This is a genomic window from Lutimaribacter marinistellae, from assembly GCF_042648365.1.
In the GTDB taxonomy this organism is placed as follows: domain Bacteria; phylum Pseudomonadota; class Alphaproteobacteria; order Rhodobacterales; family Rhodobacteraceae; genus Lutimaribacter_A; species Lutimaribacter_A marinistellae.
On record NZ_JBHRXI010000004.1, the window covers coordinates 111,375 to 169,045 of the forward strand.

General features: G+C 63.9%; 47 protein-coding genes (1 of these 47 only partly in view). 12 read left to right on the forward strand and 35 right to left on the reverse strand.

From position 1 onward, the window contains the following. From ACFORG_RS05130 to ACFORG_RS05140, 3 genes are all read right to left on the reverse strand, one after another. Nucleotides 1-2,103: the 5' portion of a DNA translocase FtsK gene (locus ACFORG_RS05130; protein WP_386734314.1), read on the reverse strand. Its footprint begins 951 nt before the window's first position; the window shows 2,103 of its 3,054 coding nt (coding positions 1-2,103); the start codon lies at nt 2,101-2,103; the stop codon falls past the left edge of the window. Between the two features lie 16 nt (nt 2,104-2,119). Further along, nucleotides 2,120-3,301: an aminotransferase class I/II-fold pyridoxal phosphate-dependent enzyme gene (locus ACFORG_RS05135; RefSeq protein ID WP_386734315.1), complete on the reverse strand. Its 1,182-nt coding sequence runs from the start codon at nt 3,299-3,301 to the stop codon at nt 2,120-2,122. 108 nt (nt 3,302-3,409) lie between these two features. Further along, the gene (locus tag ACFORG_RS05140; protein ID WP_386734316.1) at nt 3,410-4,738 is read right to left on the reverse strand and encodes an amidase; all 1,329 of its coding nucleotides are present in this window, start codon (nt 4,736-4,738) and stop codon (nt 3,410-3,412) included. Between the two features lie 48 nt (nt 4,739-4,786). On the opposite strand from ACFORG_RS05140, the gene ACFORG_RS05145 reads away from it, so the two are divergent. Beyond that, entirely contained in the window at nt 4,787-6,049 is a 1,263-nt protein-coding gene (locus ACFORG_RS05145) for an FAD-dependent monooxygenase (protein ID WP_386734317.1), read from the forward strand. 15 nt (nt 6,050-6,064) lie between these two features. Here ACFORG_RS05145 and ACFORG_RS05150 read toward each other — a convergent pair whose 3' ends face one another. The 5 genes from ACFORG_RS05150 to ACFORG_RS05170 all read right to left on the reverse strand — a co-directional run bounded on the left by ACFORG_RS05150 (nt 6,065) and on the right by ACFORG_RS05170 (nt 9,586). Beyond that, nucleotides 6,065-6,250: a Trm112 family protein gene (locus tag ACFORG_RS05150; RefSeq protein WP_386734318.1), complete on the reverse strand. Its 186-nt coding sequence runs from the start codon at nt 6,248-6,250 to the stop codon at nt 6,065-6,067. Then, complete coding sequence (locus ACFORG_RS05155) at nt 6,247-6,888, reverse strand: LON peptidase substrate-binding domain-containing protein (RefSeq protein ID WP_386734319.1); 642 nt, start codon at nt 6,886-6,888, stop codon at nt 6,247-6,249. The genes ACFORG_RS05150 and ACFORG_RS05155 overlap by 4 nt, the downstream gene beginning before the upstream one ends. A gap of 27 nt (nt 6,889-6,915) precedes the next feature. After that, the gene (gene trxA / locus ACFORG_RS05160; protein ID WP_386734320.1) at nt 6,916-7,833 is read right to left on the reverse strand and encodes a thioredoxin; all 918 of its coding nucleotides are present in this window, start codon (nt 7,831-7,833) and stop codon (nt 6,916-6,918) included. Nucleotides 7,834-7,900: 67 nt separating this feature from the next. Beyond that, nucleotides 7,901-8,689 carry an exodeoxyribonuclease III gene (locus ACFORG_RS05165; RefSeq protein WP_386734723.1) on the reverse strand — a complete coding sequence of 263 codons (789 nt, stop codon included), beginning with the start codon at nt 8,687-8,689 and terminating at the stop codon, nt 7,901-7,903. Nucleotides 8,690-8,899: 210 nt separating this feature from the next. Beyond that, on the reverse strand, nt 8,900-9,586 hold the full coding sequence (locus tag ACFORG_RS05170) for a response regulator transcription factor (RefSeq protein ID WP_386734321.1): 687 nt from the start codon (nt 9,584-9,586) through the stop codon (nt 8,900-8,902). 169 nt (nt 9,587-9,755) lie between these two features. Here ACFORG_RS05170 and ribA point away from each other — a divergent pair, with 169 nt between their 5' ends. After that, nucleotides 9,756-10,850 carry a GTP cyclohydrolase II gene (gene ribA, locus ACFORG_RS05175; RefSeq protein ID WP_386734322.1) on the forward strand — a complete coding sequence of 365 codons (1,095 nt, stop codon included), beginning with the start codon at nt 9,756-9,758 and terminating at the stop codon, nt 10,848-10,850. Further along, complete coding sequence (locus ACFORG_RS05180; RefSeq protein WP_386734323.1) at nt 10,847-11,347, forward strand: L,D-transpeptidase family protein; 501 nt, start codon at nt 10,847-10,849, stop codon at nt 11,345-11,347. The genes ribA and ACFORG_RS05180 overlap by 4 nt, the downstream gene beginning before the upstream one ends. On the opposite strand, the gene ACFORG_RS05185 is transcribed toward ACFORG_RS05180, so the two are convergent. Beyond that, nucleotides 11,331-11,990 carry a YggS family pyridoxal phosphate-dependent enzyme gene (locus ACFORG_RS05185; protein ID WP_386734324.1) on the reverse strand — a complete coding sequence of 220 codons (660 nt, stop codon included), beginning with the start codon at nt 11,988-11,990 and terminating at the stop codon, nt 11,331-11,333. The genes ACFORG_RS05180 and ACFORG_RS05185 overlap by 17 nt on opposite strands. 129 nt (nt 11,991-12,119) lie before the next feature. Continuing rightward, nucleotides 12,120-13,145, reverse strand: coding sequence for a porin (locus ACFORG_RS05190; RefSeq protein ID WP_386734325.1), 1,026 nt, complete (start codon nt 13,143-13,145; stop codon nt 12,120-12,122). 281 nt (nt 13,146-13,426) lie between these two features. Here ACFORG_RS05190 and ACFORG_RS05195 point away from each other — a divergent pair, with 281 nt between their 5' ends. From ACFORG_RS05195 to ACFORG_RS05215, 5 genes are all read left to right on the forward strand, one after another. Then, nucleotides 13,427-13,945 (forward strand): DUF3576 domain-containing protein, encoded by a 519-nt coding sequence (locus ACFORG_RS05195; protein ID WP_386734326.1) that lies wholly within the window; start codon nt 13,427-13,429, stop codon nt 13,943-13,945. Nucleotides 13,946-14,018: 73 nt separating this feature from the next. After that, nucleotides 14,019-16,568: a leucine--tRNA ligase gene (leuS, locus tag ACFORG_RS05200; protein WP_386734327.1), complete on the forward strand. Its 2,550-nt coding sequence runs from the start codon at nt 14,019-14,021 to the stop codon at nt 16,566-16,568. Next, entirely contained in the window at nt 16,555-17,040 is a 486-nt protein-coding gene (lptE, locus tag ACFORG_RS05205; RefSeq protein WP_386734328.1) for an LPS assembly lipoprotein LptE, read from the forward strand. The genes leuS and lptE overlap by 14 nt, the downstream gene beginning before the upstream one ends. Continuing rightward, nucleotides 17,037-18,065: a DNA polymerase III subunit delta gene (gene holA, locus ACFORG_RS05210; RefSeq protein ID WP_386734329.1), complete on the forward strand. Its 1,029-nt coding sequence runs from the start codon at nt 17,037-17,039 to the stop codon at nt 18,063-18,065. Before lptE ends, holA begins: the two co-directional genes overlap by 4 nt. A 76-nt stretch (nt 18,066-18,141) precedes the next feature. After that, nucleotides 18,142-18,732: a glutathione S-transferase family protein gene (locus tag ACFORG_RS05215; RefSeq protein WP_386734330.1), complete on the forward strand. Its 591-nt coding sequence runs from the start codon at nt 18,142-18,144 to the stop codon at nt 18,730-18,732. Here ACFORG_RS05215 and ACFORG_RS05220 read toward each other — a convergent pair. After that, a complete protein-coding gene (locus tag ACFORG_RS05220) occupies nt 18,729-19,913 on the reverse strand; it encodes a TIGR03862 family flavoprotein (protein ID WP_386734331.1) in 1,185 nt (394 codons plus the stop codon). The genes ACFORG_RS05215 and ACFORG_RS05220 overlap by 4 nt on opposite strands. A 66-nt stretch (nt 19,914-19,979) precedes the next feature. On the opposite strand from ACFORG_RS05220, the gene ACFORG_RS05225 reads away from it, so the two are divergent. Continuing rightward, complete coding sequence (locus tag ACFORG_RS05225; RefSeq protein ID WP_386734332.1) at nt 19,980-20,270, forward strand: HNH endonuclease; 291 nt, start codon at nt 19,980-19,982, stop codon at nt 20,268-20,270. Nucleotides 20,271-20,279: 9 nt separating this feature from the next. On the opposite strand, the gene ACFORG_RS05230 is transcribed toward ACFORG_RS05225, so the two are convergent. Beyond that, on the reverse strand, nt 20,280-20,843 hold the full coding sequence (locus ACFORG_RS05230) for an NADPH-dependent FMN reductase (protein ID WP_386734333.1): 564 nt from the start codon (nt 20,841-20,843) through the stop codon (nt 20,280-20,282). Between the two features lie 141 nt (nt 20,844-20,984). Then, the gene (locus tag ACFORG_RS05235) at nt 20,985-21,656 is read right to left on the reverse strand and encodes an OmpA family protein (RefSeq protein ID WP_386734334.1); all 672 of its coding nucleotides are present in this window, start codon (nt 21,654-21,656) and stop codon (nt 20,985-20,987) included. A 322-nt stretch (nt 21,657-21,978) separates the two neighbouring features. Here ACFORG_RS05235 and ACFORG_RS05240 point away from each other — a divergent pair, with 322 nt between their 5' ends. After that, nucleotides 21,979-23,541, forward strand: coding sequence for a CAP domain-containing protein (locus ACFORG_RS05240; protein ID WP_386734335.1), 1,563 nt, complete (start codon nt 21,979-21,981; stop codon nt 23,539-23,541). A gap of 17 nt (nt 23,542-23,558) precedes the next feature. Here ACFORG_RS05240 and arsJ read toward each other — a convergent pair whose 3' ends face one another. The 4 genes from arsJ to ACFORG_RS05260 all read right to left on the reverse strand — a co-directional run bounded on the left by arsJ (nt 23,559) and on the right by ACFORG_RS05260 (nt 27,638). Continuing rightward, the gene (gene arsJ, locus ACFORG_RS05245; RefSeq protein ID WP_386734336.1) at nt 23,559-24,827 is read right to left on the reverse strand and encodes an organoarsenical effux MFS transporter ArsJ; all 1,269 of its coding nucleotides are present in this window, start codon (nt 24,825-24,827) and stop codon (nt 23,559-23,561) included. Further along, on the reverse strand, nt 24,824-25,825 hold the full coding sequence (locus ACFORG_RS05250) for an ArsJ-associated glyceraldehyde-3-phosphate dehydrogenase (RefSeq protein WP_386734337.1): 1,002 nt from the start codon (nt 25,823-25,825) through the stop codon (nt 24,824-24,826). Before ACFORG_RS05250 ends, arsJ begins: the two co-directional genes overlap by 4 nt. Continuing rightward, the gene (locus ACFORG_RS05255; protein WP_386734338.1) at nt 25,822-26,655 is read right to left on the reverse strand and encodes an arsenate reductase/protein-tyrosine-phosphatase family protein; all 834 of its coding nucleotides are present in this window, start codon (nt 26,653-26,655) and stop codon (nt 25,822-25,824) included. The genes ACFORG_RS05250 and ACFORG_RS05255 overlap by 4 nt, the downstream gene beginning before the upstream one ends. A 65-nt stretch (nt 26,656-26,720) precedes the next feature. Continuing rightward, nucleotides 26,721-27,638 carry a glucokinase gene (locus ACFORG_RS05260; protein WP_386734339.1) on the reverse strand — a complete coding sequence of 306 codons (918 nt, stop codon included), beginning with the start codon at nt 27,636-27,638 and terminating at the stop codon, nt 26,721-26,723. A gap of 138 nt (nt 27,639-27,776) precedes the next feature. On the opposite strand from ACFORG_RS05260, the gene ACFORG_RS05265 reads away from it, so the two are divergent. Both ACFORG_RS05265 and ACFORG_RS05270 read left to right on the forward strand, forming a co-directional pair. After that, nucleotides 27,777-28,880 carry an efflux RND transporter periplasmic adaptor subunit gene (locus ACFORG_RS05265; RefSeq protein WP_386734340.1) on the forward strand — a complete coding sequence of 368 codons (1,104 nt, stop codon included), beginning with the start codon at nt 27,777-27,779 and terminating at the stop codon, nt 28,878-28,880. Further along, nucleotides 28,877-31,963: an efflux RND transporter permease subunit gene (locus ACFORG_RS05270; RefSeq protein ID WP_386734341.1), complete on the forward strand. Its 3,087-nt coding sequence runs from the start codon at nt 28,877-28,879 to the stop codon at nt 31,961-31,963. Before ACFORG_RS05265 ends, ACFORG_RS05270 begins: the two co-directional genes overlap by 4 nt. 5 nt (nt 31,964-31,968) lie before the next feature. On the opposite strand, the gene ACFORG_RS05275 is transcribed toward ACFORG_RS05270, so the two are convergent. From ACFORG_RS05275 to ccoG, 18 genes are all read right to left on the reverse strand, one after another. After that, nucleotides 31,969-33,594 carry a long-chain-fatty-acid--CoA ligase gene (locus tag ACFORG_RS05275; protein WP_386734342.1) on the reverse strand — a complete coding sequence of 542 codons (1,626 nt, stop codon included), beginning with the start codon at nt 33,592-33,594 and terminating at the stop codon, nt 31,969-31,971. A gap of 35 nt (nt 33,595-33,629) precedes the next feature. Continuing rightward, the gene (locus ACFORG_RS05280) at nt 33,630-35,894 is read right to left on the reverse strand and encodes a molybdopterin-dependent oxidoreductase (protein WP_386734343.1); all 2,265 of its coding nucleotides are present in this window, start codon (nt 35,892-35,894) and stop codon (nt 33,630-33,632) included. 122 nt (nt 35,895-36,016) lie between these two features. After that, the gene (gene rpoC / locus ACFORG_RS05285) at nt 36,017-40,258 is read right to left on the reverse strand and encodes a DNA-directed RNA polymerase subunit beta' (protein WP_386734344.1); all 4,242 of its coding nucleotides are present in this window, start codon (nt 40,256-40,258) and stop codon (nt 36,017-36,019) included. An 89-nt stretch (nt 40,259-40,347) separates the two neighbouring features. Further along, nucleotides 40,348-44,481 carry a DNA-directed RNA polymerase subunit beta gene (rpoB, locus tag ACFORG_RS05290; protein WP_386734345.1) on the reverse strand — a complete coding sequence of 1,378 codons (4,134 nt, stop codon included), beginning with the start codon at nt 44,479-44,481 and terminating at the stop codon, nt 40,348-40,350. A gap of 252 nt (nt 44,482-44,733) precedes the next feature. Next, nucleotides 44,734-45,111: a 50S ribosomal protein L7/L12 gene (rplL, locus tag ACFORG_RS05295; protein WP_386734346.1), complete on the reverse strand. Its 378-nt coding sequence runs from the start codon at nt 45,109-45,111 to the stop codon at nt 44,734-44,736. A gap of 81 nt (nt 45,112-45,192) precedes the next feature. Further along, nucleotides 45,193-45,711, reverse strand: coding sequence for a 50S ribosomal protein L10 (rplJ, locus tag ACFORG_RS05300; protein ID WP_386734347.1), 519 nt, complete (start codon nt 45,709-45,711; stop codon nt 45,193-45,195). A 276-nt stretch (nt 45,712-45,987) separates the two neighbouring features. Then, nucleotides 45,988-47,178, reverse strand: coding sequence for a glycosyltransferase family 61 protein (locus ACFORG_RS05305; RefSeq protein ID WP_386734348.1), 1,191 nt, complete (start codon nt 47,176-47,178; stop codon nt 45,988-45,990). A gap of 119 nt (nt 47,179-47,297) precedes the next feature. After that, on the reverse strand, nt 47,298-48,203 hold the full coding sequence (locus tag ACFORG_RS23810; protein WP_449284303.1) for a glycosyltransferase family 2 protein: 906 nt from the start codon (nt 48,201-48,203) through the stop codon (nt 47,298-47,300). A 16-nt stretch (nt 48,204-48,219) separates the two neighbouring features. Further along, the gene (gene rplA / locus ACFORG_RS05320; RefSeq protein ID WP_386734349.1) at nt 48,220-48,918 is read right to left on the reverse strand and encodes a 50S ribosomal protein L1; all 699 of its coding nucleotides are present in this window, start codon (nt 48,916-48,918) and stop codon (nt 48,220-48,222) included. Nucleotide 48,919: 1 nt separating this feature from the next. Beyond that, the gene (gene rplK, locus ACFORG_RS05325; protein WP_386734350.1) at nt 48,920-49,345 is read right to left on the reverse strand and encodes a 50S ribosomal protein L11; all 426 of its coding nucleotides are present in this window, start codon (nt 49,343-49,345) and stop codon (nt 48,920-48,922) included. A 155-nt stretch (nt 49,346-49,500) separates the two neighbouring features. Next, entirely contained in the window at nt 49,501-50,034 is a 534-nt protein-coding gene (nusG, locus tag ACFORG_RS05330) for a transcription termination/antitermination protein NusG (RefSeq protein WP_386734351.1), read from the reverse strand. A gap of 314 nt (nt 50,035-50,348) precedes the next feature. Further along, nucleotides 50,349-51,356, reverse strand: a complete 1,008-nt coding sequence (locus tag ACFORG_RS05335; protein ID WP_386734352.1) for a DUF1214 domain-containing protein — start codon at nt 51,354-51,356, stop codon at nt 50,349-50,351. Between the two features lie 400 nt (nt 51,357-51,756). Further along, a complete protein-coding gene (gene secE, locus ACFORG_RS05340) occupies nt 51,757-51,954 on the reverse strand; it encodes a preprotein translocase subunit SecE (protein WP_386734353.1) in 198 nt (65 codons plus the stop codon). An 82-nt stretch (nt 51,955-52,036) separates the two neighbouring features. After that, nucleotides 52,037-52,441: a (R)-mandelonitrile lyase gene (locus tag ACFORG_RS05345; protein ID WP_386734354.1), complete on the reverse strand. Its 405-nt coding sequence runs from the start codon at nt 52,439-52,441 to the stop codon at nt 52,037-52,039. 47 nt (nt 52,442-52,488) lie between these two features. Further along, complete coding sequence (ccoS, locus tag ACFORG_RS05350) at nt 52,489-52,647, reverse strand: cbb3-type cytochrome oxidase assembly protein CcoS (RefSeq protein WP_386734355.1); 159 nt, start codon at nt 52,645-52,647, stop codon at nt 52,489-52,491. 4 nt (nt 52,648-52,651) lie between these two features. After that, nucleotides 52,652-54,829, reverse strand: a complete 2,178-nt coding sequence (locus ACFORG_RS05355; protein WP_386734356.1) for a heavy metal translocating P-type ATPase — start codon at nt 54,827-54,829, stop codon at nt 52,652-52,654. A 3-nt stretch (nt 54,830-54,832) separates the two neighbouring features. Then, complete coding sequence (locus ACFORG_RS05360) at nt 54,833-55,291, reverse strand: FixH family protein (RefSeq protein WP_386734357.1); 459 nt, start codon at nt 55,289-55,291, stop codon at nt 54,833-54,835. Nucleotides 55,292-55,293: 2 nt separating this feature from the next. Beyond that, nucleotides 55,294-56,850 (reverse strand): cytochrome c oxidase accessory protein CcoG, encoded by a 1,557-nt coding sequence (gene ccoG, locus ACFORG_RS05365; RefSeq protein ID WP_386734358.1) that lies wholly within the window; start codon nt 56,848-56,850, stop codon nt 55,294-55,296. Nucleotides 56,851-57,671: the final 821 nt, after the last annotated feature.

A 57,671-nucleotide genomic window follows, 5' to 3' on the forward strand; every position in this document is an offset into this window, starting at 1 on the left:
TTTGGGGTCGATCATTACAAGGCGCAGATCCTGCGGCGTCAGCTTGTAAAGCAGGCTGAGGATCATCGTGTTGATCGCAACCGACTTACCCGACCCGGTGGTGCCCGCGATCAGAAGGTGGGGCATCTTGGCGAGGTTCGCGACCATGGAATCGCCGCCGATATTCTTGCCCAGCGCCAGTGGCAGGCTCTGGTTGCTGTCACCGAAATCGCGGCTGGCGAGGATTTCGCGCAGCACGACCTTTTCGCGGTTCTCGTTGGGCAGTTCGATCCCGATGACCGACCGCCCCGGCACTGTCGAGACGCGCGCGGACAGCGCCGACATCGACCGAGCGATATCGTCGGCAAGCCCGATCACGCGGCTCGCCTTGAGACCTGGCGCGGGTTCAAGCTCGTACATGGTGACGACCGGACCGGGACGGACCGAGACGATCTCGCCCTTGACCCCGTAATCGTCCAGCACGTTTTCGAGCATGCGCGCGTTCTCTTCTAGCGCTTCGTCGGACAGGTGGTGGCGTTCGATCTTGGCCGGGTTGGTCAGCAGGCTCAGCGGCGGCAACTCGTACTCTACGGCCGCGTCCTCGAACGCAAGCGCGGGCTGCGCTTCGGCTTGGGCACGGCGGGATGGCTGGACCGGCTTGCGCGCGGGCTGTTCGACGACCGGCTTGCGCGGCTCGGCTGTCGGGATCGGCTGCGGCGCGGGGCCGGGCACCGGCGTGGCCGAAACCGGCGGCGCGGTCGGAGCCACAGATTCCGGCGGCGCGACCCATTCGGTGCCTTGATCCTCGGGCATGGCGACCGGCTCATCGCTCCAGCCCTGTCCCGGATCAGGCGCATAGGCAGGTTCGGGCGCATAGGATAGCGGAGCGGACTGCCACCCGGTCGAGAGTTGCGGTTCGGGCGGGAGTGATGTGGGCGCCGTCAAGGGTGGTTCGGGCGCGATGGGCGCACGCGCAGCCATCAGCGGCGGCTCGGGCGGAAGTCCGGCATCGGGGCGGCGTGTCGTGTCGAGGACCAGTGGTCGCGGCCCGTGGCCACGCCCCTTGGTCAGGGGGCGCTGGGGATCAGGCTCGGGCGCGACCTGGCCCGCAGCCTCTTTGCGGCTGCGTACAGCCTGCGCGATCTTGGAACTGATGCGATCCGCACCGGGCATCTGGTCGGGTCCGCTGATCGGCGCAGGATCGACCAACTCCGGCTCTGGCATGGGTTCAGGACGCCGGATGAGCGACGGCATCCGCTTGATGAAACTTTTCGGTTTTTCCGCCACCGGGGCCGACACGACCGGCTCGTCGGGCAAGTCATCCTCGATCAGGGCATCTTGCTCGGCTTGCCATGCTGCCTGTTGGGCGGCTTGCTGCGCCGCTTCGGCTTCTTGCGCGGCGAGCGCGGCGGCCTCTCGGCGCTCGGTCCTCAATGCCTGGCGCTGACGGGCGGCGGCGACTGTCGCGCTTGCGCCGCGGCCCAGAACCGTCATCAGAGCTCCATAGCACACCACCAGACCCACAAGGATCCAGCGAACGCCGCGACGCACCTCGGCCCAGGTGAAGCCCAGAACGAAGGCCCCCATCGCGATCATGCCCGCAGCCATGAGCAGCGATGTGAGCTTGACCATCAGGTGTGAGCCAATCGGCAGTACGGTCAGCAGTGCCCCGACCACGGTATCGCCGAAGAGCCCGCCAAGGCCGAAGCTGTGGGTCGCGCTCCAGTCAGGGCCGGGTACGATCGTGGCGGCATAGACCGAGACAACCGCGATCCAGATCGGCGCAAAGATCAGCCGCGCGACAGCACGGTCCGTGCCGACATGGGTGGCAAAGCGCAGACCCCAACCGATGAGCACCAACGCGATGGCCCAGCTGCCCCAGCCGACGATCATGAACAGCGGAGCCGCGATCGAGGCCCCTGCCCGACCCATCCAGTTCTGCACCGGCGCGTCAGTCGACACCATCCAGTTCGGATCTTCGGGCGTGTAGGAATGGACCATCGCCGCGGCCGCGAGGCCGAGCAGGATCAGGACGATCCCCACCAGTTCCTTGCCGCGACGCTCGATCGCGGCCTGCATGTTGCTGTCCAGCAATGGATCGCGGCTGCGTGTGTTATAGGCCATGCTTACCCCTAACCCCTCATCCGTATAGGCAGTCGCGAAGCCGCTCGAGCCCGCGCTGCAGTTCTGTTTTTGGGGCCACCATGGCGACCCTGATGTATGTCTCGCCCGGATTCCGACCGGGTTCCCCCTGCGACAGGTAGGCGCCGGGAAGCACGCGCACGCCCGTCTCGGTCCAGAGCTTGAGAGCAGCGCGCTCTCCATCCTCGACCGGCAGCCACAGGAAGAATCCCGCCTCGGGGGGCATGTATCCCTGCAAGTCGCCCAGTGCCGCGTCGGCGATGGCGTATTTTTCCTGATAAAGCGCACGGTTCTCGGCAACATGCGCCTCGTCGGCCCAGACCTGGGCGGCCGCTGCCTGGAGCGGCCCGGGCAAGGGCGCACCGGAATAGGCGCGGAGCTGCCGGATTCGCTGCAGCGTTTCCGGACCGCCCGCAACGAGGCCCGAGCGCAATCCGGCAAGGTTCGAACGCTTGGACAGCGAATTGAACAGGGTCACGCGTTCGGGGTCGGCGCCCATTTCCTGCGCGACTGTCAACGCCCCGACAGGCGGGGTATCGCGGTAGATCTCGGAATAGCATTCATCCGCGAAAATGCGGAAATCGTGTTTCTCGGCCAGTGCGATCAGGTCGGACCAATACGCATGCGATGCGACCGCGCCCTGCGGATTGGCCGGCGAACAGATGTAGGCGATTGCGGTCCGGTCCAGCACGTCCGTGGGCAGTCCCGCGAAATCAGGCAGATGCCCGGTTTCGGCCGTGGCGGGCACGAAACGTGGCTCGGCCCCGACGGAAAGGGCCGCCACCATGTAAACCTGGTAAAAGGGGTTCGGCGTCAGCACGATCGGCGTCTTGCCGTTCTTTCCCTCGGGGCAAAGCGCCATCGCCGCGTTGTAAAGCCCCTCGCGTGTGCCGTTAAGCGCCATGACCTGGGTTTCGGGATCCATCCGCACACCGTAGCGGCGCGCAATCCAGTCAGTCATCGCACCACGCAGTTCGGGCGAGCCGTCGTTCGGCGGATAGCCCTGGAACAGGTGTGCATTGCGGGAAATGATCTCGGTAACCCAGGGCGGAAAGTCATGCTTGGGTTCACCAATCGTCATATGCATTATTTCACCGCCCGGCGCGTGAACGTCGAGCAAGGCGCGCAGGCGCGGGAATGCATATTCCGGTAGGTTCGAAAACCGCTCGGGGAAGTTCATGTCTACTGCCTCGGATACGGGATCGTTCGCGCCCCGTTTGCACCCAAGTTACAGATCACCCCCCCGTTCGTCCAGACAAAGTGCTGTTCGGCGAGGGGGTTGTGGCATTCAGGTCAGCGCCGACTCTGCCGCCGAGCCGACACGCAACAGGCGCTCTTCGGTCATCGGCGCGCTCATCATCATCAACCCGCAACCGGGTGTTCCCGTCGGCAGCGTCAGCGCCGCAAGGCCCATCAGGTTGCCGATCCGAGTGTTGCGCAGGGCAAGCAGATTCTCGGTCACGTAATAGTCATGGTCACTTGCAAGACGCGCAAGATTCGGCGGCGTGCTGGGTACTGTCGGCGCCAGCACCGCGTCGAACCCGGCGGTGGCCGAATCCCACGCCGCGCGGCATCGCTCGATGGTCGCCCAGGCCGCGACATAATCGGATGCCGAAACTTCGCGCCCACCGCGGAAACGTTGCAGGATCTCGGGATACATGGCGTCCGGATTGGCTTCGATCACGTCGCGCCACAAACCATAGGCCTCGGTGGGATAGAGTTTCGGCGAAAGCGGCATCGCCTCGGCCAGTTCCGGCACGTGCAGGTCGACGATCTCGGCCCCGGCCGCAGACAGGCGTGACAGAGCATCCTCATACGCTCGCGCAGGTGCCTCGCGCACATCATCCAGCGCCGATGTTTGCAGCGCGGCGAAGCGGCATCCACGCAGGTTTGCGCCACGCAGGTCCACGGGTGTGCCGCCTTCGATCAGGGCGAGCATCCGGGCGGCATCTTCGACCGAGCGCGCCAGCGGGCCGATGGTATCGAACCGCAGGCACAGGGGAACGACCCCTTCGAGGGTAATACGCCCTGATGTGGTCTTGAGCCCGACGAGGTTGTTCCACGCCGCGGGCACACGAACGGAACCGCCGGTATCGGACCCGATTGCGCCCGCGGCCAGACCAAAGGCCAGCGAAGCCGCAGCGCCCGACGACGATCCGCCCGGCGCGGCCGCGGGGTCGTTGATGTTTGGCGGAGTAGCGGTGCGAGGGTTCAAGCCAAGACCGGAAAAGGCCAGCTCGCTCATATGTGTCTTGCCAAGACAGACGCCCCCGCCTGCCGTTGCGTTTGCAAGCACCGGGGCATCGCGGTCGGGCACGCGATCCTTGAGCAGGGCCGAGCCCGCCTCGGTCGCTGTTCCCGCACTGTCGAACAGGTCTTTCCAACTCAGGGGTACACCATCGAGCAGGCCAAGCCGCCCCCCTGCCCTTGCTCGGCTCTGCGCCGCCCGGGCCTCGGCCATTGCGCGGTCGGGCGTGGTGCGGGCATAAATCCGGTTTGCATCGGAATGCGCGGAAATGGCGTCGAGATATGCCTGAGCAAGGTCAACCGGGTCGATCCGGCCCGCGCCGATCCCACGCCCCAGGTCACTTGCCGTCATCGTCAGCCAATCGTCCATTCTGCCCTCCTGTTCGATGTTTGCGCGACGGTAGCGACAGGACTGCGCATGGACAATCCCGGGCGGGCGCGCATATTGCAGGGCATGGAACGAAACACGGATATCCTGATCGTCGGCGGCGGTCTGAACGGCCCTGCATTGGCCCTTGCACTGGCGCAGGCCGGCCATGACGTGACGATCATCGACGCATTGGCCGAAAAGGTCCGCAAGAATGCGGCATTCGACGGTCGATCCTATGCGCTGGCGCTCGCCTCGCAACGCCTGCTCGCCGCCATCGGGATATGGGACCGGGTCGAAGATCACGCACAGCCGATGCTGGAAATCAAGGTGTCCGACGGTCACGCGGGCGCCGGCCCCTCACCGTTGGTAATGCAGTTCGACCATGCCGAGATCGAGGAAGGCCCGATGGGCTACATGGTCGAGGACCGTCACCTGCGGCGCGCGTTTCTCGAAGCGATGGATGAGGAACCCCGCATTCGACAGGTCGACGGCAAGGCGGTCGTTGCACAAGAGGTGCACCCCGGCGGCGTGACCGTGACCCTGTCGGACGGGCAGCACTTGACCGGTCTGCTTCTCGTGGGTTGCGACGGACGTTCGAGCGGGACGGCCCAGCGCGCCGGTATCAAGCGAACCGGCTGGGATTACGGCCAGACCGCGCTCGTTTGCGCGATCGAGCATGCCTTGCCGCATAATGGCGTCGCACACCAGTTCTTCATGCCTCCCGGCCCGCTGGCGATCCTGCCGCTGACCGGTAACCGGTCGTCGATCGTTTGGAGTGAAAAGCGTGAGACGGCCGAGGCGATCAACGCGATGAACGAGTCCGACTATCTCGCGGTGTTGCGGCCGCGTTTTGGCGATTTCCTGGGCGAAATCAGTCTTGCCGGCAAACGCTATACCTATCCGCTGGGCCTGACGCTGGCCAACGCATTTTGTTCGGATCGCGTGGTGCTGGTGGGGGATGCCGCGCATGGTGTCCACCCGATTGCGGGTCAGGGCCTGAACGCGGGTCTGCGCGACGTCGGTGCCTTGGTCGAGGTCGTGACCCTCGCCGCGCGCCGCGGAGAGGACATCGGCGCACGCGACGTACTGGAGCGGTACCAGCAGTGGCGGCGTTTCGACACGGCGACACTGGCGCTTGCCACCGATGCGTTCAACCGGTTGTTCTCGAACGACAATCCGCTTCTGCGGTTGGGTCGCGACCTTGGGATGGGGCTTGTCAGCGCGTTGCCGCAATTGCGGCGCGGTTTCATCCGCGAGGCCGCGGGCCTTACCGGTGATCTGCCCAAGCTGATGCAGGGCCGCACGATCTGAAACGCTGTGAAGCGATCAGTCGATCTTGCGCGCCTCGTCGACCAGCATGATCGGAATGCCGTTCCGGATCGGGAACGCCAGCGAGGCGGATTTTGAGATCAGCTCCTGACGCTCGCCATCGTAATCGAGGCGTCCATGCGTTACCGGGCAAATCAGCGCCTCGAGCATGTGACGGTCAAAGGCGGGATGCGTGTCGTTCATTGCAGGGTCTCCTCACTGGTGCCGCCGCGCAACGCGAATTCGATCAGCGTGACAAGAGTTTCGCGGCGTGTACGCAGGCAGGGCGCCTCGAGCAAGGCCTGTTTGTCCTCGGGGTCGAAATCCAGAAGCATCGACAGCGAGTTCACCAGCAATTCGTCATCGGCGTCTTTGAGGGTCTCCCAATCCGCTGCAAGATCCCGCGCCTGGAAGTATCGCCCCAGCAATGCAAGGAATCGCTGCCGGTCAAAGTTTGCATCGGCTTCGGACTTGCCCGTATCGCGGTCGAACCCTGTCCAATCCACAGCGCAACGCCGGTAAGGTGTGAACCCGTCGACTTCCTTGCGAACCCGAAAGCGCGAAATTCCCGTCAGCGTGATGAGATAGCGGCCATCTTCGGTTTCCGAGAACTGGGTCACGCGGCCCGCGCAACCAATGCTGTGCAGGCGCGAATCGCTGCCGGGTCCGGGGTTGGGCTGTACCATGCCGATCAGCCGCGCCGGTGTTTTCAGCGCATCGTCGAGCATTTGAAGGTAACGCGGCTCGAAGATGTGCAGCGGCAGCCTTGACCGGGGCAGCAGCAGCGCCCCGGGCAGCGGAAAAACCGCAATCGTGTCGGGAAGATCGGCAGGTTGAATCATGACAGGCAACCTAGCCCGCCGCCCGGATCAGGCAAATATCATGGAGCTGAGTTTGCGCCGCCCGTTGAGTGCGACGGGATCGTTCGGCTTGAGCGCCTCGAAGATCGTGAAAAGCTGCGTTTTCGCCGCCGCCTCGTTCCACTCGCGGTCTCGCCGGAACAGCTCCAGCAGGTGGTCTACCGCCTCTTGAGCCTCGCCCTTGGAATAAAGCGCCTGCGCAAGGTCGTAACGCGCCTGATGGTCGTCGGGATCCGCCTCGACCCTGGCTTGCAACTCGGCAACGGGACCGGCATTTTCGGCCTGTTTCGCAAGCTCGATCTGCGCATGCGCCGCTTCCAATTCACTCGAGTTCGAGATTTCGGCAGGCGCCCCGTTCAGAATGGCCTCGGCCTTTTCCAGGTCACCCATCGCGATATGTGCACGCACCAGCCCGGCATAGGCCCCGGCATGGTTGGGATCTTCACCCAGGATCGCGGCAAAGGTTTGCGCGGCATCCACCGCGGCACCTTCTTCCAGCATCTCCTCGGCGGCGGCGACGGCCTCGTCCAGCTGGCCACCGGGGCTTTCGCCACCTGCTGCCGAGATGACACGGTCGACAAAGGCCTTGATCTCGGATTGTGGCAGCGCACCCTGGAAGCCGTCCAGCGGCTGTCCCTTGTAGAAGGCATATACTGTCGGGATCGACTGGACGCGCATCTGCTGCGCGATCATCTGCGCCTCGTCGACATTGATCTTGACCATCTTCACCGCGCCCTTGGCGGCGTTTACGGCATCTTCGAGCATCGGCCCCAGGGTCTTGCACGGGCCGCACCAAGGCGCCCAGAAATCGACGATGACCGGCACCTCGTTCGAGGCGTCGACCACATCGGCCATGAAGGTGGCCTCGCTTCCGTCCTTGATAAGATCACCTGCGGGGGCTGCACCTGCGCCGCTCAGAATTTCCATGACTTGCATCCTCCGGATCGCGTTTGGCCCTTATATGACGCCGGTGCGCCCGGAAACCAAGAGGGGTTCACAGGTCGAAGCTGGCAAAGACCGGCGCGTGGTCCGACGGCTTTTCCCATCCGCGGGCATCGCGCAGCACGCGACTCGAATGCGCGGCGTTCGAAATATCGGGCGTGGCCCATACGTGGTCGAGCCTGCGCCCCTTGTCGGCCGCATCCCAGTCGCGGGCGCGATAGGACCACCAGCTGTAAAGCTGGCCTTCGGGAATGTCCTGCCGGGTGATGTCCACCCACTTCCCCGAATCCTGCGTTTCGGCCAGATGCTCGACCTCGATCGGTGTGTGGCTGACGACCTTGAGCAACTGCTTGTGCGACCAGACGTCGTCTTCGCGAGGGGCAATGTTGAGGTCGCCGACAAGGATCGACTTTTCGGGCCGCTCGGCATGGAACCAGTCGCGCATCTCGGTCAGGTAATCGAGCTTTTGCCCGAATTTCACGTTCACCTCACGGTCGGGAACATCCCCGCCTGCAGGAACATAGAAATTATGGATGGTAAGGCCGTTCTCCAGCTTTCCGGCCACGTGCCGCGCGTGCCCCAACGAGGCGAAATCCCGGTCACCTACATCCTCGATCGGAAGTTTCGACAGGATGGCCACGCCGTTGTATCCCTTTTGCCCGCGGGCAATCATGTAGCTGTATCCAAGCGCGCGGAACCGCTCCACCGGGATCTTCTCGACCGGCGACTTGCATTCCTGCAAGCACAGCACGTCGGGTGCCTCTTCCTCGAGCAGGCGGGCGACGATGCCTTCGCGCAGTCGGACGGAATTTATGTTCCAGGTGGCGAGTGTGAAGGGCATGGCAAAGCTCGGGCTTGTTACGGGTCCGGCGACCCTATCTGTCACCTTGGCGAAATTCCATAGCACCGACCGCCCAAAAAAAGGCCGGGCGCAGAGCCCGGCCAGTCCAACAGGGAGGTTGCATGTCAAAGCCCGGACATGCGCGGGTTGGTGTCACTCTAAAGATGAGATCAGAGTGTTTCTTTGATCTGGGTCAATCGACCGCGATATTCAAGAGACCAGTCGATATCCACCGGATTCGGTTACCAGAAGACGCGCGTTCGACGGATCGGGTTCGATCTTCTGGCGCAGCCGGTAGATGTGGGTTTCCAGCGTGTGCGTCGTGACGCCCGCGTTGTAACCCCATACCTCGTGCAGCAATACGTCGCGCGGCACCACGCCTTCGGAGGATCGGTAGAGAAACTTGAGAATGTTGGTTTCTTTCTCAGTCAGGCGGATCTTGCGGTCCTCTTCGGTCACAAGCACCTTCATCGACGGGCGGAACGTGTAGGGCCCGAGCTGGAACACCGCATCCTCGGATTGCTCATGCTGGCGCAACTGGGCACGAATGCGCGCAAGGAGGACGGGAAACTTGAACGGCTTGGTCACGTAATCGTTTGCGCCGGCATCCAGTCCAAGGATCGTGTCGGCATCGGAATCATGACCGGTCAACATCAGGATCGGGCTTTTGACACCCTGCTTGCGCATGAGCCGGCACAGTTCACGACCGTCGGTATCCGGCAGCCCCACGTCGAGGATCACGAGGTCATAAATCGCCTCTTTCACCCGATCCATTGCCGAATGGCCATCACTGGCTTCGAACACGTCGAAATCCTCGGTCATGACGAGCTGTTCGCTCAGCGCCTCGCGCAGATCCTCGTCATCGTCCACCAGCAGGATCTTTCTGAGTTGGGCCATCGGTCGTCTCCTTTCGTCCCCGTTCACGGATCACGTGAGGCCGCCGTGACGCGGCGGCAAGAAATGCTGCAATGGTTTCACGCCCATGTGTCCGGATCGGGGGAATTGTTTCACATTCCGGATCCAAGCGACTAGGTAGAGAGGCAAAGACGTTACAGGACAAGACCTGATGAGCCTGCTGCCCGACATCACTGAACTTATTGCCCGGGCGCGGGCGGACTTGCGCATGGGGCTTGCAGTGGCGCTCGGAACCGAAGACGGAAGCGGAGCGATTGCGCTGGCCGCCGAGACGCTGACGGCGGACCGGCTCGCGGATTTGCGGCACTTGCCGGGACAGCCCGTGATCGCGATCACGGTACGACGGGCCGAGACGCTGAAGGCGCGCGCTTATGACGGCGACGTCGCGCGTGTCATGATCCCTGGGGACGCCGGTCTATCATGGGTTCAGGCGGTGGCGGACCCGTCCGACGACCTGTCGACGCCGATGAAAGGCCCGCTGCAGACCCGGCGCGACGGTTCTGCCGCCCTGCACCGTCTTGCCGTGACGCTGACGAAATCGGCGCGCTTGTTGCCAGCGGCCGTGGTGTTGCCTTTGGCAGATGTGCACGCCTTTGCCGCGACGAACGGGCTGACCTTTATCGACCACGCGCGCGCCATGCCGCACCTGGCCGAACGCAGCCCCCTGCACGAGGTGGTCGCTGCGCGACTGCCGATAGAAGTGTCGCAGGCTGGCCGCCTCCACGTCTTTCGCCCCGAAGATGGTGGCGAAGAGCATTATGCGATCGAGATCGGTCGCCCCGACCGCAGGAAACCGGTTCTCGCGCGACTTCATTCCGCCTGCTTCACGGGTGATGTCATGGGAAGCCTGAAATGCGATTGTGGACCGCAATTGCGCGGTGCGCTTGCCCAGATGGGAGAGGAGGGCGCCGGTGTGCTGCTCTATCTCAACCAGGAGGGCCGCGGCATCGGGCTGGCGAACAAGATGCGCGCTTACTTCCTTCAGGATCAGGGGTTCGACACGGTCGAAGCCAACCACCGCCTGGGGTTCGAGGATGACGAGCGCGACTTTCGGCTAGGCTCGGACATCCTGACGTCTCTGGGCTTTTCCTCGGTGCGGCTTCTGACCAACAACCCGGCCAAGATCGCCATGATGGAACGCACCGGGATCGCCGTGACAGAGCGGGTCCCCCTCAAGGTCGGCGAGACGGCCTTCAACCGCGGCTACCTTGCGACCAAGGCGGCAAAATCAGGGCATCTGTTGTGAAGCCTGCCGATCTGGTTCTGACGCCGACGGGCCTGCGCTTTCATGGGCGGCGCTTTCCTTGCGTGATCGGCAGGGGCGGGCTCACCAAAAGGAAGCGCGAAGGCGACGGAGCCACGCCGGTGGGTACGCATCGGATCGTCGGTATGCTCTACCGGCCGGACCGCATGGCGCGGCCAACGGAATGGGCCGTGCCCATCGGTCCGCCCGATCTATGGTCCGACGATGTGAAAGATCCCGATTACAACCTGATGGTTCGGGCACCGCACGCCTATGGCCACGAACGCCTGCGCCGGGCCGACCCCCTGTATGATCTGGTGATCCTTACGGATTGGAACTGGCCATATGCGGTACCCGGGCGCGGATCCGCGATCTTTCTGCACCAATGGCGGCGCCTCGGCTACCCGACAGAGGGATGCGTCGCCTTTCGGCGTGACCACCTGCTGTGGATCGCCCGGCATATCGGTTACCAGACGCGGTTGATCATTCCCCCGCTTTGACCCGCTCACCGAAAATGGCCGAGCCGACGCGGACATGGGTCGCGCCAAGGGCAATGGCCGTTTCGAAATCACCGCTCATCCCCATGGACAGCCCTTCAAGGCCGTTCCGCACGGCGATCTTGGCCAGAAGGGCGAAATGCAGCGCGGGCTCCTCTTCGACCGGTGGAATGCACATCAGGCCACGAACGGGCAGGTCGAGGTCACGGCATTCGGCGATGAAACCATCGGCGTCCGAGGGCAGCACACCCGCCTTCTGATCCTCTTCTCCGGTGTTCACCTGGATAAAGAGGTCCGGGCAGTGGCCTGTTTCCTGCGCCAGCCGGGCAAGCGTTCGTGCAAGCTTTGGCCGGTCGACTGAGTGGATGGCATCGACAAGCTCCATCGCCTGCCGCGCCTTGTTGGTTTGCAGCGGGCCGATCAGGTGCAACTCGATCCCGTCGAACCGCTCGCGAAAGGCGGGCCATTTTCCCGCAGCCTCCTGCACCCGGTTCTCGCCGAAAACACGGTGACCCTGTTCCAGTACCGCCTCGACCCTCTCGTCGGGCTGCACTTTCGACACTGCGATCAACTTGACCGATCCGGACGCGCGTCCGGCCTTGGCTTCGGCGTCGGCGATGCGGGTCTTGATATCGTCCAGCGACATGGGGTCCTCCGGTCCTGCGTTTTCGGACGCACTGAAACACCAGATCGGTCCAAAAGGCCAGATGCCGCAAAAGGAAAGGGCAGGCCCGAAGACCTGCCCCCTAATCGAAACCGTCAGACGGTGTTCAGCTTAGAAGCTGAAGTACGCACCAACCTGGAAGGTGTCGTTGTCATTCGACGCGCGGCGGTAGCCGGCTTCGAGCGATGCACCGCCACCCAGGTCATAGGAGTAGTGGATACCGTAGGAGCTACCTTCCTGCTGGTTCGAACCGGCGATCGCGTCGCGGTTGTCGTTACGGCCGGCCGCAACGTCGGTTGCGGAAACCGCGTCTTCGTCGGTCCAGAAGAGCAGCAGGTTGGATGCCGCGCCGATGTCGACGTTGCCGTAGATGCCGAGCTTGTCGATGCCGTCGTTGTCAGCATAGGCGATACGTGCGCCGTACTGACCGCCGTCCCATGCGAAGGAGACCAGGGTCTTGTCTTCCCACATGATGTCGGAGGACTGGTGAGCGGCTGCGACGGTGAAGTCGTTCCAGCTGTAGGCCAGCATGACGCCGATACGGTCGGGGCCACCGGCGTTGCCGTTGGGAACACCCGGGTTGACGGTGCTGTCGTTGTCGGTCGAGTACGACAGGTGGCCGGTGAAGCCGTTTGCCGAGTACAGAACCTCAACGCCGTTGGCGCCAGAGCCTGCCGACGAGTATGCATCCCAGTTGAAGTATTCGTTGTTGACGTTACCGACAACCGAAACGAAGCCGGCGCCGTCGATACCGATACCTGCGGTACGGGTTTCGAGATACAGGCCGGGCATGTTTTCAACTGCGCCGATGATGTTGCCGACGTTCACGCGAACACCGTTGTAAACAACGCCGAAACGTGCGCCGTTGAACACTGCGGTGCCGGGGTTGTTATCACGGCTTTCAGCCTGGGCACGGAAGCGAGCGTCGAACTGCACGCCGCCGTCGGTTTCGGCCGACATGTCGAACTGCAGACGCAGACGGCTGGTGATGGTGGTCTTGGAGACGCCGTTAACGTTACGGTCGTTGGCGTCGTTGTAGTCCAGACCGAAACGGCCGTAGCCGCTCAGGCGAACGTCTGCTGCTGCGACGCTTGCGGTCGCGATCAGCGCAGTCGTTACGAAGAGAATCTTTTTCATCGTTTTTCCCTCGGTTTCAATCATACGCCCAAACCGGAGAATCCAGCGTGGGTATGGACAGGGGTTTCGCTCTTTCCGCCCCATTTTGGCAAGGCTTGCCCGCAGGCCGGACGCAAAGTGGTTTCGGATGGTGCAGCTTTGCCACAGTGTTGCCGCAACTCCCTTTCCGCCCGGCAGGCGGACCCGGGACACAGGCAAAACCGCGCGCCCGCATAGTGGCTTGCCCCGTCCACGCGCCTTCGTTAGGAGTTTCCCACGCGCAATACTGTCAGGAGCGCCCGATGAAGCTTCAGTACCCGGTCAAAACGGTCCTCTTCGTGGCTGCCGGTCTCTCTCTCGCCGCATGCAGCCCCCGCCCGTCGGGAACGACCGCTGCGCCCACGTCAAGCGCGATCGTGACCGACCAGGGCATCGTCGCGAACAACCGCGAAACCGCACCGCAGAATTACGAGCGCTCGTCGATCTGGGATATCTTCGGCCCCAACGCGCAGGGCGAGCAGACCGGGCAGGTGAACCGCTATCTCTGGGCCGCGTCGCTTGACGTGCTGAATTTCCTGCCCGTGGAAAGCGTCGATCCCTTCACCGGCGTCATCAACACGGGCTATGGGCGCCCGCCCGGTGGTGGCCAGACATACCGCGCGACGGTTCATATCAGCGATCCAGCGCTCGACGCACGTTCGCTTTCGGTTTCGCTGCAGACCAGTGGCGGCCGCCCCGTCAGCGCTGCGACCAATCGCGCCGTCGAGGATGCGATCCTGTCGCGCGCGCGCCAGTTGCGTATCGCCGACGACGCGCTCTAGCATTCCGTTTCAGTTCGCTCTATCACCGCGCCGGGTTTCCACCCGGCGTTTTCATTGAAAAAGGACCGCCCGCATGTCGCGCTATTCCGCCAACGAAATCGAGGCCAGATGGCAAAAGGCCTGGGACGAGGCCGGTGTGTTCGAGGCACGCCGCAGCGGCGACAGGCCGAAATACTACGTGCTCGAGATGTTTCCATATCCGTCGGGGCGCATCCATGTGGGGCATGTCCGCAACTACACGATGGGCGACGTGATCGCCCGGCACAAGCTGGCCAAAGGCTATAACGTGCTGCACCCGATGGGGTTCGATGCGTTCGGGATGCCGGCCGAGAATGCGGCGATGGCCTCTGGCGGCCACCCCAAGGATTGGACCTACAAGAACATCGACGACATGGTCGAACAGATGAAGCCGCTGGGCTTTGCCCTGGACTGGACGCGCATGTTCGCCACCTGCGACCCGGAATATTACGGCCAGCAGCAGGCGCTGTTCCTCGACATGCTCGAGGCGGGTCTCGTCTACCGCAAGAACGCCGTTGTGAACTGGGACCCGGTCGACATGACCGTTCTGGCAAACGAACAGGTGATCGACGGCAAGGGCTGGCGCTCGGGCGCCGAGGTCGAACGGCGCGAACTGACGCAATGGTTCTTCAAGATCTCAGACATGGCCGAGGAACTGCTCGGTGCGCTGGACGGGCTGGATGACTGGCCCGCAAAGGTACGCCTGATGCAGGAAAACTGGATCGGCAAGTCCCGCGGTATCGAAGTGCCCTTCCATCCCACCGATGGCGGCGAACCGTTGATATGCTACTCCACCCGCCCCGACACGCTGCGGGGCGCGACCTTCCTTGCCATTTCGCCCGAACACCCGATCAGCCGTGCCATGGCCGAAACCAATGAGCAGGTCGCTGCCTTCATCGCGGAAACCCGCAAGATGGACACGACCGAAGCGGCGATGGAAAAGGCGGAAAAGAAAGGCATCAACACCGGGATCACCGTCAAGCACCCGATTTTCGAAGACCGCGAATTGCCGGTCTGGATCGGGAATTTCGTCTTGATGGAATACGGCACCGGCGCGATCTATGGCTGCCCGGCGCATGACCAGCGCGACCTAGATTTTGCGCGGAAATACGACCTGGACGTGGTCCATGCCTTCTACATGCCCGGTGACAAGACCGAGGTGACGACCGAAGCGTTGGTCCCACCAAAGACCGAAACTGTGGCCTATGTCGACCACTTCGCCGGCATCACCGAGGTGACCAGCGAAGAGGGGATCAACCGCTCCATCGACTGGATGGAAGAGCGCAATCTCGGCACGGGTCAGGTCAAGTTCCGCTTGCGCGACTGGGGGCTGTCCCGTCAACGATACTGGGGCTGTCCGATCCCGGTCGTGCACTGCGACTCCTGCGGCGTAGTGCCGGAGAAGAAAGAGAATCTGCCCGTTCGCCTGCCCGATGATGTCAGCTTTGACAAGCCGGGCAACCCGCTCGACAAGCATCCGACGTGGCGCGATACGCCCTGCCCCTCTTGCGGAAAACCGGCCAAGCGCGAAACGGACACGATGGACACCTTCGTCGACAGTTCGTGGTATTTCGCGCGCTTCACCGCGCCGCGCGCCGAGACGCCGACCAACATGGAAGACGCCGCGTACTGGATGAATGTCGACCAGTATATCGGCGGCATCGAACATGCGATTCTGCACCTGCTCTATTCGCGCTTCTTTGCCCGCGCGATGCACATCACGGGCCACCTTCCCGAAACCGCCAAGGAGCCGTTCAACGCATTGTTCACGCAGGGCATGGTGACGCATGCGATCTACGTGACCCGCGACGAAAAAGACCGGCCCGTCTATCACTTCCCCGAAGATGTCGAGATCACCGAATCCGGTGCGCGGTTGGGGGCCACCGGCGAAGCGGTCGAGATCGTCCCTTCGGCCAAGATGTCGAAATCAAAGAAAAATGTCGTCGACCCGATGCGGATCGTGGCCGATTACGGCGCCGACACCGTCCGCTGGTTCGTCCTCAGCGACAGTCCGCCGGAACGCGATGTGGAGTGGACGGCCGCGGGCGCCGAAGCCGCGCACAAGCACCTCTCGCGTGTTCACCGCATCGCCACCGAAATCGCCACATCCGAAGAAGACCCTCAAGACACCGACGAGGCGTTGCTGCGCGAGATGCACAAGGCGATTCAGGATGTCACGCTGGGGCTGGAGAGCTTTGGCTTCAACGCCGCGATCGCCAAGCTTTATGCCTTTACCAACACTCTGGCCCGCTCCAAGGCCGGCGCCGAGGCCAAGCGCACCGCGGCGCGTACCCTGGTTCAGCTCATGTCACCAATGACCCCGCATCTGAGCGAGGAGCTCTGGTCCCTCCTCGGCGGCGAAGGGCTGATTGCGACCGCACCCTGGCCGGTCGCGGACGAGGCCATGCTGATCGAAGATACCGTGACCATGCCCATTCAGATCAACGGCAAACGCCGGGGCGAGATCACCGTGGCCAAAGACCTCGACAAGTCCGAGGTTGAAAAACGCGCGCTGGCGTCCGAAGCTGTGCAGCGGGCGCTCGATGGCGGGCAGCCCAAGAAGGTAATCGTGGTGCCCGGCCGGATCGTGAATGTCGTGGTCTAGACGCAAATTCCTGGTTCTGATCCCGCTTGCGCTTGGCGCCTGCGGGTTTCAGCCGGTCTATGGCCCCGGCGGGACCGGGTCGGCGCTCTACGGTCAGGTCGCGGTTTCCGAGCCGGACAGCGTCGAATCTTATGCGCTGGTTCAGAACCTCGAACAAAGGCTGGGCCGCGCGGGTTCGGCTGCCTATTCGCTTGACGTGGATATCGAAACCGCCACGCAGGGTCAGGCGATCACCGCCTCTAACGAAACCACGCGCTATTCGATCGTCGGAGAGGCGAGCTATACGCTCACCCGGCTGTCGGATGGGACGGTGGTGGCCTCGGGCGACGTCGAAAACTTCACCGGCTATTCCGCGACCGGCTCCACCGTCGAGACCCTCGCAGGTGAACGTGACGCGAGAGAGCGCCTTATGTCGATGCTCGCCGACCAGATCACGACGCGCCTGCTGACCACGACGGACCTGCCGGCATGAAGCTTTCCGCGCGCGAAGCGGACGGTTACTTTGCCAAGCCGGATGCCGACAAGACCGGCTTGTTGATCTATGGCGGCGACGCGATGCGCGTAGCATTGAAGCGCCAGCAGATGCTGGCCGCTTTGCTTGGCCCCGGCGCCGAAGAGGAAATGCGCCTTGCCCGGCTGGCCGGCGGTGACCTGCGGAGCGACCCGGCGCAGTTGATCGACGCGGTCAAGGCCGTGGGTTTCTTTCCGGGGCCGCGCGCCGTTTTCGTCGAAGAAGCAAACGAGCACAGTGCCCCCGCCATCCTCGCCGCGCTCGAGGATTGGGCCCCGGGCGATGCGCAGATCGTGGTGACGGCAGGCGCGCTCAAACCCAGCTCCAAGATCCGCAAGGCGTTCGAAGCGCACCGCAACGCCTTTGCAGTTGGCCTGTATGACGACCCGCCGTCGCGCGCCGAGATCGAGCGCATCCTGGCCGAGGCTGGATTGCGCGAAGTTCCGCGCGACAGCATGTCGGCGCTTGCTGACATGGCTGCCGAGCTTGGGCCGGGCGATTTCGGCCAGACCATGGAGAAACTGGCGCTCTACAAGCGCGGCGACGAAAGCCCTCTCAGCCTTTCCGATATCGAGGCCTGCGCACCGCGCTCGACCGAAGCAGGGCTCGATTCGGTGTTCAATGTCGTGGCCGAGGGCCGCGTCGGAGAGATCGGACCGCTGATCAAACGCGTTCAGGCCCAAGGGACCAATGCGGTGGCGCTATGCATCGGCGCGACGCGGCACTTTCGTACACTCTATGCCTGCGCGGCCGATCCTGGTGGCCCCGCTCAAGGGATAGGCAAGCTGCGCCCTCCGATCTATGGCCCGCGCCGTGACCGCGTATTGCGGCAGTCACAGCAATGGGGCGCGCACCGGTTGGAAACGGCGCTGACCGTGCTGACCGATACCGACCTTTCGCTGCGTTCAGCCAACCAGACGGCACCGGCCATGGCCATGGTCGAACGCGCCATGATCCGGCTTGCAATGCTGGCGCGCTCGCGCTGACGTGTTGCTCAGTTGGCTTGCATCCCCGCCGAATGCAGGCACATTGACGCCGACAAATCAGGACAGGGACACCCGCATGTACCAAATCTATGGAAGCCCAAAGACCCGCGCCCTACGCGTGACCTGGCTGCTCGAGGAACTGGGCCAGCCCTACGACGTCGACCCCGTCGGTCCGGGCGACGCCAAGGTCAAGGAGTTGAACGGCTCCGGCAAAGTCCCTGTGTTGGTCGAGGGTGAGGCCGTGTTGAGCGATTCAACCGCGATCATGACCTATCTCGCGGACAAGCACGGCGCGCTGACCTTTCCGGCCGGCACATTGGATAGGGCGCGGCAGGATGCCCTGACCCACACGATACTCGACGAGTTCGACGCGATCCTCTGGACAGCGGCCCGGCATAGTTTCGTTCTGCCCCAGGATCAGCGAGTGCCCGCGATCAAGGAAAGCCTTGTGTGGGAATTCAGTCGCAACGCCGCACGCCTTGCCGAAAGGTTCGAGGGCCCCTTCCTCATGGGTGAGACGATGACGATCGCCGACATCATCTGCGCGCACTGCCTGTCGTGGGCCAAGAATGCGGGCTTTCCCATCGAGAGCGAGGTCCTGTCCGAATACGGCAAGGCCATGCGTGCGCGCCCGGCCTTTCGCAGGGCGATCGGGCAGCCTGCCTAGGACCGGCTGTCCAACCAACGCGCGGCCGCCCGCCCTGCCCATCGCCCCGTCGCGAAACAGGCTGTCAGGAGGTAGCCGCCCGTCGGCGCCTCCCAGTCGAGCATTTCGCCGGCGCAGAACATTCCGGGCAAGGCGCGCAGCATCAGCTGGTCATCGACCGCGTCACGGCTGACACCTCCCGCGGTCGAAATCGCCTCGTCCATTGGTCGCAGACCGGTGTGACGAACCGGCAAACCCTTGATAATACGTGAAAGATCTTCCGCGCCATTTGGCAGCGGTCGACCGAACTCCATAAGAAGGGCATTCCGAACAGAACCGAGCTTCAGGGCCTTGCGCAGGTGGTTCGACAGGCTTGCCTTGCCGCGCGGGCGTGCAAGGCGGCGTGTGACCTCTTCAAGCGAAAGGTCTGGCAGAAGGTCGATGGTCAGGTCCGCGCCCTCGCGCACCTGCTTGCAGATCTGGTAAATACCCCCGCCTTCGAGGCCACGTGCGGAAATGACCGCCTCGCCCCGCGTGACCTGCCCGCCCGCGACAAGCGCGACCCCTTTGATCGGCTGGCCGAATTGCGCGCGCATGTGGTCCGACCATTCCACCTGCAAGCCTGCGTTTGCCGGTGCGAAAGGCGTTAGTTCAACGCCCTTCGCGGCAAGCAACGGTGCCCATGCACCGTCGGAGCCCAAGCGCGACCAGCTGGCCCCGCCCAGCGCCAGCACTGTCGAATCGGGGCGTAGTTCCTGCATGCCGTCCGGTGTCTCGAACCTTAGCGCCGCATCGCTCCAACCGGCCCAGCGCCAGCGCGTGTATCGCTGCACCCCCATTTGATCGAGTCGGGCCAGCCAAGCCCGCAAAAGCGGTGACGCCTTCATTTCATTGGGAAAAACACGTCCCGTCGATCCGGTGAACAGGGTCTGGCCCAGACCGCGCGCCCAATCCTGCACCATGTCGGCATCGCACTCTGCGATCATCGGGGCCAGCCAATCGGATGCTTCGGAATAGGCGCGGATCAGGGTTTCGCGGGGTTCATTCTTGGTGAGGTTAAGCCCCGATTTGCCCGCCATCAGGAATTTCCGTGCGGCCGAGGGCTTGGCCTCGACAACTGTCACCTTGTGCCCTGCGCGGGCAATCTCTTCGGCGGCCATGAGGCCTGCGGGGCCTGCCCCGATCACCAGCGCCTGTGCCATCGAACCTTGCCCTCCACCCGGAAAGCCCCATTATATCAGATAGATGAGGCCTGATGAGTACTCTGCATGACGGACCCGATCTGCCCGCTTTGTGACCGCCCGATCCCCGACGGAGGAGGCAGCCTTCACCATCTGATCCCTAAACTGAAAGGGGGCAAGGGGGGGCCGACGGTTCTGTTGCACCAGATCTGTCACAAGGAGATTCATGCGACGCTGAGCGAGGCCGATCTGGCGCGCGATTACAGCAATGTCGAAGCCCTGCGCAACCATCCAAGACTGGCGAAATTCATCGCTTGGGTAGGCAAGCGTCCGCCTGGTTTCCGGTCTAAAGTACCCGGCGGACGCCGCAAACGATAACAAGATTTCCTAATTTTTTTCAGTATGTTGCGTCAATTCGACCTCGGCCCTGAGATTGTCTATCAACTGCTGAAGCGTGGCGGCGTAACGGTCGGAGAGCAGGTGGCCCGCTTCGTCGAACTGGTTGCTGCTGTCGGCGAGATGAAGTTCGGGACCGGCGATAAGGCGCGGCTGAAACGGGACCATGAAACCACGCAGGATCATCTGCGCGCGCTCTCCACCGGCGCGGCCGGCGGTGGCTGACATGACGGCCAAGGGTTTGTTTTTCCAAGGGTTTCCGGATGTGCGGCTGACCCAGTCCAGCGCGTTCTTGAGCACGCCGGAGGGGCCCTTGTTGTATTCGGGCGTCGAGATGACGATCGCGTCGGCCGCCGCTATCTGATCGGCAAGTGCCTGAACAACAACGGGAATTCCGTCCCGCTCTTCATCATCGGCATCGAAGAGCGGAAGGTTCAGATCGCCCTCGACGAATTCTGCGGGGGCGAAAAGACGTGCCGCCTCACGCATCAGTTTGCTGTTGGTCGCCTCGCGGCGCAAGGAGCCGCTGAGGCCAAGAAGTACCGAGTTAGACATGCGTTTTGACCGTTTTGTACATCGTTCCCAGCCCACTTATACCGTTTTGTACAAAACTCCAGCGTGTGGGTGCGGGGGGTACAAAACGCAAAACGGGGCCGCGTGGCGCGACCCCGTCATCCGTTCATCCGCAGTTGCTGGTCAGGCTGCGTTTTGCGGGATGACCACGATTTCGACCCGGCGGTTCTGCGCCTTGCCCTCGGGGGTGAGGTTCGAGGCGATGGGCGCATCCTCGCCACGGCCGACCGTGGTGATCCGGTCATAGGTGACGCCACCGGCCTGCAGGATGTCGGCAACCGAATTGGCGCGGCGCATCGAAAGCGCCTGGTTGTAATCGGCGGCGCCGTCGCTGTCGGTGTGACCGATGATGCGCACGTCGGAGTTCGGGTAGCGCACGAGGTTCTCGGCCACGCGCCCGAGATCGGCGCGCAGGGCGGGATTCACGGTGGCGCTGTCGGTGTCGAAGGTGATGTCGTTCGGGACCGAGACGACCAGCTGTTCGCCGGTATTGGTGACGGTGATCCCGTCATTGGCAAGCTGCTGGCGCAGTTCGGCGGCCTGCTTGTCAAGCTGGTTGCCGATGGCCGCGCCGCCCGCTGCGCCGATCGCGGCACCGGCAAGCGCGCCGAGGCCCGGGTTCGAGTCATTGGCCAGCGCACCGACGCCCGCGCCGAGGATCGCGCCCGTGATCGCACCGCCACGGGTGTTGCGGTTGGGATCGCTGCCATCGCCCAGCATCGCGGGATCGGTACAGGCGGAAAGCGCCAGCGCGCTGACGAGGCCGCCGGCAAGGGCGAATTTCGGAAGGGTCATTGGGATCACCTTTTGTCTGCTCTGTCCCCGGGTTTCAGCCGGGTCGTTTTCGTTTGACGCAATATATCACGGAGCCGCGCTGCATCCTCAAGCTTGGCGGCGGATCGGTCGGCGGTTCCTTGCGCACACCGTCGGCTGTAGCTGCTAAACCCGCGGACCGAAACCCGGTTCCCGGCCAGACATTGCCAAAGCCGCGCGCTGGCCATGCGGAAGTTGGCCGGGTTGCAGCAATGCTGACAAACCTTCTGATTTTGGAATGGAAAACGCGCGGCCGGCATGGCAGGTTGAGCGGTGCAAGACCCTATCGAGAGAGAAAAAAACAATGTCGATGACAGCGCCAGAGACGCTGATGCTGGAGCTATTGAACCGCGCGCGGCTTGACCCCGAGGCAGAGGCCGAACGCTACGACCTCGACGATCTGAACCGGGGCTTGCCGGATGGCCGGATCTCGGGCGAGGCGCAGCAGGTGCTGTCGCCCGACGATCTGCTGCTTGCCGCGGCGCGGGCGCATTCGCTGTGGATGCTGGAGGAAAACACGTTCTCTCATACCGGGATCGAGGGCAGCGACCCCGGCGACCGCATGGCAAGCGCGGGCTATGTCTTTACCGGCTCCTATACCTGGGGCGAGAATATCTCGTGGTCGGGCACGACGGGCACGGTTGATCCCGAGGCTGCGATCCTGCGTCAGCATCGCAGCCTGTTCCTGAGCGACGGGCACCGCAAGAACATCCTCAACCCCGCGTTCCAGCAAGTGGGCGTCGGGCATGAGCTGGGCGTGTTCACCTCGACCGGGTCGGACGGTGTCGAGCGGGACTGGAACGCCTCGATGGTTACCCAGAACTTTGCCGCCAGCGGGTCCATGCATTTCCTGACCGGGGTGGCGTTTGCCGATCTCGATGGCGACCTGTTCTACGACGTCGGCGAAGGGCGGTCGCGGGTCCATATCGCCTTTGACGAGGTCGCGGTGGATACGTATTCCGACGAAAGCGGCCTGTACGAGATGGCGCATGTGCTGACCGGACAGACGACCGTGCATGTGACGCTAGGCGGCGACCAGCAGAGCACCGTGGACATGGACCTGGGCACCGATAACGTGAAGCTGGATGTCGTGTTGAACGAGGCCGGCACGGGCAGCATGCTGTTGTCGTCGGCCAGCATGAGCCTGCATGACGGGGCAGCCATTCGGAACATGACGGTTCTGGGCATTGCCGATCTGGACCTGACCGGCAATGCCTTGTCCAACCGACTGGAGGGCAACCGGGGCGACAACCGGCTGTCGGGCGGGGACGGACACGACACCCTGTTCGGGGGCGATGGCGATGACGTGCTGATCGGAGGCGAGAGCGTGGACGACCTGCGCGATGTGGCCTTTGGCGGCGCGGGTCACGATTCAATCGACGGGGGCCATGGCAATGACGAGCTGCGCGGCGATGACGGGAACGACACGGTTTCGGGCGGGTTCGGGACGGATACCGTGATCGGCGGCGCGGGCGACGACGTTCTGACCGGCGAGGCATGGTCGGACATGCTTTATGGCAATGACGGCGCGGATTTCGTCAATGGCGGGTTCGGCCATGACCGCGTGAATGGCGGTGACGGGGCCGACCGGTTCTTTCACCTTGGAATCGCTGATCACGGGTCGGACTGGATCCAGGATTTCTCGGCCGCCGATGGCGATGTGCTGGTCTTTGGCCGGGCCGGCGCGGTGGCTGCGGACTTCCAGGTGAACATCACCGAGACGGCAAATGCCGGGGTGGCCGGAGTCGAGGAGGCCTTTGTCATCTATCGGCCCACGGGGCAGATCATGTGGGCATTGGTCGATGGCGCGGCACAGGACGTGCTGACGCTGATGGTCAGCGGGGTGGAGTACGACCTGCTGGCTTGAGAGGCGGTTGCCCCGGCCTATGCCGGGGCTTCCTGTGGCTGGTCGGTGAGGCGGCCCGCGATCAGCGCCGAGGCCGCCACCATGAGCGCCGCCGTTCCCAACACGAGGGTCAGCCCGCCGTACTGGTAGGTGAGGCCCGACAGCAGCGTGCCCAAAAGCCGCCCACCCGCATTGGCCATGTAGTAGAAGCCCACATCCATCGTCACCCGTTCAGAGCGGGTGAAGGCCAGGATCAGGTAGGAATGCAGTGCCGAATTGACGGCAAAGAGCGCGCCGAAGGCCAGCAGACCGGCCACCAGCGTCGCCGTCAGCCAAGGCTGCGGCCCCGGCGACAGGAGCGTCGCCAACGTCAGCGCCGCGGGCACGACGAACAACGCGCCCGCCCAGCCGCGTGCGGCGCGGATCAGGTCGCCCTCGGTCCGAGGGGCGGCACCCAGCAGGCGCGGTGCGCTGGCCTGAACCGCGCCGTAGAGGATGATCCAGATCGCCATGAACGTGCCGATCATGAAGAACGCCGCGCGGTTACCCTCTTCGCTGCCATCGGAGAGTACGGCGTAGAAGTAGATCGGGATGCCGACCACGAACCAGACATCGCGCGCGCCGAACAGGAACACCCGCGCGGCGCTGAGCCAGTTCACATTGGCCGAGGTCGAGAACACCTGGCTGAACTTCGCGCCCTTGCTGCCGCGGGGCAGGCCGTCGGGCATGAAGCGGATGACGGCCACGAGGATCACGGCCAGCACCGCGGCCATGGCAAGCACCGCCCATGTGAAGCCGAGCGTGGCCAGAAGCGCGGCGCCCATGAGAAAGCCCACGCCCTTGACCGCGTTCTTGGACCCGGTCAGAAGCGCAACCCACCGGAAAAGCCCGTCGCCCTCGGCCGGGGCCAGAAGCTTGACCGCCGATTTCGAGGACATCTTGGCAAGGTCCTTGGCCACGCCGCTGGCGCCCTGCACGCACATGACGAAGGCGACAGAGACGCCGATGGCCCATGACGGGTCAAGCTGCGTCAGCGCCAGAAGCGCCACGACCTGTATCGACAACCCCGCGTAAAGCGTCGAGGTCAGGCCGAACCGCGCGGCGATCCAGCCGGCGGCGAGATTGGTGACCATCCCGGCGATCTCGTAGAGAACGAAGAGATAGGCCAGCTGGATCGGGGTGAAGCCCAGCGTGTGGAAATGCAGGAGCACAAGCATCCGCAGCGCCCCGTCGGTGAGCATGAAGGCCCAATAGGCCGCCGTCACAGCGATATAGGCGGACAGACCTTCGGGGCGCGGCGTGGTCATAGCGCGGCACCCACCATCTGGGCCACGTCGACGAGGCGATAGGCATAGCCCATCTCGTTGTCGTACCAGGCGTAGATCTTCACATGGGTGCCGTTCACCACCATGGTCGATTGTGCATCAACGATGCTGGAGCGCGTGTCGTTGGTGTAGTCGGTCGATACCAGCGGGCGAGTCTCGTAGCCCAGGATACCCTTGAGCGGGCCGTCGGTCGCGGCGGCCTCGAACAGGGCGTTGACCTCTTCGACGGTGGTTTCACGCTCGACCTCGAACACGCAATCGGTCAGCGAGGCGTTGAGCAGCGGCACGCGAACGGCGTGGCCGTTCAGGCGCCCCTTGAGCTCGGGGTAGATCAGCGTAATCGCCGTGGCACTGCCTGTGGTGGTTGGGATCAGCGAGTTGAGCGCCGAGCGCGCGCGGCGCAGGTCCTTGGCAGGACGGTCCACGATGGTCTGCGTGTTGGTCACGTCATGGATGGTCGTCATCGAGCCGTGCTTGATGCCCAGACCCTCGTGGACCACCTTGACCACCGGAGCAAGGCAATTGGTGGTGCAGGAGGCCGCGGTCACGATGCTATGCGCCTCGGGGTCATATGTCTGGTCATTGACGCCGATCACGATGTTGGCGGTGGGGCCATCCTTGACCGGGGCGGAGACGACGACCTTTTTCACGCCCGCCTCGAAATAAGGGGCGAGCTTGGCCTCGGTCTTGAAGACGCCGGTGCAGTCGATGACGACATCGACACCGTCGAGCGGCAGGTCGGCGATGTCACGCGCGCCGATGAAAGGCAGGCGGACGCCGTCGATGGTGACGCTGTCGGCATCATGCGAGAATTCGGCATCCCAGCGCCCGTGCACGGTGTCGAATTCCAGAAGGTGCGCATGCATTTCGGGATCGCCAACCGCGTCGTTGATCCATGCGATCTTGACGCCGCGGTCGAGCAGCGGCTTGAGGGCGAGCTTGCCGACCCGCCCGAGGCCGTTGAGTGCGTAGGTGGTCATGCGTTTTCCTCTTTGGAGATCCGGCCGATGCGGTCGACTTCGGCTTGCAGCGTGATGCGGTCGAGGCTTTCGACGGGCAGCGCGGTGAACGCCTCGATCCGGTGCTTGAGCGCGCCATAGGCCTGTTGAAAGGCGAGGCTTTTCTCGGCATCGGTGCCATCGACCCTAACCGGGTCGGGCATGCCCCAATGGCCGCTGATGGGCTGGCCTTCCCACGCGGGGCATTCCTCGTTCGCGGCCTGGTTGCAGACGGTGAACACGAAGTCGAGCGCGGGCGCGTCGGGGCCGGAAAACTCCGACACGTTCTTGGAGCGCAGGTGCGACACGTCGTGGCCTTTGTCCTCAAGCACCTTCAGCGCAAAGGGGTTGAGCTCGGAATAGGGGCGCGTGCCGGCGGAATAGACGGTGAACCGGTCACCGCCAAGACGACGCAGCAGCGATTCGGCAAAGATCGACCGGGCGGAATTGCCCGTGCAGATGAACAGGACGTTGTATTTGCGGTCAGCCATGGGAGGGGATCCTTCGGAGAGAGGCAGGCAGAGGTCGGGGCGGCCCCGGCAGCAATCGAGAAACAGAAAGTCGAACAGGTTTTGCACATTTGACATGTTCACCCCGTAGAGAAGCGCGGTGCCGTCCCGGTGCTGGCGGACCAGCCCGGTGCGGGTGAGCGCGGCGAGATAGGCCGACATCGTGCTTGGCTTGACGTCGAGCGCGTCGGCCAGTTCCCCGGCCCGGACGCTGTCGGGATGACGGCGCATGAGCAGGCGGAACACGGCAAGCCGTTGCTTGTGGCCCAGGGTGGCCAGGATTTCCGATTTATCTATTTCCATATTTCGCGAATTAGTGAAATAGCGCCGTGCGTGCAAGTGAAGTTTCCATGACAGCCCGCCCTTGTTCAGGTCCGGGCAGCCGGATCGAAGGCAGCGAGCCCGGTCAGGGCGGCATCGTCGCGGTCGAAGAGTCTCAGCGCAGGGCGCCGGCCGGGGCCGAGCACCGGCGGGCCGTCAACCTGCATCACCGCCTTGAGCACGGTTTCGTTCGCGAGTGCCGCGCGGGCGACGCTGCCGGCAAGGAAGATCCCGTTGCCCGGCATGTAGGCGAGGGTCAGCATGCGCAGCAACAGGCCAAGGCAGGTGCCGAATAGGCCGTGAAACCGGTCGGCAAGTCCGCTGTCCGCGTGCAGAATGGTCTGCGCGTGTTCGTGATCAGGAACCACCCGCCCCCCGAGCGCGGACAGAAGAGCGAGGTAGCCGCGACCGGAAAACAGCTCTTCGATCGTTTGTCTGCCTGCGGGAAGCTCCGGCAGGTGGGCCACGATATCCATGGGCAGCGGCGCGTGACCCAGCTCGCTGTTCCACGTCACAACGCCGCCATCCGGTTGTCGCGTGACGGGGCAGACATTGAACCCGGTTCCGATCCCCACCACCAGCGCCTGCCGCCCGTCGCGCGGCGCTTCGTGCAGGACAGGGAGGGTGTCAGCCAGTACCGGAAGAGAGTGGCCAAGCGACTCGAGATCGTTGAGGAGGTGGGTTTTGCCCAAGGACAAATCGCGCGACAGTTCGTCCGCATCGATGAGCCAATCGCGATTGGTGAGCCTGAGCCGCCCCCCGGCATGTGGTCCGGCCCCAGCGATCACCGCCTCTTGGGGGTGCTGCCCTACCCCAGCGAGAAAATCGGCGAGCATCGGCCCGACGCCTGCGAAATCGTCGTTGCGCAGGATGCGGACGGTCTGCGGCAACGGCACGCCGGAGGCGGCAAGCGCGATGCGGCTGTTGGTGCCTCCGATATCTGCGATCAGGCGGTCGGGCGTCACGGCGGTTACCTTTCGGGCGTTTCGGTTTCGGCGTGGCAAGAGGGCGTTTCGCGCACGCAGGTTGTTTGCCATCCCTGTCGCTTGTACTAGGCTCATGCGCAGGCGTCGCCCCCGGCGCCGTTCGGGAACGCGGTTATCATGTCCATCTGGAAACAGTTACTCGTCCTCGCCGTGATGGCGGGACTGGCCTATGGCGGGTACGAGGCCTATCAGCGCTACATGATGACGGAAGCCGCACCGGAGCGGGGCGGCCCGCCACGCGGCGGGCGGGCGGCGACGGTGGAGCTGTCCAGCGTGGAAACCCGCAAACTGGCCCGGCTGGTCGAGGCGGTGGGCACGACACGAGCGCGGCAATCCATCGAGATCGTGCCCGAAGCATCGGGCCGGGTGGAAAAGATAGCCTTTGATGCCGGGCAGGCAGTCGAGGCGGGGGCGGTTCTGGTGCAACTGGACGACGCCATCGCCCGCGCGGACCTGGCCGAGGCCGATGCGCAGCTGGTGGAGCGTCGGCGCGGGCTGGACCGGCTCAACCAGCTCAGGGGGTCAAGCTCGGTCTCGGAGGCGGCCATCGAGCAGGCAGTGGCGCGGTTTGCCGAGGCGCAGGCACAGGTGGATCGTGCGCGCCAGCGGCTGGCCGAGCGCACGATCCGCGCCCCGTTTTCCGGGACGGTCGGCCTGCCCGAGGCCGATATCGGCGCACGGGTGACGGCGGGTACGTTCATCACCCGGCTCGACGACCTGTCCGAGGTCGAGGTCGAATTTTCGCTTCCCGAGACGCTGTTCGCGCAGATCATCCCCGGCCAGAAGGTCATCGCAACCAGCGCGGCCTTTCCCGATCGCAGCTTTGCCGGGGCCGTCGATGCGGTTGACAGCCGGATCGACCCGGTAAGCCGGTCCTTTCGCACCCGCGCAATCATTCCCAACCCCGACGGCACGCTGCCCGCGGGCATGTTCATGTCGCTGGAGCTGACTCTGGAGGAGTTCGACAGGCTGGTCGTGCCGGAGGAGGCCATCGTCTTTCAGGCCGCCGAAACCTACGTCTTCACGGTCGAGGATGGCACCGCGCGGCGCATTCCGGTGCGCACCGGTCAGCGGCGCGACGGGCTGGTCGCGGTGCTGAGCGGGTTGGAGGCGGGCATGCATGTCGTCATCCGAGGCCTGCACCGGGTACGCGACGGCGGGCCGGTCAACGTGCTGTCGCTGGACGGTGAAACGCCGCCAAACGAAGAGGCCGAATCGTGACGCTGTCGGATATCTCGGTCCGCCGTCCGGTTCTGGCGGCGGTGGCGAACTTGCTGTTGATCGTGTTCGGCATCGCCGCGCTGCGCGAGATCCCGGTTCGTGAACTGCCGGATGTCGACAACGCGGTGGTGACCGTCACGACCACCTATCGCGGGGCCGCGCCCGAGGTGATCGACACCGACATCACCGAAACGGTCGAGGGGGCGGTCGCCTCGATCTCGGGTATCCGGTCGATCAGTTCCGAAAGCCGGCAGGGCCGGTCGCGCGTCACCATCGAGTTCGACGCAGGCCAGGACGTGGACGTCGCCGCGAACGACGTGCGCGATGCCGTGGGCCGCATTCGCGACGACCTGCCAGAGGAGGCCGAAGCGCCCGAGGTGGAAAAGAGTGATGCCGATGCCGACCCGGTGATGCGTCTGGCCGTCGTGTCGGACCGTATGACCACGGCAGAAATCACCGATTACATAGACCGCTTCATCGCGGACCGGCTGGCGACCTTGGATGGCGTGGCCAGCCTGCGCATCTATGGCGACCGGTCCTTTGCCGTGCGGATCTGGCTGGACCGGCGGGCGCTGGCCGCGCGCAAGCTGACGGTTGCGGATGTCGAGAGCGCGTTGCAACGAAACAATGTCGAATTGCCGGCGGGCGAGGTGACCTCGACCAACCGGCAGATGACGGTGCGCCTGAACAGCCGTCTTCAAAGCGTCGAGGATTTTCGCGATGTCGTTCTGGACCGCGTCGCGGGCTACCCCGTGCGGCTGGGCGACGTGGCGCGGGTGGAGCCCGGCGTGGCCGACGATTCCACCATCGCGCGCAGCGACGGGCGCGATGCGGTGGGCATCGCTGTGCAGCGGCAGAGCCAGTCGAACACGCTTCAGATCTCGAACGCGGTTCGGGCCGAGATCGACCGTATCACTCCGACCTTGCCCGAGGGGATGGAGGTTTTGATCGGGTCGGATGATGCGCTGTTCGTCGGCGCCTCCATCCGCGAGGTGGTGAATGCGCTGCTGATCTCGCTGGGGCTGGTGATCCTTGTGATCCTGCTGTTCCTGCGGTCGGTCAGGGCGACGCTGATCCCCGCGATCACGATCCCCGTGTCGCTGATCGGGTCGTTCATCCTGATCGGGATGTGGGGGTTTTCGCTGAACACGCTGACGCTGCTTGCCTTGCTGCTGGCGATCGGCCTGGTGGTGGATGATGCGATCGTGGTGCTGGAAAACATCCAGCGCCGTATCGAGAATGGCGAGCCGACGCTGGCCGCCGCCATGCGCGGCGCGCGGCAGGTGACATTCGCGGTGCTGGCCACCTCGGTCACGCTGATCGCGGTATTCGTGCCGCTGTCCTTCATGCCCGGGCAGGTCGGCCGCCTGTTTGTCGAGTTCGGATGGGTCATGGCGGGGACAGTGGCGATTTCGACATTCGTCGCGCTGACCGCCTGCCCGGCGCTGGCTTCGAAGATCCTCAAACCCGGTGCGGGTGCTGTGCCGCAGGACAGCGAGACGCCGCGTGGCATGTTGCAACGTTCCTATGCTCGGCTGCTGGATGGCGCGCTGCGGATGCCGCTGGTGGTGCTGGTGCTGGCGGCAATCGTCACGGGCGGTGCGGGCATCTTCTACACATCGCTGCCGCGCGAACTGGCCCCGCGCGAAGATCGCGGCGTGGGTTTCGTACCGCTGACCGCGCCGCAGGGCAGTACCGTGGAATACACCGATGGCGCGGCGCAGCAGGTCGAGGCATTGTTCGAGCCATTGCGTGAAGAGGGCGTGGTGGAAACCGTCTTTACCTTTACCGGGTGGGGCAACCGGGCCTATCGCTCTTTCGTGGTGTTTCGCCTTGCGCCCTGGGAAGAGCGCGAGATGAGCGCGGCAGAGGTCGCACGCTCCATCGCGCCGAAGATGGGGCAGATCACCATCGCGCGCGGTTTTCCGATCACCCCGGCGGGGCTGGGCCTGCGCGGCAATTCCACCCCGGTCCGCGTGGTGGTGAGCGGGCCGGATTTCGACAGCGTCAAGGAATGGTCGACCGCGCTGCTGGAGCGCGCCGAAGAGATCGAGGGACTGGTCAATCCCGAGATAAATTTCGAGCAGAACCTTCCGCAGCTGTCGATTCGCATCGACCGGGAGCGCGCCGACGACCTGGGCATTTCCGTTGCCACCATCGCCTCGACCATGCAGGCGATGCTGGCCTCGCGGCAGGTGACGACATTCGTCAGCCGGGGCCGGGAATACCCGGTGATCCTGCAGGCCGAAGAGCGCGACCGCCGCTCGCCCTCGGATATCGACAACATCCATATCCGTTCGGGCGATGGCGAGACGCTGGTGCCGCTGGGCGCGCTGGTGCGGGTGGAAGAGAACGCCGCTGCGCCGTCGCTGCGCCGGTTCGACCGGCTGCCGTCGATCCAGCTGTCCGGCGCACTGGCGCCCGGTGCCGATCTTGGCGCCGTGCTGACCGAGATCGAGGGGATCGCTGCCGAGATCATCCCCGCCGCGGGCAAACTGGGATACGAAGGACAATCGCGCACGTTCAAGGACACCTCGGCGGGCGCCACGGCGGTCTTTGCGCTGGCGCTGCTGATCGTGTTCCTTGTGCTGGCCGCGCAATTCGAAAGCTTCGTTCACCCAATCATCATCCTGCTGTCGGTGCCGGTGGGCGTGGCGGGGGCAATCTATGCCATGGCCGCGGGTGGGCTGTCGCTGAACGTCTACAGCCAGATCGGGATCATCCTGTTGATCGGGCTGGTGGCCAAGAACGGCATCCTGATCGTGGAATTCGCCAACCAGTTGCGCGACGAGGGCAAGGAGGTACGCGAAGCGGTCAGGACCGCCGCGGTGCTGCGCCTGCGTCCGATCATGATGACCGTCTTTTCAACGGTTCTGGGCGCGATGCCGCTGGTTCTGGCGACCGGGGCCGGGGCCGAGAGCCGGCAGGCCATCGGCACGGTCATCATCGCGGGGCTCAGCCTATCGGCGGTGATGATGCTGCTGGTGACGCCGGTGCTGTATGACCTGCTGGCGCGGTTCACACGACCCCGAGGCGCGGTCGAGAAGGCGCTGGAGCGGGAACTGGCCGAGCAGCAGGCGTAACCCGGTCAGAGCGTGCGCCACAGCACCTTGCCGGTGCCCGACCGGGGCAGGGCATCGCGGAACTCGAACCTTTTCGGGACCTTGTAGGCGGCCATGTTGGCGCGGCACCACTCCGTCAATGGCTCGACCGGGAGATCGGTCTGGCTGCCGGCCGGTACGATCACGGCGCGCACCGCCTCGCCCGTGCGGGGGTCGGGATCGGCGACGATGCAGGCCTCGGCGATGTCGGGGTGGCCATGCAGGATCGCCTCGACCTCGGCCGGCCAGACCTTGAGGCCCGAGACATTGACCATCCGTTTCAACCGGTCGGTGAAGTAAAAATAGCCCTGTTCGTCGACATAGCCGATATCGCCGCTGCGCAGGAAGCGTTTGCCGTCGATGTCGAGAAAGACCGCATCGGTCTCTTCGGGGCGCTGCCAGTATCCCTGGAACACCTGCGGGCCGTGGATGATGATTTCCCCCGGTTGGTTCGGTCCGAGTTCCTCGAGCGTTTCAGGGTCGATGATGCGCGAATCCACGTCGAAGATGGGGATGCCAAGGCATTGCGGGCGTGGCGCCTGAGGCGGGTTCATGTGGCTGGGCGCCATGGTTTCGGTCAGCCCGTAAGCCTCGAGATAATCAAGCCCGATGAGGCGCGCCATCTTGCGGGCCACCGCCTCGGGCATCTGGGCACCGCCGCCGCCGACGCCCTGAAGCGAAGACAGATCGTAGGTCTCGATCTCTGGCAGCGAGAGGAAATCGATCATCATGGTGGTGATCGAGCGCCAGTGGCCGATGCGTTTCGCCTCGATCACGCGCGCGGCGGCTTCTGCGTTCCAGCGGGTCAGGATATGGATGGTCGCGCCGGCGAGTATGGGCATGTTCATCGAGTTCTGCATGCCGGTGACGTGACAGAAGGGCAGCGTTGCAAGAACCCGCGCGCCTTCCTCCATGCCGACCCATTCCGGGTAGGCAAAGATGGTCGCGTTGACGCTGGCATGGGTGTGCAGGCAGCCCTTGGGCATGCCCGTGGTGCCCGAGCTGTAAGGAATGATGCACCAGTCCTGCGGGCCCCGGGTGTGTTCCGGCGGCGTCAGCCCCGCCGCGATCGCCGCCAGCCACGGTGTCGCGCGCGGCGCGTCGGGCGTGGCGAGGATTTGCGCCGGTGGCTCGATCTCGGGCGTTTCGGGGATGTAATCGGCGTAGCGCACCGCGATGCAGGCCGCCGGATCGAGATCCGCTGGGATTTCGGGCGCCAGCTCGGCCCCGAACACGATTGCGCGCGCACCGGAGTCGCGCAGGATATGGGCCAGCTCGGCTCCCCGGCACATCGGGTTTACCGGAACGATCACCGCGTTCGCGGCCATGATCGCGTAATAGGCGATGATGAATTGGGGCGCGTTCTGCATGTAGATTGCGACGCGGTCATCCGGCCTGACGCCCGCGCGGTGATGCAGGTAACCGGCAAGGCTGCGCACCTCATCCAGAAGCTGCGCATAGCTGAGTGTCCTGCCGTAATACCAGATGGCCGTGTGATCGGGGTGGCGTCGGGCAGCGGCCAGCAGGTTGTGAAACACCGAATGCGGCGAGGGGTCGAGACTGAAGGGCCGGCCCGGGGGCCAGATGTCATGATGCCGGTTCTGCATGTTCATCCGCCCTCCCATTGCGGTCAGGCGATCCTAACCGGTCAGCGAGGGTTGTCGAGCGTCAGCCGTTCCACCTGAACCAGCGCCGTGTGGGCGCTGCTGCCCTGCCCTAGCCGCGAGGTCCCGATATCCCGTGTCAGGACGTTCGGGTTGCCATGCGGGTCGATGTTGCCGCCCGGATCGCCGTACCACGCACCGGTGGGCAGGGCGACCACGCCGGGGCGGATACCCTCGGACACCGCGGCGCGGGCGCGGCAGGCACCGCGTGCGTTGAAGACGCGGACAAGGTCGCCCGATGTGATACCGCGGGCCTGCGCATCCTGCGCGTGGATCACCAGCGTCTCGGGCCGGGCACCGGGCTGATCGGCCAGCGCGGCCTCAAGCTGACTGTGGAGCTTGTCGCCCGGTTGCGGCGAGACGAGGTGGAGCGGGGTGGCCTCGGACGCGGTGCCCAGCCATTCCGAGGGTGGCAGCCAGACCGGGTGACCGGGGCAGTCGTCATAGCCGAACCCGTCGATCCGATCCGAGAAGATTTCGATCCGGCCAGAGGGAGTGGGCAGCGGCGCGGCCTCGGGGTCCTCGCGGAACGGGGCAAAGAACGTCCGGTTCGGCCCGTCGGCACGGATCGGCAATTGCACCCAGTTGCAGTCGCGCAGCGTGGCGAGATCGGGGATGTCGATGCCCTGCTCTGCCGCCTGTTCACGGTACTGGTCGTACAGCAGCGCAATCCAGTCGGACGCGCTGCGCCCTTCGGTGAAATCGGCGCCCAGCCCCATTCGCTCGGCCAGCCCCGCAAAGATCGCGTAATCATCGCGCGCCTCGCCCACGGGCGGGATCAGCTGCGGCATGTGGAACAGGTAATCGTCGAGGTTCGTGCGGCCGATATCCTCACGCTCATAGGGCGTGGTCGCGGGAAAGACGATATCGGCGCGCCGGGCCGTCGCGGTCCACCACGGTTCGTTGACGATGACGGTCTCGGGGCTTTGCCATGCCTCGTGCAGCGCGTTGAGGTCCTGGTGGTGGTGATAGGGATTGCCGCCGGCCCAATAGATCAGCCGGATGTCAGGATAGGTGTCGCGCCTGCCGTTGAAATCATACTCCATGCCGGGATGGCGCAGCGCGTCGGCGATGCGGGCGACGGGGATGAACTTCCTGACCGGGTTCTGCAATTGCGAGAAGGTCATGCCGCGCAGGCCGATCAATGATTTGCCGACGCCGCCGATGGCACCATAGCCGTATCCGACCCCGCCGCCGGGCAGGCCGATCTGTCCCAGCATCGCCGCCAGAACGGCGGACATCCAGTAGGGCTGCTCGCCATGTTCCGCGCGTTGCAGCGACCATGCGACGGTTACAAAGGTGCGGCTGGCCGCCATCCGGCGCGCAAGGTCGCGGATGGTATCCGGCGCGACGCCACAGATCGGTGCGGCCCAGTCCGGGTTCTTGGGCTGGCCATCGGTTTCGCCCATCAGGTACGGGCGGAACCGGTCGAAGCCCACGGTGCAACGGTCAAGAAAGGCGTGGTCGGTCAGCCCCTCTTCTTCCAGCACATGTGCCAGGGCAAGCATCATCGCCGTGTCCGATCCCGGGCGCAGAGGTACCCACTCGCATCCCGCGGGCGCATCCGTGCGTTGCGGCCCGATATTGATGCAGCGCATCCCCTTGGTGGCGAAGCGGTCGAACCAGCCGGCGGTCTCATGCTCGGTGATACCGCCCATGCTGACCTGGGCGTTCTTGGGATTGATACCGCCGAACATGACCAGCGTTTCGGTATGGTCATGGATGACCTGCCAGCCCTCTTGGTGTTCGTAGAGAAGGGTCAGGAAGTCGGCGCCGAAAACATGCGGCATGATCGCCTGCGCACAGCCTGTGGAATAGCTGCCGAAGGAGGCGACATAGCCGCCGATCACGTTCAGGAAGCGGTGGACCTGGCTTTGCGCGTGGTGGAACCGCCCGGCCGAGCCCCACCCGTAGGAACCGCCAAAGATCGCTTCGTTGCCATGTGTCTTGCGGATGCGGTCGATCTCGGCCGCGGCGATATCCAGCGCCTCGTCCCAAGGAAGATCGACGAATTCGTCCGAGCCCCGGCCCGTTCGCTTACGGGACGAGAGCCAGCCCCGGCGGATGGCCGGGCGGGCGATGCGGCTGCGGTGATGCACCGCCTCGGGCAGGATCTCGGGGATGCGGGATGGGTTGGGGTCGTTGGCGAAGGGCCGGGTGGCGACGATGCGGCCATCCTCAACATCGACCTCGAACGCGCCCCAATGGCTGGTGGTGATCCGGGTCTGTCTTGTCGAACCATCGGCCATGGGCGCGGCATCCTTTCTGGGTGTCGTTGGCCGAGGATATGCCGGATGCGCCCGCGCGCGCCAACAAAAAACCCCCGCGCCACGGGGGCGCGGGGGTTGGTGTTACAGCCCTTGGGCCGGGATCACTCGCGGCTTTCCGGCGTTTCGACGAGGTTCTCGATATCGCCATCGAGCATGTCGTCGTCCATCACCGGCGCAGCAAGCGCCGCTGCGGCTTCAGCCTCTTCGCGGCGCGCCTCGATCACGACATTGTCGCGATCCTGCGCGATGCGGCGGACCTTCTGGGTCGCGCCACCGGTACCGGCCGGGATCAGACGGCCGACGATGACGTTCTCCTTGAGTCCCACCAGCTTGTCGACCTTGCCCTGAACCGACGCCTCGGTCAGCACGCGGGTCGTTTCCTGGAACGAAGCCGCCGAGATGAAGCTGCGGGTCTGCAGCGACGCCTTGGTGATCCCCAGCAGGATCGGTTCGCCCTGTGCCGGACGACCGCCTTTCTTGAGCGCCTTGTCGTTGGCCTGATCGAACTCCTGCTTGTCCACGTGCTCGCCCTTGAGCAGCGTGGTGTCGCCGGAGTCGAGGATCTCCCACTTCTGCAGCATCTGGCGAACGATCACCTCGATGTGCTTGTCGTTGATCTTCACACCCTGCAGTCGATAGACGTCCTGCACCTCGTCGATCATGTAATCGGCCAGGGCCTCGACGCCGAGGATCGACAGGATGTCGTGCGGCGCGGGGTTGCCATCCATGATGTAGTCGCCCTTCTGCACGAAGTCGCCTTCCTGCACCGGGATGTGCTTGCCCTTGGGCACCATGTACTCGATCGGCTCCATCGACTCGTCGGCGGGTTCGATCGTGATCCTGCGCTTGTTCTTGTAGTCGCGCCCGAACCGGACATAGCCGTCGGCCTCAGCGATGATCGCATGGTCCTTGGGACGGCGTGCCTCAAACAGTTCGGCCACACGCGGCAGACCACCGGTGATGTCCTTGGTCTTGGCACCTTCGCGCGGGATACGCGCGACGACGTCGCCGGCCTCGACCTTCTGTCCGTCTTCGACGGAGAGGATCGCATCCACCGACATCGGGTAGTGAACCGGGTTGCCCGCATCGTTGCGGACCGGTTCGCCATCCTCGTCGACCAGGATGATCTCGGGCTTGAGATCCGAGCCCTTGGGCGCGGCACGCCAGTCGATCACGATCTTCTGGGTCATGCCGGTTGCGTCATCGGTCTCGTCACGCACGGCGATACCCGACACGAGGTCGACATATTTCGCGGTGCCCGACTTCTCGGCCAGGATGGGCAAGGTGTAGGGATCCCACTCGAACAGCTTGTCGCCGCGCGAGACGGTCTGCCCGTCCTTCACGAACAGCTTGGAGCCGTACCCCAGCTTGAAGCTGGCGCGCTCTTCGCCGTGCTCGTCCTTGATCAGGACCTTCATGTTGCGGCCCATGACAAGGCTTTCGCCGTTGGCGTTGACCAGAAGCTGCGGGTTCTCGTACGCGATCACGCCGTCCTGGTTGGCCTCCTGGAAGGATTGCTGACCACCCTGCGCAACACCGCCGATGTGGAAGGTCCGCATCGTCAGCTGCGTGCCGGGTTCGCCGATGGACTGCGCCGCGATGATGCCGACAGCTTCGCCGGTGTTCACCATGGTACCGCGTGCAAGGTCACGGCCATAGCACATGGCACAGACGCCTTCCTCGGCCTCGCAGGTCAGCGGCGAACGGATCCGCGCCGACTGCACTCCGGCCTCGTCAATGGCGTCGGACATGCGCTCGTCGATCAGCTGACCGGCGGCGACCAGAACCTCGTCGGTGCCCGGCCTGACGATGTCATCGGCAGCGACGCGGCCCAGGATACGCTCGGCCAGCGATGCGACGACTTCACCGTCGTTGACGGCGGCCTCGGCGGTGATAGCGCGGTCGGTTCCGCAATCCTTCATCCGCACGATGCAGTCCTGCGCCACGTCCACGAGGCGGCGGGTCAGGTAACCCGAGTTCGCCGTCTTGAGCGCGGTGTCGGACAGACCCTTACGGGCACCGTGGGTGGAGTTGAAGTACTCCAGAACGGTCAGGCCTTCCTTGAAGTTCGAGATGATCGGCGTCTCGATGATGTCGCCGTTCGGCTTTGCCATCAGGCCGCGCATCCCGCCCAGCTGTTTCATCTGGGTGACAGAACCACGCGCGCCCGAGTGGGCCATCATGTAGACCGAGTTGGGCTCGCGGTCAGCGCCGCCTTCCTCTTTCTGGACGGCGGAGATGGTGCTCATCATCGCTTCGGTGACGCGGTCGTTACACTTCGACCAGGCATCGACGACCTTGTTGTACTTCTCACCCTGGGTGATCAGGCCGTCCATGTACTGCTGTTCGAAGTCCTTCACCTGCTCGCGGGTGTCCTCGACGATGGTCCACTTGCTGTCGGGAATGACCATGTCGTCCTTGCCGAAGGAGATACCGGCCTTGAACGCTTCCTTGAAGCCCATGGACATGATCTGGTCACAGAAGATGACCGACTCCTTCTGACCGCAATAGCGGTAGACGGTGTCGATGACCTGCTGCACCTCTTTCTTCCGCAGCAGACGGTTGACCAGTTCGAACGGTGCCTTGGCGTTGAGCGGCAGCAGCGCACCCAGCCGGACGCGGCCCGGCGTGGTCTCGTAGCGCTTCTGCACTTCGAGGCCGTTCTCGTCGATCTGGGTGATCCGCGCGGTGATCTTGGAGTGCAGATGCACCTCGCCGGCGTCGAGGGCGTGCTGCACCTCGTCGATCGAGCCGAACACCTTGCCCTCGCCCACCATGCCTTCACGCTCGAGCGTGAGGTAGTAGAGACCAAGGATCATGTCCTGCGACGGAACGATGATCGGCGCGCCGTTGGCGGGCGACAGAACGTTGTTCGTCGACATCATCAGCACGCGCGCTTCCAGCTGGGCCTCAAGGCTCAGCGGGACGTGCACGGCCATCTGGTCACCGTCAAAGTCGGCGTTGAAGGCCGAGCAGACCAGCGGGTGAAGCTGGATCGCCTTGCCTTCGATGAGAACCGGTTCGAACGCCTGGATGCCAAGACGGTGCAGTGTCGGCGCACGGTTCAGCATGACAGGGTGTTCGCGGATCACCTCGTCGAGGATATCCCAGACTTCGGGACGCTCTTTCTCGACCAGTTTCTTCGCCTGTTTCACGGTCGACGACAGGCCCTTGGCCTCGAGCCGCGAGTAGATGAACGGCTTGAACAGTTCGAGCGCCATCTTCTTGGGCAGGCCGCACTGGTGCAGCTTGAGCTCGGGGCCGGTCACGATGACCGAACGGCCAGAGAAGTCGACCCGCTTACCCAGAAGGTTCTGGCGGAAGCGACCCTGCTTACCTTTGAGCATGTCCGACAGCGATTTCAGCGGGCGCTTGTTGGCGCCGGTGATCACGCGGCCACGACGGCCGTTGTCGAACAGGGCGTCGACCGACTCTTGCAGCATCCGCTTTTCGTTGCGGACGATGATGTCGGGCGCGCGCAGTTCGATCAGACGCTTCAGACGGTTGTTCCGGTTGATCACGCGGCGATACAGATCGTTCAGATCCGAGGTCGCGAAACGGCCGCCATCCAGCGGAACCAGCGGGCGCAGTTCCGGCGGAATGACCGGGATCACGGTCATGATCATCCACTCGGGGCGGTTGCCCGACTCCAGAAAGGATTCGACGACCTTGAGCCGCTTGATGATCTTCTTGGGCTTCAGTTCACCGGTGGCTTCCTTCAGCTCGGCGCGCAGCGTCTCGGCCTCCGACTCGAGGTCGATGGCCGCCAGCATCTCGCGGATCGCCTCGGCGCCGATATTGGCGGTGAAGGCGTCCATGCCGTACTGGTCCTGGGCGTCCATGAACTCTTCTTCGGTAAGCATCTGGCCATAGGTCAGATCGGTCAGACCGGGTTCGATCACCACGTAGTTCTCGAAGTAGAGCACACGCTCCAGGTCGCGCAGGGTCATGTCCAGCATCAGGCCGATGCGGGAGGGCAGCGACTTGAGGAACCAGATATGCGCGACGGGGGCCGCCAGTTCGATATGGCCCATGCGCTCGCGCCGGACCTTTTGCAGCGTCACCTCGACGCCGCATTTCTCGCAGACGACGCCGCGATACTTCATGCGCTTGTACTTGCCGCAAAGGCATTCGTAATCCTTGATCGGGCCAAAGATACGCGCGCAGAACAGACCGTCACGCTCGGGCTTGAACGTGCGGTAGTTGATGGTCTCGGGCTTCTTGATCTCGCCATAGGACCACGAGAGGATCCGCTCGGGCGAGGCCAGCGAAACCTTGATCTCGTCAAAGACCTTTTGCGGGGCCAGCGGGTTGAACGGGTTGTTGGTCAGTTCCTGGTTCATGTCTGTTCCTCAGATGTCAGAGGGTGCGGGGAAGGCGCTGCCCAAGGTTTCATGGGAAACCCCGGGCCAGGGAAATTCAGCGAATTTCCTTACTCCTCCTCCGCATCCAGGAGTTCCATGTTGAGGCCGAGGCCGCGGACTTCTTTCACGAGCACGTTGAAGCTCTCCGGCACGCCGGCCTCGAAATTGTCCTCGCCCTTGACGATCGACTCGTAGACCTTGGTCCGGCCTGCAACGTCGTCGGATTTCACCGTCAGCATTTCCTGCAGGGTGTAGGCCGCGCCATATGCTTCGAGCGCCCAGACCTCCATCTCGCCGAAACGCTGGCCGCCGAACTGCGCCTTGCCGCCCAGCGGCTGCTGGGTCACGAGGCTGTACGGCCCGGTCGAGCGCGCGTGGATCTTGTCGTCCACGAGGTGGTGCAGCTTGAGCAGGTACTTGACGCCCACGGTCACGGGACGTGCGAACTGCTCCCCGGTGCGCCCGTCGAACAGGATCGACTGGCCGGACTCGTTGAAGCCCGCACGCATCAGGGCGTCGTTCACATCCTGCTCTTTCGCACCGTCAAAGACCGGCGTTGCGATCGGCACACCACGGGTGACGTTGCCTGCAGCCTCCACGAGGGTGTTCTCTTCCATGTTGGCGAGACCTTCCTCGTAGACATCCTCACCATAGGCAAGGCGCAGAGCCTCACGTACCGGTGTCAGATCGCCCGAGCGGCGATATTCCTGCAGCGCGTCGTCGATCTTGATCCCAAGGCCGCGCGCGGCCCAGCCCATGTGGGTTTCAAGGATCTGACCGACGTTCATCCGCGACGGCACACCCAGCGGGTTGAGGCAGAAATCGACCGGGGTACCGTCCGCGAGGAACGGCATGTCCTCCATCGGCACCACTTTCGAGATCACACCCTTGTTCCCGTGACGGCCGGCCATCTTGTCGCCCGGCTGCAGCTTGCGCTTCACCGCGATGAAGACCTTGACCATCTTCATCACACCCGGCGGCAGGTCGTCGCCACGGCGGACCTTTTCGACCTTGTCCTCGAAACGGGCATCAAGCGCGCGCTTCTGCGCCTCGTACTGCTCGTTCAGGGCCTCGACCACCTTGGCGTCTTCCTCGTCCTCGAGGGCGAGCATCCACCACTGGCCACGGGTCAGCGTGCCGAGCAGATCTTCGGTGATTTCCGAACCTGCCTTGACGCCCTTGGGCCCCTTCACCGCGGTCTTGCCGAGGATCATGGACTTCAGGCGCGCATAGATGTTGCGGTCGAGGATTGCCAACTCGTCGTCTCGGTCACGGGCCAGACGTTCGACTTCCTCACGCTCGATCTGCAGCGCACGCTCGTCTTTTTCGACGCCGTGGCGGTTGAAGACCCGCACTTCGACAACAGTGCCGAAATCGCCCGGCTTGACGCGCAGCGAGGTGTCACGCACGTCGCTGGCCTTTTCGCCGAAAATGGCGCGCAGAAGTTTCTCTTCCGGCGTCATCGGGCTTTCGCCTTTGGGCGTGATCTTGCCCACCAGGATATCGCCCGGCTCCACGTCGGCACCGATATAGACGATGCCGGCCTCATCGAGGTTGCGCAGCGCCTCTTCACCCACGTTGGGAATGTCGCGGGTGATTTCCTCGGGCCCGAGCTTGGTGTCACGGGCGGCGACTTCGAATTCCTCGATATGGACCGAGGTAAAGACGTCGTCGCGCGCGATGCGCTCGGAGATCAGGATCGAGTCCTCGTAGTTGTAGCCGTTCCAAGGCATGAACGCGACGACCACGTTCTTGCCCAGTGCCAGTTCACCCATATCCGTGGACGGACCATCGGCAATGACTTCGCCCTTTTCGACAGTGTCGCCCACCTTGACCAGAGGCTTCTGGTTGATGGTGGTGTTCTGGTTCGAGCGCTGGAACTTGCGCAGGCGGTAGATGTCCACCCCCGCATCGCCCAGTTCGAGGTCCGAGGTTGCCCGGATCACGATACGCTGCGCATCGACCTGGTCGATCACGCCGGCGCGCTTGGCCTGGATGGCCGCGCCGGAGTCGATGGCGACCTTCTCCTCGATCCCGGTGCCCACCAGCGGCGCCTCGGCCCGCAGGAGCGGGACCGCCTGACGCTGCATGTTCGACCCCATCAGGGCGCGGTTGGCGTCGTCGTTTTCAAGGAACGGGATCAGCGACGCCGCTACCGACACCAGCTGTTTCGGCGACACGTCGATCAGGTCAACGCTTTCGACGGGCGCAAGGGTGTAATCCCCGGCCTGGCGCGTGTTGACCATCTCGTTCACGAACTTGCCGTTCTCGTCCAGCGTCGCGTTGGCCTGCGCCACGGTGTGGCGCATTTCCTCGGTCGCGGACATGTAGTGAACCTCGTCGGTCACCTGCCCCTCGTTCACGACGCGATAGGGCGTTTCGATGAAGCCGTACTTGTTCACGCGGGCAAAGGTGGCCAGCGAGTTGATCAGACCGATGTTCGGACCTTCGGGCGTTTCGATCGGGCACATCCGGCCATAGTGGGTCGGGTGCACGTCGCGCACCTCGAAGCCGGCACGCTCACGGGTCAGACCGCCGGGCCCAAGCGCCGAGAGACGACGCTTGTGCGTCACTTCGGAGAGCGGGTTGGTCTGGTCCATGAACTGCGACAGCTGCGACGAGCCAAAGAATTCGCGAACGGCTGCGGCGGCCGGTTTCGCGTTGATAAGGTCCTGCGGCATGACGGTGTCGATCTCGACCGAGGACATGCGTTCCTTGATCGCGCGCTCCATGCGGAGCAGACCGACGCGGTACTGGTTTTCCATCAGCTCGCCGACAGAGCGCACCCGGCGGTTGCCGAGGTGGTCGATGTCGTCGATGTCGCCCTTGCCGTCGCGCAGTTCGACAAGCGCCTTGACACAGGCCACGATATCTTCGCGGTCCAGTGTGCGCTGGGTGTCGGGCTTTTCGAGAGCCAGGCGCATGTTCATCTTCACGCGGCCAACGGCGGACAGGTCATAGCGCTCGCTGTCGAAGAACAGCGTGTCGAACAGGGCCGACGCCGCTTCGACGGTGGGCGGCTCGCCGGGGCGCATGACGCGGTAGATATCCATGAGCGCGGTTTCCCGGTTCATGTTCTTGTCCTGCGCCACGGTGTTGCGGATGTACGGGCCGACATTGATGTTGTCGATGTCCAGAACCGGGATGTCGGTGATACCCGCATCCAGCAGTTCCTTGACGGTGCCACCGATCAGGTCGCCATCCTTATCGTATTCAAGGGTCAGCTCGTCGCCGGCCTCGACATAGATCGCGCCGGTTTCCTCGTTGATGATGTCCTTGGCGACGAACTTGCCGACGATGTGGTCGAACGGGACAAGAAGGTCGGTGACCGATCCTTCCTCGATCAGCTTCTTGACGGCGCGCGGGGTGACCTTCTTGCCGGCCTCGGCGATCACCTCGCCCGACGCGGCGTCGACGAGATCATAGGTCGGACGGGTACCGCGCACACGCTCGGGGAAGAAGGGAGTTACCCAGCCCTGGCCCTTGCGCAGCTTGAAATGCACCGTGTTGTAATAGGCATCCATGATGCCTTCCTGGTCCAGGCCAAGCGCATAGAGCAGCGTCGTCACCGGCAGCTTGCGGCGACGGTCGATACGGGCAAAGACGATATCCTTGGCATCGAATTCGAAGTCGAGCCACGAGCCGCGATACGGGATGATCCGGCAGGCGAAGAGCAGCTTGCCCGAGCTGTGGGTCTTGCCCTTGTCATGGTCAAAGAACACACCCGGCGAGCGGTGCATCTGGGACACGATGACCCGCTCGGTGCCGTTGACGATGAAGGTGCCGTTGGGCGTCATCAGGGGCATGTCGCCCATGAAAACGTCCTGCTCCTTGATGTCCTTGACGGATTTCGCGCCGGTATCCTCGTCCACGTCGAACACGATGAGGCGAAGCGTGACCTTCAGCGGAGCGCTGTAGGTCATGTCGCGCTGCATGCATTCCTCGACGTCGTATTTCGGCTTTTCCAGCTCGTACTTCACGAACTCCAGCACGGAGGTTTCGTTGAAATCCTTGATCGGGAAAACCGACTGGAAAACGCCCTTGATCCCTTCACCATCGGTGGGCTGCTCGGCATCGCCGGAGCGCAGGAACAGGTCGTAGGAGGATTTCTGGACCTCGATGAGGTTCGGCATTTCCAGAACTTCGCGGATCTTGCCGTAGTATTTCCGAAGACGTTTCTGGCCAAGGAAGGTTTGCGCCATAACAGATGTCACCTTTCGATGTGCTCGCAGGCCAGAACGGCCGCCGGGCTCCGGCGTCCTGACCACAGGAGACGACACGACCGGATCAATCCATGGCCACCGTCCCGAGTGGTGGCCTTCCCGATCCGGGAACCGCGCCTTGGAAAACCCCTCATTCAACAAGGGGTTTGCCAAGACAGGTTCGGCTGGACCCGGATTCCTCCGGGCCCAGCCTGATTACGTGATGCGACTTGTGCGCATCCGGCGAGCGGCTTAGGCCAGCTCGACCTCGGCGCCAGCTGCTTCCAGCTTGCCTTTGACTTCTTCGGCTTCGTCCTTGGACACGCCTTCCTTGATCTTGCCGCCGGCTTCGACCAGTTCCTTGGCTTCTTTCAGGCCCAGGCCGGTGATGCCGCGAACTTCCTTGATCACGTTGATCTTGGATGCGCCTGCGTTCTTCAGGACGACGTCGAACTCGGTCTTTTCCTCTTCGGCCGCGGCAGCGTCGCCGCCTGCGGGGCCGGCCATCATGACAGCGCCGCCAGCTGCGGGCTCGATGCCGTACTCGTCCTTGAGGATGGTTTTCAGTTCTTGTGCTTCCAGCAGGGTCAGACCAACGATCTCTTCTGCCAGTTTCTTCAGATCAGCCATTGTATCAGCTCTTTCCGTTTTACAGATGTGTGTTCCAACGTCGGGATGTAACCCCTTCGCGGATCATTCAGTGCCAACCGCTTACGCAGCTTCCGCCTTCTCTTCGATGGTGGACAGGATGCTTGCGATGTTGCTTGCAGGTGCGCCAATCGCGCCAGCGATGTTCGAAGCAGGTGCGCCGATGCAGCCCACGATCGAGGCAATGAGCTCCTCGCGGGACGGCATTTTCGACACGGCTTCGACGCCGGCACGGTCAAGAGCGTTCTCACCCATTGCGCCGCCGAGGATCTCAAACTTCTTGTTATCCTTGGCGAAGTCCTCGGCAACCTTGGCCGCAGCCACGGGATCCTCGGAATAGGTCAGAACGGTCATCCCCGTCAGCAGGTCAGCCATGGAAGAACACGGCTTACCCTCAAGGGCGATTTTGGCGAGCTTGTTCTTGGCAACACGCACGGAGCCGCCCGCGTCACGAGCACGTGCGCGAAGGTCCTGCATCTCGGCAACTGTCAGACCCGTGTAGTGGGCAACCACCACGACGCCAGAGCTTTCGAAGATCTGGCCGAGTTCCTCGACCACTTTCTCTTTCTGGGCTCTATCCACAGTTCTCTCCAAGTTTGGGATGACAATGCATCCCGGCTCAAGTCTGCCGGGCTCTCACCCGGCGTTCAGGTCCGTTTTACGGGGTGGAGCCAAAAGTATCGCCCGAGGGTGGGACCCTCGATCTTTTTGGTCTTTCCCGTCTCAGGCAGGAGATTAAGGCCACGCGGGCCACCCACCGTCTTGGACGAAACGAAATAAAGCGCACGACGAATCGCACGCTTTATCCGCACCCCGTCCTAGACCATGCGGGGGCGGTTTCCAAGGGGTAAATCGCAGCTATTCCGCAGGAGCCGTGCCATCCGGAAACTCGGTCAGAGCATCCTCGTTCAACTCCTCGGTTCTGAACGAGCAGGACAGCTTTGCCCCGTATTGGGCCAACAACCTCTGGCGCCTGCGGTGCCGGATGGTTTGCCAGTGATGCGGCGCGTCGATGAACCCTTCGGAATGCAAATCGGCACCGACGGCCTGCAATTCAAGTTCCGCGAAGCAATTCCAGTTCGGATTTTTCATGTCGGTCCGGCGGTGGAACCGGTCGATCTTGTCGATCACCAGCGGCGCCCGCCCCATACATCCCGTGAGGTTCGGCACGATATCCTTGCCGCCATCGTGTCGTCGAAGGATCACGGCAACACGCTGCTCCGGCTCGGCGACGAACGCCACGAGATGCAGCGCACTGCCATCCGGTGCAACGATCTTTTCGGCCCCCATATAGGCCGCGATCTGTTCGCTGAGCGAATACTTCTCGGGGCGGAACTCGTGGTAGCCCTCGTTGACCAGCAGCTTGGTCAGCCGCTCCTCGTCGAAATGCCCCCCGCGTCGCAACCAATAGCCCGCGCGCGAAAGATACAGCTTGCGATGTGAGCCCGGGCGGATGCCGGCGCGCAACCTTTCGCGGATGAAGCTGCGAAACTCCGGAGTTCCTGCCGCCATCGGGCCCAGCCCGCAGCCCTGCCGGGGCACGACCAGACGCTCGACCCGGGTCGTCTCGTTCACGATCCGGACCGGCAGGTCGGCACCGCACCGCCTGAGCAGGTCACGCTGGAACCCGTCGTCGCGGCATTGCGCAGCCGCCCCGTGGCGAGGCCAGACGTACAGGATACCGTCAAGTTTTAGATCGAGATGCTCCATCACCCAGATCCGGGCAAGAGACTCGAAAAGAAAATGCCCGAAATGGTTCCAGTAGTCCCCCGCGTAAAGCCAGGTGCCCGACAAGGTCTGCCCGTCCGCAAGCTCCCTTGCATCGACCGCCCGCGGATAAAGGTGACGCCCAAGGCGATAAGTGGTCCCATCCAGGATCGGTGCGCCGGTACGATCGACAAGGTTCCAGGAATTCGGATCGGGTCCGCCGATTACGACCGCACCTTCGGCACAGCTGACACCCGGCACTAGGGTGACACAGGGACCCTCGGCCGTTCGCAGGCGCGGCGCCAGTTTCGGTGCGAAGAGGTTCGGATCGACGTGCTGCATGGGCCGGACGGTAGGTAAGACCCGGAGAGAAAGTCAAAAATTCTCTTAAAACCCGACGCTTGCCGGGTTGGAATTCCGTTTACTGTTGCCGATTTGCTGGAGCCGCAGCAAGGCAAAGATCAGCCCGAAAAATGCCTCTGAACACCGGCATCGAGGTCGAGCGAGAGTTCCAAAAGGGCATTTTCCGCTGCAAGCCGTTCGAGCGCGGCAGCATCCATCCGGTGCAGCCGCTGGTGCAGATCCCGCAACTCGGGTTCGGGATCTTCGCGCTCCAACGCCTCGGCAACGCGTTGGGTAAGCGACGCTATGAACCCGCGAGAGGCGACCCGCCAATCCACCTTTGCCCGCCACGGCCCGTAATCCAGGCCGATCATGTGCAGGAGATAGGCCCCGCTCTCGCGTCCGGCGACATGCTCGGGCGGGATCTCCTTGCCACGGACGGGCCAGTGCTGACGCAGGCTCAGGTCGCCCTGCCCGCCCCGAATGGCCGATTTTCCCGCGGCATGACCGACCAGCCCCTTGCGCCGTGGTCCGAACAGGCCTGCATCTTCGCCATAGACTCGGCGCGCGGCGTCCCGCTCCATTGGCAGGCGGAACACGCGACGCGGATGGTCGTGAGTCGTGCCGACGCCCTCGGCCGTTTCGATCCGGACGGAAACTGCATCCTCGGGAATGTCGTCCAGAAAATCGCGAATTGCACGCCCGTCGACGTGAAGGAACTCGTCGGCGTCGACGTTCAGAAACCAGTCGGTATCGCTCTGCCGGTAGGCATGCGTCAACGCGGCGTTCTGTCTTTTGGTGAAGCGCGTATCGGGGTCTAGCCCCAAGTCTCTCCAGAACTCCGATGTGCAAGCTATGCACTGGATCCGGGGGTTGTGCCGCAGGACCCCGATGGCGAGGTCCTGCGGATCGTCGAAATAAAGCGTCAGCCGGTCGGCCCCGGCATCAAGATACCAAGCGGCAAAGCGGAGAGTGTCCTGCAGGTCTTCGCGCAGGATGGCTCCGACATGCCAGCTCGGTCCCATCCGAGGCCTCCGCGACTTACTCGCTTGCGGCTTCGGCGACGTCCAGCGTAACGCCCGGACCCATGGTCGAAGACAGCGAGATCTTCTTCATGTAGGTGCCCTTGGCGCCCGAGGGCTTTGCCTTTGCCACGGCCGAAACGAAGGCGCGGACGTTCTCGACCAGCTTGGCCTCGTCAAAGGATGCCTTGCCAACGCCGGCATGGACGACACCGCCCTTTTCGGCCTTGAACTGAACTTCGCCACCCTTGGCGGCTTCGACAGCCTGCTTGACGTCCATCGTCACGGTGCCGACCTTGGGGTTCGGCATCAGGTTGCGGGGACCAAGAATCTTGCCCAGACGGCCAACGATCGGCATCATGTCCGGGGTCGCGATGCAGCGGTCGAATTCGATCGTGCCGCCCTGGATCGTTTCCATCAGGTCTTCGGCGCCAACGATGTCCGCACCGGCTTCCTTGGCTTCGTCTGCCTTGGGGCCACGGGCGAAAACGGCCACGCGGACCTCTTTACCCGTACCGTTGGGCAGGCCGACCACGCCGCGCACCATCTGGTCCGCGTGACGGGTGTCGACACCCAGGTTCATCGCGATCTCGACGGTCTCGTCGAATTTCGCGTTGGCGTTGGCCTTGATCAGAGCGACGGCATCCTGAACCGACAGGTCTTCCTTGCCGGCGAAGGCTTCGCGAGCGGCGCGCGTACGTTTACCCAGCTTTGCCATCTTACTTCACCTCGATGCCCATGGAGCGGGCGGAGCCCAGGATGATCTGCATCGCCGCCTCGATATCATTGGCGCTGAGATCTTTCATCTTCGCTTCGGCGATCTCGCGCACCTGAGCGGCGGTCACGGTGCCGACGGTCTCACGCGAGGGGGTTTTTGCGCCCGATTTCACCTTGGCAGCCTTCTTCAGGTAGTAGGACGCCGGCGGCGTCTTGATGTCCATGGTAAAGGACTTGTCCTGATAGTAGGTGATCACGGTCGGGCACGGCGCGCCGGGCTCCATATCTGCGGTCTTGGCGTTGAACGCCTTGCAGAATTCCATGATGTTGATGCCGCGCTGACCCAACGCCGGGCCCACCGGGGGCGACGGGTTGGCTTGGCCTGCGGGCACTTGCAGCTTCATGCTGCCCACGAGTTTCTTGGCCATTGGCCTTCTCCTTTTTCAGCATCCGAACCGTCGCGACGGCCGGACAGGGTTGCCCGTGGTTCGGTGCCGCCACGCGTGGCGACCGCCTCCCACGATTGTGCCTCATCATTCCACGCGGTGTACTTCGATCCGCGAAGACCTGACGAAGCGTTCGCTCAGGACTGTTTGGTGACCTGAGTGAAATCCAGTTCGACCGGGGTTTCCCGGCCAAAGATCGAAACGCTGACGCGCAGTTTCTGGTTGTCGTCGTCTACGCCTTCGACCATGCCGTCGAAATCCTCGAACGGCCCGTCATTGACCTTGACCTTCTCGCCGACCTCGAAACTGATCAGAGTACGCGGCGCTTCCTCGCCCTCCTGAACGCGGTTGAGGATCTGGTTCACCTCGGCATCGCGCATCGGCATCGGCCGGCCCTGCGGCCCTAGAAATCCGGTTACCCGATTGATTCCATTGATCAAATGGTAACCCTGGTCGGACATCTCCATATGCACCAGCACATAGCCCGGCATGAAACGGCGCTCGGTCGTGACCTTCTTGCCGCGACGCACCTCGATCACCTCTTCGGTGGGAACGAGGACCTCGTCGATCTCGTCCTCGAGGCCATTTTCGGCGACGAGGGTGCGGATCTGTTCTGCGATCTTCTTCTCGAAATTCGAGAGTACGCTGACCGAGTACCACCGTTTCGCCATGTGCCTTGCCGTCCTTGTCTTGCCTCGGCCACGTGCGCAGACGTGGCGAAAACCTGAAAAAACTCAAGCGGTTAATCAACAAACCGCCACAATGAAAAGCGGCGCGCAGCCCGAATCGCCGCACGCCAATCATCGAAGTGGGGTGTGACCTAACGCCCAAGCGCCCGATATGCAAGAGGGCTGGCCATTTTCCGCCCCCCGTTCGCGCGACGTGAGTAACCGGCATTTTGACCGTTTTGTACCCCCTTCACGACCCCCTTTGACCGTTTTGTACAATGCTGTACGCCGATCCCGGCGGTCGTTCCGATTGCAGTTCACCCGCCGGTCGGCTCGATCACGGGAAAGGTCCAGGACCCGCCGAGGATCTCGGCGCGGGGTTTGTACAGGCGGATCGTGTAGTTCCAGCCGGGCGTGATCGGGATGCAGTTGATGCGCCCGTCCTCGCAGCCGCCGAAATTCAGGGTGTAGGAGCCGTCCTCATTCGCGGTGGCCGAGGTGTTGTTATAGCTGTTCCGGCCCAGGTCATTCGGCGCAAGGTAGCCATCGGCATCGTAGACCGTGACCGACCAGAAGGCATCGACCGGAACCTCGCCAAAGGTAACGGAATGCGGGGTGACGCCGTCATTGGCTTCGACGCTGTCGACGATGGCGCTGGCAGTTGTCGCAGGTTGCCCGGCCCAGCCCGCTATCGCGCCGACGAGATGGTCGATCGGTTCGACCTCTTCAGGTCGTCCAAAGGCCTTTCGCACGTCGAAGCCCACCGCGGCGGCAAGGTCGTTGATTGCCTTGCGCGCCTCGCCAAGCGCCTCGAGATCCCAGTCGGGCGCCTCGAACGGGCCGGGGCCGCCGCCGGTCAGCCTGATCCCGTCCTGCGCGACATGGGCCGTTTCCAGATCGCCCGGATCGCCCGCGTCAACGAAGGAGCGGAACAACAGGAGGGCAAAGCGCGTGCCAACTTCCTGTTGTGTCAGGACATAGCTGCCCGGCGTCGAATGAACGGTGCTGTAGTGATCCTGACTGATGACCAGCACGGACTGAAACCGCCCGTCGACTTCGGGGAGAACAACGGTGACCGGATGGGACAGGTCGACGACCGCGCCCGAATAGAGCGTGTCCTGGTTCGCGCGGATCACCGGCTGAGGCTCATCCGCCGAACTGGGTTTGCGGGCGTGGAAAATCTCGCCCACGCCAATGCCATAGGTCTGGAGCGTGAGTCGGAACATGTGATCGCTTTCCGCCCGGACGAGGTTTTCAAAGGTAATATCCTCGGCCGACACGAGGGCCGGGGCGCAGAGGGCAAGTGCGAGAAGCCGTTTGAACATCGGGGTCTCCTTTGAGGTCGGTTTGCCGGTTCGACAAGAGCATGTCGCGGGCCATGCAAATGATCGGGAACAGGTCGCCCTGCGGACGCGGTGGAATCGATTCACGTCATCCGCGCGCGGGCCATGTTCGCCCCGCGCGGCACAGGCCGCCGCCCCACCGATTTTGTGGGCGTTGAATTTGCGGGAGTTGACCGGACGCTGCCGAGCATCCACGAGCGCCGAAAGAACGGCGCACGCCGAAGTGCACGGAACGCGACAGAGCGCGGCAAGACCGGTTGTTCGCGGGATCATCACGGCATACTCCTGAAGCGCCACGGCGGGGCGGCGCGCACAGGTTATGCCATTGGGATCACGAGGAAACTGATGTGCATCAACGACAGTCGCCCGTCGTCATTCGTGCCTAGCTGAACATGCCGAGGACGAGTTGCAGACCACTGCGAATGCCCAGGTCGACCAGGGCAAAGAACACGGCTGTCAGCGCGGCCATGATGAACACCATCACCGTGGTCAGCAGCACTTCGCGGCGGGTCGGCCAGACGACCTTGGCAACCTCGGCGCGGACCTGCTGGATGAACTGGATGGGGTTGGTGGTGGCCATTGTGGGCGTGTCTCTCTGCTAGCGGATGGCGGGGACATAGCCGGGCTTGATGGCGATTTCAAGGCCGGCCAGGGGTTTTGGCCTATTCCGGCGCGCGGGCGTAATCCTCGTCGCTGACCTTTTCCAGCCAATGCGCGGGGGTGCCATCCTGCGCCTCTTGTATGGCGATGTGGACCATCGACGTCTCAGCGCCGGCGCCGTGCCAGTGCTCTTCTCCCGGCGGGATCCAGACCGTGTCGCCCGCGCGGATCACGCGGGGCGCCTCGCCGCGCTTGCCGACCAGTCCGACGCCATCGGTGACATAGAGGGTCTGGCCCAGCGGGTGGGTGTGCCAGGCGGTACGCGCGCCGGGTTCGAACGCAACGCGCAGCGCCATCACGCGGGCCGGGTCGGGCGCCTGCACGATGGGGTCCTGCCAGACGGTGCCGGTGAACCAGTCTTCGCGCGCCTTGAGCGTGGCGCGGCTGCCTGCTGGGTGGATATCCATGTCTGTCTCCTCCTGTCGGGCAGAGGATGCCGCGCGGGGCGGCGGCGTCAAGGCTTGGGGTGGTCGTCGTAGTCGGAATTCAGGATGCGGCGCGCATCGCCCTCGGGGTCGTCATACTGGTTCGAGCGGACGGTATAGATGAAGGCGACAAGCCCGACGCCGCCCAGAAAGAGCGAAATCGGGATGAGGAATGACAGGACGTCCATCGGCTTACCTCAGGCGCAGCGCGTTCAGGGAAACGGTAATGGATGAGGTGGACATGGCAAGCGCCGCGATCAAGGGCGTCGCCAGGCCGGCCACGGCAAGCGGCACCGCGATCACGTTGTAGACCGTCGCGATCTGGAAGTTCTCGCGGATGCGTTTCGTGGCCTTGCGGGCGGTGTCGCAGGCATCGGCGATCGGGCTGAGGTCATGACCGAGGAGCACGATGTCGGACGCGACCCGCGCGGCATCGAGCGCCGAGGCGGGCGAGATCGAGACATGCGCGGCGGCTAGGGCCGCCGTGTCGTTGAGCCCGTCGCCGACCATCAGCACCTTGCGGCCCTCGTCGGTGAGCGCCTGAACGCGGGCGGCCTTGTCCTGTGGCAGGGCCTCGGCGATCCAGTCGGAGATGCCGAGCCGGTTGGCCAGCGCCCGCACGGCGGGCGTCGTGTCGCCCGAGATCAGCAGGACCGTCTTGCCCGAGGCATGCAGCGCGGCCACGGCCTCTTCAGCGCCGGGGCGCAGGGCATCGGTGAAGGTGAAGGCCAGCGGTGCGCGGTCGCCGATGGCAAGCCACGCGGCGGTCTGTTCGCCCTGTTCGGCGCCCACCCATGCGGCGCGACCCAGCCGGACGCGGCGGCCATGGTACTGCGCCTCGGTCCCGAAACCGGGGATCTCGGCCAGGTCGGTGAGCGGCGCGGGCCTGATCCCCGCCTCGCGCGCGGCACGTGTCAGCGCGCGGGAGAGCGGATGCGAGGACCCTTCGGCCAGAGCCAGCGCGATTTCCAGGTCGCTGCGGGCGTGATCGCCAAGGTTGGTGAGTTCGGGTGTGCCTGCGGTCAGCGTTCCGGTCTTGTCGAAGACGACGGTATCGACCTCGGCCAGCCGTTCCAGCGCGGTGGAATGCTTGATGAGCATCCCCCTGCGGAAAAGCCGTCCCGATGCGGCGGTTGTTACGGCCGGCACGGCAAGACCCAGGGCGCAGGGGCAAGTGATGATGAGGACGGCCGCGGCGATGTTGAGCGCGGTGCGCATGTCGCCGGAATAGAGCAGCCAGCCCAGGAAGCTTAGCGCGGACAGGATATGCACGCCAGGGGCATAGAGCTTGGCCGCGCTGTCGGCCAGCGAGGTATAACGGGAACGGCCAGATTCGGCGATGGCGACGAGGTCGGCCATGCGGTGCAGAGAGGTGTCCTGCCCCACGGCGGCGGCGCGAATCGTCAGCGGGCCGGTCAGGTTGACCTCTCCCGCACTGACGGTGGAGCCGGGTTCGGCATAGACCGGAAGCGTCTCGCCGGTGAGGAGCGAGCGGTCGAGCTCGGACCGGCCGTCGGTAATCTCGCCGTCGACGGGCATTCGCCCGCCGGGACGGACGCGGATCAGGTCGCCCACGCGCAGCTCGGAAACGGCGACCTCATGCTCGACACCGTTTTCCAGCCGCAGGGCGCGGGGCACTTCGAGCGCTGCCAGTTCCTCGGCCGCGGACCGGGCGATGGCGCGGGTGCGGTAATCGAGATAGCGGCCCGCCAGCAGGAAGAAGGTGAGCGCCAGCGCCGCGTCGAAATAGGCATGCTTGCCCGACAGCGCGGTTTCCCACAGCGAGGTGACGAGTGCGAGGACGATGGCCAGCACGATGGGCACGTCCATGTTGAGCCGCCGAACGCGCAGCGCGCTCCACGCGTTGACGAAGAAGGGCTGCGCGGAAAAGGCGATGGCCGGAAAGGTGATTGCAGCCGAGATCCAGTGAAACATGTCGCGCGTCGCGTCCGAGGCGCCCGACCAGACCGAGACCGACAGCAGCATCACGTTCATCGTGGCAAAGCCCGCCACGGCGAGCCGCATAAGCAGGTCGCGGCCAGCGCGGTCATTCTGGGTGGCCGACAATGCGCCTGCATCCAGCTCGTGCGCCTCGTACCCGGCCTGTTCGAGGGCGGGAATAAGGTCGGCGGCGCGCAGGTCAGGCCCGGCCTGAACCATCGCGCGTTTGAGCGTCAGGTTGACGCGGGCATCGGTCACGCCGGGTTGGGCGTTGAGGGTCTTTTCCACCGTCGCGATGCAGCCCGAGCAATGGATGCCGGGCAGCGACAGGGCGATCTGCACATCCTCGGGGATGGGCCGGGCCGGTTCCGCCGGGGCGGCGATGCAGCCCGGGCAGGCAGCAGCGGCGGGACGCAGCTGTGCGGTCATGGCTCAGCTCTCGACGTGGAGGATGACGCGCTGCGAAAACTCGGTTCCGTCCTTTGCGAGCGCCTTCATGCGAATGTTCCAGTTGCCGTCGCCAAGGCTGGCAGGCGCGACATAGGCCGTACCGTCGAACCGGAATTCGGGGCTCATATCCTCTTTCACGTGGGTGGCGCGGCCGATCACGGCGTCGAGCTCGGCCACCCGAACCGGCTGGCCGTTGGCGTCGGTGATCGACAGGATGACCAGCCCGTCCTGCGCATCGGCGCGCACCGTCCAGCCAAGCGCCTGCTGCGCGTCGCGGCGGTCGTCGAATTGCTGCGAGGCGACATAGGAATTCTTGACCTCGAGCCCCGGGAAGGTGGCGACCGCGTTATAGGCCAGTGCAAGGTTCACGGCGATGATGATGCCGAATGCCGCGACGAAGATGATTGCCGCATGTTTGCCGGTGAATTGCCGTTCCGTCATCGTCAGTTCCCCCGTCCGTTGAATGTGGTGTCCTTGTAGGCGCGTTCGCCGTTTGTCAGATCCTCGACCCAGATGCGGACATCCGCAACCTCTCCCTGCGCGGGATCGGCCCCCGGAGGCGCGATGATGTAGACGCGCTGGAGGAATGCGGTGTCGGCCGGGACCATCACGGACTGGTAGGGCGTACCTTCGAGTTGGACGCGCAGCGCCGGGTGACCCTTGATCGAGAGTTTGAACATGCGCGCCTCGCCATGCTTGTTGCGCAGGCGCACGTCATAGGTGTTGCGGACCGAACCGTCGGACAGGGTCACGTAGGTCGGGTTGCGCACCGGCGCGACGGTCAGGTCGATATCGGGCCGGATGAACAGCGCAAAGATCAGCCCGACGCCCACCAGCGACCACAGCGTGGTGTAGAGCACGGTGCGGGCGCGGAAGATGTGGCTCCAGACGCTGCGCGGCTCGCTGCCGGCACGTTCGCGTTCTTCGTCGCTGAGCGCGAGATAGTCGATCAGGCCGCGCGGTTTGCCGATCTTGGCCATGACGTCGTCACAGGCATCGATGCAGAGCGCACAGGTGATGCATTCCAGCTGCTGACCGTCGCGGATGTCGATGCCCATCGGGCAGACGTTGACGCAGGCCATGCAGTCGATGCAGTCGCCCGGCCCCTGTTCGGCGGCCGCCATGTCGGGGACCATGTCGGTCATCTCGTTCGGGACGGGCGTGCGGGCATTGGTGCCACCGATCACGGGGCCTGCGGCCTGCGCCTCGGCCTCGGCCTGATGCGCCTGCGCGGCGGTCCGGCGGCGGACATTGCCCTTGCCGCGCGGCTCACCCCGCCAGTAGCGGTAGCCGACGGTGAGCGTATCCTCGTCCATCATGGCGGCTTGGATACGGGGCCAGGGGCAGGCATAGATGCAGATCTGTTCGCGGGCGAACCCGCCGAAGAGGAAGGTCGTGCCGGTCAGGACCAGCATCGTGGTATAGGCCACCGGGTGGGCGTTCAGCGTCACGAGATCCCTGAGAAGGGTGGGCGCATCGGCGAAGTAGAAGATCCAGGCACCGCCTGTCGCCAGCGCGATCAGGAACCACGTCACCCATTTGGTGACGCGCAGCCGCGCCTTGCGGAAGTCGAGCTTTTTCTGGCGATGCAGACGCAGGCGGGCGTTGCGATCCCCTTCGATCCAGCGTTCGACGAGGATGAAAAGGTCGGTCCAGACGGTCTGCGGACAGGCATAGCCGCACCAGACCCGGCCCAGCGCCGAGGTAAAGAGGAACAGGCCCAGACCGGCCATGATGAGAAGGCCCGCGACGAAGTAGAACTCGTGCGGCCAGATCTCGATCCAGAAGAAATAAAAGCGCCGGTTCGCCAGGTCGAGCAGCACGGCCTGGTCCGGCAGGCTGGGGCCGCGGTCCCAGCGGATCCAAGGGGTGATGTAGTAGATCCCCAGTGTCACCGCCATGATGATCCACTTGAGATTGCGGAAGTTACCCGACACCCGGCGTGGAAAGATCGGCTCGCGCGCCGCGTAAAGGCTCGGGGGGGTGTCTGTATCGCTCACGGACGGACTCCGAATGACATTGTGGCTTGTCCGGTTTCTGACCTAAGTCCGCCCCGCCAACTTTGACATGGGTCAAAACGCGCATCTGCGGCACAGGTTTTCTTGGGCCTTCGGGGCAAGCCGGCGCGGATATGGCAAACAAGGGGCCTTGTGCGGCGCACAATCGTGCCGTTTTCGGGAGGCATACGTCATATGGCCGCAGGCGCGCGGGCACCGGATCCGACCGCGCGCTGGGTGCTGAGACCGCGACGGTGTCTTTGCAAGGGATCAGACCAAGAGGGGCAACGAAAACGCTATGATGGCGAAGGTTTTCGGGAAATTGCCGTTCTTTTCTGGCTGATCTTTTTTTTACGCCATTTGCGTGGCGACCGCGGCAAGCGCCACCGGCAGCAAATCATGCAGCGAGGTTCTCGGGACCCTTGCTTCGGGCCTGGGCAGTGGCGATGCCTATATTCAGCTGAGATCCCGAAATGCAGGGCAAGCCCTGCACGGGGTCGCCTGCGACGAGGGCGAGTTGACCAAATGGTTCGTCAGCAAAGGGTGGCGCGTTTTTCGCACTAGTTCTTCCGACGGTTCGATGTTGGGGAGCGGAGATCGAAGATTTCGAAAGGATAAGGGCCTTGTTTTCTGCAAGCCGCGCAGTTTTTTCAGGCGATGGCGCACGAACGGATGCGCCGCCGAAGTCAGTATCGTCATGTTCGAGGGCCGTGTGACGCAGATTTCTGCGGGCGCAGGCAAATGACAAATGAACAGGTGGATCCACAAGGCGACGGGTCAGATCCTGTGGGCGCTGGTGGATGGCGGGGGGCAGGAGGAGATCG

Coding starts and splice junctions, on each gene's coding strand:
- ACFORG_RS05145 (WP_386734317.1), top strand. CDS start 4,787: ATGGACAATCCCGGGCGGGCGCGCATATTGCAGGGCATGGAACGAAAC.
- ACFORG_RS05170 (WP_386734321.1), bottom strand. CDS start 9,586: ATGGCCCAACTCAGAAAGATCCTGCTGGTGGACGATGACGAGGATCTG.
- ACFORG_RS05235 (WP_386734334.1), bottom strand. CDS start 21,656: ATGACCCTTCCGAAATTCGCCCTTGCCGGCGGCCTCGTCAGCGCGCTG.
- trxA (WP_386734320.1), bottom strand. CDS start 7,833: ATGGAAATTCTGAGCGGCGCAGGTGCAGCCCCCGCAGGTGATCTTATC.
- secE (WP_386734353.1), bottom strand. CDS start 51,954: ATGGCCACCACCAACCCCATCCAGTTCATCCAGCAGGTCCGCGCCGAG.
- ACFORG_RS05280 (WP_386734343.1), bottom strand. CDS start 35,894: ATGGCCGATGGTTCGACAAGACAGACCCGGATCACCACCAGCCATTGG.
- ACFORG_RS05135 (WP_386734315.1), bottom strand. CDS start 3,301: ATGAACTTCCCCGAGCGGTTTTCGAACCTACCGGAATATGCATTCCCG.
- rpoC (WP_386734344.1), bottom strand. CDS start 40,258: ATGAACCAGGAACTGACCAACAACCCGTTCAACCCGCTGGCCCCGCAA.
- rpoB (WP_386734345.1), bottom strand. CDS start 44,481: ATGGCGCAAACCTTCCTTGGCCAGAAACGTCTTCGGAAATACTACGGC.
- ACFORG_RS05275 (WP_386734342.1), bottom strand. CDS start 33,594: ATGAACATGCAGAACCGGCATCATGACATCTGGCCCCCGGGCCGGCCC.
- ACFORG_RS05190 (WP_386734325.1), bottom strand. CDS start 13,145: ATGAAAAAGATTCTCTTCGTAACGACTGCGCTGATCGCGACCGCAAGC.
- ACFORG_RS05185 (WP_386734324.1), bottom strand. CDS start 11,990: ATGTCGCTGGACGATATCAAGACCCGCATCGCCGACGCCGAAGCCAAG.
- ACFORG_RS05355 (WP_386734356.1), bottom strand. CDS start 54,829: ATGACCGCACAGCTGCGTCCCGCCGCTGCTGCCTGCCCGGGCTGCATC.
- ACFORG_RS23810 (WP_449284303.1), bottom strand. CDS start 48,203: ATGGGACCGAGCTGGCATGTCGGAGCCATCCTGCGCGAAGACCTGCAG.
- ACFORG_RS05150 (WP_386734318.1), bottom strand. CDS start 6,250: ATGAACGACACGCATCCCGCCTTTGACCGTCACATGCTCGAGGCGCTG.
- ACFORG_RS05335 (WP_386734352.1), bottom strand. CDS start 51,356: ATGTTCAAACGGCTTCTCGCACTTGCCCTCTGCGCCCCGGCCCTCGTG.
- leuS (WP_386734327.1), top strand. CDS start 14,019: ATGTCGCGCTATTCCGCCAACGAAATCGAGGCCAGATGGCAAAAGGCC.
- ACFORG_RS05215 (WP_386734330.1), top strand. CDS start 18,142: ATGTACCAAATCTATGGAAGCCCAAAGACCCGCGCCCTACGCGTGACC.
- ACFORG_RS05220 (WP_386734331.1), bottom strand. CDS start 19,913: ATGGCACAGGCGCTGGTGATCGGGGCAGGCCCCGCAGGCCTCATGGCC.
- ccoS (WP_386734355.1), bottom strand. CDS start 52,647: ATGGACGTCCTGTCATTCCTCATCCCGATTTCGCTCTTTCTGGGCGGC.
- ribA (WP_386734322.1), top strand. CDS start 9,756: ATGAGCCTGCTGCCCGACATCACTGAACTTATTGCCCGGGCGCGGGCG.
- ACFORG_RS05240 (WP_386734335.1), top strand. CDS start 21,979: ATGTCGATGACAGCGCCAGAGACGCTGATGCTGGAGCTATTGAACCGC.
- rplA (WP_386734349.1), bottom strand. CDS start 48,918: ATGGCAAAGCTGGGTAAACGTACGCGCGCCGCTCGCGAAGCCTTCGCC.
- ACFORG_RS05360 (WP_386734357.1), bottom strand. CDS start 55,291: ATGACGGAACGGCAATTCACCGGCAAACATGCGGCAATCATCTTCGTC.
- ACFORG_RS05250 (WP_386734337.1), bottom strand. CDS start 25,825: ATGACCACCTACGCACTCAACGGCCTCGGGCGGGTCGGCAAGCTCGCC.
- arsJ (WP_386734336.1), bottom strand. CDS start 24,827: ATGACCACGCCGCGCCCCGAAGGTCTGTCCGCCTATATCGCTGTGACG.
- ACFORG_RS05225 (WP_386734332.1), top strand. CDS start 19,980: ATGACGGACCCGATCTGCCCGCTTTGTGACCGCCCGATCCCCGACGGA.
- rplK (WP_386734350.1), bottom strand. CDS start 49,345: ATGGCCAAGAAACTCGTGGGCAGCATGAAGCTGCAAGTGCCCGCAGGC.
- ACFORG_RS05140 (WP_386734316.1), bottom strand. CDS start 4,738: ATGGACGATTGGCTGACGATGACGGCAAGTGACCTGGGGCGTGGGATC.
- ACFORG_RS05155 (WP_386734319.1), bottom strand. CDS start 6,888: ATGATTCAACCTGCCGATCTTCCCGACACGATTGCGGTTTTTCCGCTG.
- nusG (WP_386734351.1), bottom strand. CDS start 50,034: ATGGCGAAACGGTGGTACTCGGTCAGCGTACTCTCGAATTTCGAGAAG.
- ACFORG_RS05345 (WP_386734354.1), bottom strand. CDS start 52,441: ATGGATATCCACCCAGCAGGCAGCCGCGCCACGCTCAAGGCGCGCGAA.
- ACFORG_RS05165 (WP_386734723.1), bottom strand. CDS start 8,689: ATGCCCTTCACACTCGCCACCTGGAACATAAATTCCGTCCGACTGCGC.
- ACFORG_RS05305 (WP_386734348.1), bottom strand. CDS start 47,178: ATGCAGCACGTCGATCCGAACCTCTTCGCACCGAAACTGGCGCCGCGC.
- lptE (WP_386734328.1), top strand. CDS start 16,555: ATGTCGTGGTCTAGACGCAAATTCCTGGTTCTGATCCCGCTTGCGCTT.
- holA (WP_386734329.1), top strand. CDS start 17,037: ATGAAGCTTTCCGCGCGCGAAGCGGACGGTTACTTTGCCAAGCCGGAT.
- ACFORG_RS05195 (WP_386734326.1), top strand. CDS start 13,427: ATGAAGCTTCAGTACCCGGTCAAAACGGTCCTCTTCGTGGCTGCCGGT.
- rplL (WP_386734346.1), bottom strand. CDS start 45,111: ATGGCTGATCTGAAGAAACTGGCAGAAGAGATCGTTGGTCTGACCCTG.
- ACFORG_RS05230 (WP_386734333.1), bottom strand. CDS start 20,843: ATGTCTAACTCGGTACTTCTTGGCCTCAGCGGCTCCTTGCGCCGCGAG.
- ACFORG_RS05255 (WP_386734338.1), bottom strand. CDS start 26,655: ATGGAAATAGATAAATCGGAAATCCTGGCCACCCTGGGCCACAAGCAA.
- ACFORG_RS05265 (WP_386734340.1), top strand. CDS start 27,777: ATGTCCATCTGGAAACAGTTACTCGTCCTCGCCGTGATGGCGGGACTG.